We start from the raw sequence: 48,875 nt of genomic DNA, 5'->3' as shown, positions 1-48,875 counted from the left end.
CCGGCGGCCTATGTCGACACCAACCTGGTCGGTTTCGGCAACATCCTGGAGGGCTGCCGCCATAACGGCGTCGAGCACCTGGTCTATGCCAGCTCGAGCTCGGTCTACGGCGCCAACACCACCATGCCGTTCTCGGTGCACGACAACGTCGATCACCCGCTGAGCCTGTACGCCGCGAGCAAGAAGGCCAACGAGCTGATGGCGCATACCTATAGCCATCTCTACGACCTGCCGGTGACCGGGCTGCGCTTCTTCACCGTCTACGGCCCCTGGGGCCGCCCGGACATGGCGCTGTTCATGTTCACCAAGAAGATCCTGGCGGGCGAGCCGATCGACGTCTTCAACTACGGCCACCACCGGCGCGACTTCACCTATATCGACGACATCGTCGAGGGCGTGATCCGCACTCTGGATCACGTGGCCCCGCGCAACCCCGACTGGAACGGGGCCGAGCCCGACTCGGCCACCAGCGCAGCCCCCTACCGCCTGTACAACATCGGCAACCACGAGCCGGTGGAGCTGATGCGCTACATCGAGGTGCTCGAGGACTGCCTGGGCAAGAAGGCCGAGAAGAACCTCCTGCCGTTGCAGCCGGGGGATGTCCCGGACACCTATGCCGATGTCGAGGCCCTGCGCGAGGACGTGGGCTATGCCCCCGCCACGGCGGTGGAAGACGGCATTGCGCGCTTCGTCGAGTGGTATCGCGAGTACTACCGGATCTGACAACTACCACGTGCCAAACCACCGTCCCCAGAAAACACCCGTCATTGCGAGCGGCTCCGCCGCGCAGTGCTGGCAAGGCTTGTCGTGAAGGCTTCGGCATGTATAGCGCCATCGCACTACCGCGCCGCGCGTTGGATCGCGTATGGTGCGGCGCGCTTTGCGCGCAACGTCGCCGTAGTTGCCTCCGGCTCGCTCAGCCTGTAAGTACCCGTAGCAGCAGACAACGGCCGGCCACAGCAGGAATGCAGTCCTAAAATGTTCAGTACCTATCGCAAAGCTCTGGCCCTGCTCAGCCGCAAGGAAAAACGCCGTGGCGGCCTCGTGCTCGGCATGGTCATCATCATGGCCGTGTTGGAAACCGCCGGCGTTGTCTCGGTCATGCCCTTTCTCAGCGTGCTGGGCAACCCGGAAGTGGTGGAAACCAACCCGGTGCTCAACACCGTGTATGAGGGCTTGGGCTTCACCTCGGTGGATGCCTTCATCCTCGCGCTGGGTGCGGCGGCCTTCGGGCTCATCTTGTTCTCCGCCTTCTTCCGCTCGCTCACGCACTACGCGATGAACCGCTTCATCGAGATGCGACGCCACAGCATCGGCAAGCGGCTGCTGGAGACCTACCTGCGCCAGCCCTACGCCTTCTTCCTCGACCGCCACAGCGGCGACATGGCCAAGAACATCCTTTCGGAGGTTGACCAGCTCGTGCAGCAGGTCTTCCGCCCGGGCATGCAGATGGTTGCCTACAGCGTGGTCATCCTCGCCCTAGGCATCCTGCTGATTGTGGTGGACCCCTGGCTGGCGCTGGGTGTGGCCGTGGTGATCGGCGGCATGTACGCGCTCATCTTCGGGGCGGTGCGCGGCATCCTCGGTCGGGTGGGGCGCGACCGCGCCCGCGCCAACCAGGAGCGCTTCACCGCTGCCAGTGAGGCCCTGGGCGGCATCAAGGACATCAAGCTCCTCGGGCGTGAACACGCCTACCTCTCGCGCTTCGACGGCCCCTCGGCCCGCCAGGCCCGCCACCAGGCCACCAACCAGACGCTTGGCGAGATCCCCAAGTTCGTCATCGAGGCGGTCGGTTTCGGCGGCGTGATCGCGCTAACGCTGGTACTGCTGGCCACCCAGGGCGGCACCGACAGTAACGCCCTGGGTGACATCCTACCCATCCTCGGGCTCTACGTCTTTGCAGGCTACCGCATGCTGCCGGCTGCCCAGCGCATCTACGCCGGGATGGCCAAACTGCGCTTCGGCGCGGCTGCGGTGGACAACGCCTACAACGACCTGCACCAGCGCTCCGCCCTGGCCGAACTGTACAAGGGCGCCCCGCAGCCCCTAGAACCGAAACAGACCATCGTCCTGCAGAACATCCACTACACTTACCCCAACGCCGAGCGCGCGGCCCTGCAAGGGATCAACCTGGAAATCCCCGTGGGCACTTCCGTGGGTATCATCGGCACCTCCGGCGCCGGCAAGACCACCTTGGTCGACGTGCTCCTGGGCCTCCTGCGCCCCACCGAGGGGGCGATCGTGGTGGACGGTGAGCCCATCACCGATGACAACCTGCGCGCCTGGCAGCAGGCGCTGGGCTATGTGCCGCAGGACATCTTCCTGACCGACTCTACCGTGGCCGAAAACATCGCCCTGGGCGTGCCGCACGAGCAAATCGACCACGAACAGGTGGAACGCTGCGCCCGCATGGCCCAGGTGCACGACTTCATCGTCAGCGACATGCAGGAAGGTTACAGCACCGTGGTAGGTGAGCGCGGCGTACGTCTGTCAGGAGGTCAGCGTCAGCGTATAGGGATCGCGCGAGCCCTTTATCACGAACCACCAGTTCTTGTTTTTGATGAAGCGACAAGCGCACTTGACCACGAAACGGAAGCAGCGGTGATGGGTGCTGTTACGTCGCTATCACGCCTCAAGACCATCATCATGATCGCTCACCGACTTTCCACCGTTACAAGTAGCGACCAAATAGTGACTTTGGCGGGCGGGGAAGTTCAAACCGTAGATGGTCACTCAGATTGCGACACCCATAAGGCATTCAGTTCCTAGATAGCAACTGCATGCGATGACTTCAGCGCTTCGCTGACATTTCACTTGGAGAAACGCATCAATTTTACAAGCCACTTTACGAGATGTTCTAATACGAAATCCGCCATTGTTTGACCTCGCCAAGAGGCTCGAACAATTGGTGAGGGCCGTACCAAACGACTCCAAGCTTCTACATCAAATTGCTCAATGCGCCGGCTTCAAGGAAATAGTACAGATTGGCGCAAACTGTGGGATAAGAAATGACCCTGTGAGAGCTTTGGTAGTTAAATATAGGACAAAAACGCTTCTGGTAGAGCCGGACCCAATCGCATTTGAACAATTACAAAAGTCATATGCTTATTTGGTAAAGAGAGGCCTCGATATTAGGTTTGTAAACGCTTATGTGTCGCCCAAAGATATTGATCTCCGATATTATTCGTTATCGCCGAGTGGTCGCAGAAAAGCCTCAAAGAGCAGACAGGTTGATCTGGCCCGGAAGTCCGGAACTGACAAAAATAGACTGCTTGAGTATTTGCGCAGTCTTGGTTATAAAGACGCCGAAGAATTAGTATCCGAACAGTCTATTCAAAATGTTTCATGGCAAGACCTTCTGAGCGGGGATTTGCGTGGTTTGTTGGTCATTGATACAGAGGGGCTTGATTGGAAGTTGTTGTTAGATTTTGACTTAAGCGCACATCATCCATGCGCAGTATATTTCGAAACTGGCCCATCGGATACATGGGATCCAGATGTTATTGACAAGTTTGAGAACGCAGGTTATCACTTCATGCCACTCGATAAGAATGCCCTCTTTGTAGAGGAATCCATGAGGGACCGATTAGCTGAGCAGTGAGGCGTTTTAAGGCTTCTATGATCAAAGTGATGGCATTCAGGGGAGAGGCAGGTTGAAGCGTATTATTAAGAAGTTATTCTCGTCTATTGATCTGGAAATACGAAGGCTCGATAGAGCAGAGCATATTGATATGGCGCCAATTTTTGCTGCGCTCAGGGCAGGCGCACCTCACGCTGCATCTGGGCTTGGCGTGATTCAAGTAGGGGCGAATGATGGTGTAAGCAACGACCCGATATTCGAGGCTGTGCATCGGTTTGCAGATAAGGCGCGGTTGTTGGAGCCTCAGCAGGAGGCTCGTATGGCGCTAGAAAAAAACTATGCGCAATTTCGGGGTGATCTCGAAATAGACTCTAGAGCGGTAAGTAATGAAAAAATATTGAATTTGTATCATATAACTAGCGATAGCCTTTCTAACGATGTTGGAGTGAATTTAAGTGGGGTTACGTCAAGCGATAGAGCCCATGTGGAACGTTATGCGAAAAGGTTCTTAGGCCGAAAGTATCGACCGGAGGTCGTTGAGCGGATTGATGTTGAGTGTGTCCGTCTAGATGAATTGATAGTGCGCCATTTTGAAAAAATGGAAGTCTTTCTTCAGGTGGATTGTGAAGGGGGGGATTGGGACGTTCTGCGAACCTTGGGGGTTGAGCGCCCTATTGCGATAAATTTTGAGATGAAACATCTAGGGCCCTTAGCGACCCATGAGGCATTCGAGTGGCTGAAGACCGAGGGCTACGATTGGTTCCCTCACGGAGGAGATTGCCTAGCCATCAAGGCACCTAGGGCGGCTCGGGACGCGTCATGAGCACACAACTTGAACCGCCGACGGTGCGGTGTCAGCGAATAAAACAACTTGTTGTGATCTCCCACAAGCGCCACGACCGTTTACCCGATGGACGTATTGCAGTTCGTGGTGGGTTTGCAAAAATAACGTCAGAATTTTCCAGGCACGTGAAAACCATGACCCTTTGTGTCCCTGTGGGTGGTCAACCAGAAACATCGGAGGTTTCTAATTATCCGGGGAACATTACCCTTAGCCCCTTGCCCATGTATGGAGGTCACCTTAGCTTCGTTCGCCAGCTCCCATCTATTGTACGTAGATTGTGGCGCGAGATCGGAAGAGCCGACGTTGTGTACGCGATGGCGCCCAACAACATGGGAGTTCTTGGCCTGGTGCTGGCTCGCGTGCGCGGAAAGCCTGTTTTCTTGAGTATTGACACTGATCGAGCCGGAAAGGCACGTTCGGCTGGCGGATTCCGGGGACGCGCAAAGGCATGGCTCGTTGAAAAAACGATTTACACGTTGCTTCGCAGATTGGGTGGTAGTCGGCCAGCTTTTGTGACAGGTGACGATTTTTTAGGGTCTCGTCCCCATTGGCGCCAGTGGATAAAAACGACAGTCACCTCTTCGGAAGTCCCGCCCTACCGGACACCTGAGCCTAGCAAGGTACTCCAAGTGGTTTTTGTAGGACGGCTGAGCCCAGAGAAGAATATTGGATCTTTGATTGAGGCTGCAACGCTTCTGGAGAAAGAAGGTTATCGGATTGCCGTGCAGATTGTTGGCCACGGACCGCAGCGAGACACGCTCGTAAAACTCAAGGAAGAACGCGGGGTCGAGTGCGTGACGTTTTGTGGCGCTGTGCCTAACGCCGAACTCAGGGAAACTCGATTTTTGGGAGCAGACGTTCTAGTGCTGCCATCGAGGGAAGAGCGCCAAGGTAAGGTGTTGCTGGAGGCAATGGCCTGTTCGGTGCCAGTGATTGCCGCCCGCGCAGGTGGCATTCCAAGTGTTGTCACTGATGGCTTTAATGGCTTGCTCTTCAATCCTGACGCACCGGATGAGCTGGTACGCTGCCTTCGTCGTATTGCCGGGGATTCTAATCTTCGAAAGACTTTGACGGAAAATGGTTACCGTTTTGCTCTTGATAATGCTTTGGATAAAAGCGTACGCGACATCATGAATGAGGTCTCTGCTTTTTACAGAATATCATCTCAGGAGAACAGGAGTTAATCAAGTCGCGATGAGCAGTAATAGCCGGCCGATCGCGCTTTTTATCCCCGCCTTGAATGGGGGAGGGGCTCAGCGGGTTGTTGTTAATCTCGCTAACGCCTTGGTCGATTTGACGGGGCGCCCCATCCATGTAGTTCTGGTGCGTGCAGAGGGCGAGTTTTTGGCTGATGTTCGCCCAGAGGTGTGTATTCGAGATCTTGGGAAAAAGCGAACCTTGGCAGCGATTCCGGCCCTCGCAAGTTATTTACGATCCGAGCGTCCCGCTGTCCTGATGGCGCGTATGAATTACGTGAATATTGCTGCGAGCGTTGCATGGATGATTGCCGGCCGCCCCTGTCGGCTGGTGCTTTCGGAGGCCAATGTAGTGCAGGCGCCGGAGGGGTCTTGGTCTCGTCGGGTGAGGCAAGAGATGGTCTTAAAAGTGATGCGCGCAATTTATCCCGCTGCGGACTGTGTAGTCGCGAATTCCGAAGCGACAGCGCAATCTATGTCAGTGAATGGTGTAGCCTCGGAGGGTTCACCCATCGTGATCCACAATCCTGTGCTGGGCTCTGAGGTCGGTCGTCGAGAAGATTCATCGTCTCTTTTTGACGGGTTTAGATCGCACCGCGTGCTAATCTGCGCGATCGGGAGGTTGGCGGAGCAGAAGGGGTTCGATTGCCTGTTGAAGGCATTCTCAAAGCTGCATGACCAAGATGCCGAGCTGGTGATCCTTGGGGAAGGGCCCCTCCGTGGCAAATTACAGGAGCAAGCGAGACAGCTTGGTGTAAGCGAGCGAGTTCATTTGCCAGGATTCGTCGGCGACCCCATGCATGTGTTGGAGCGCTCGTCACTTTTTGTTCTGTCTTCGCGATGGGAGGGGTTCGGGAATGTGTTGGTGGAGGCGCTGGCGAGTGGGGTGCCGGTTGTCTCTACGGATTGCCCGGGAGCCCCGCGCGCTCTGCTTCGCGATGGGGCTTTGGGGCATTTGGTGCCAGTGGATGAGCCAGACGCGCTAGCCCAAGCCATTACCGAAGCGCTCCATTCTCCGCGGGGTACGCGCGAAGCTCGGCAGGACCGGGCGCGCGATTTCTCGGCACCGGAAATTGCGCGGCAGTATCTGGAAGAAGCGTTCGGACTCGAAGCGCCCGCGCGACCGCCGTCTCAGGAGTCCTGAGGCGTGGCTACGTGCTTGAATACGAGAAACCACCAAACTCCGGTGCCGGTGGTATCCGGTGGTTTGGTTGCCGCCGACAGGCGTTCAGGGCGGGCGCTCCTGACACTCGGGTTTGCATCGGGCGGCAGATTGTGAATGTAGATCAGTGAGCGGATGAAGGTCCTCCATATCATTACGGGGCTGAGCCAGGGCGGTGCCGAGCGTCAGTTGGCGAACCTGGCGTCCGTGTTTCCGGGCGAGTCCGCCGTTTTTTCACTCAAGGAACCGGGGGTGATGGCGGAAGAAATACGGAAGACAGGTGTTCCGATTTATACCGGCGGCGTCCGGCGAAGCGTTTCTCCCGTTTGGATACCGAAGCTGCGAAAGGTCATACGAGAACTCCGTCCCGACGTGGTGATGGGGTGGATGTATCACGGCAACTTGGCCGCGTCGCTCACGCGGCGGCTGGGTCACCGGGGGCCGATCCTCTGGAACGTGCGCCATTCGGTGCACGAAATACGACGCGAGAAGGCGAGCACGCGCTGGGTGATCCGGGCTGGCGCATGGTGCGCACAGTCCCCGGCACGCATCGTCTACAACAGTGCGACCGCTGCCGAGCAACACGAGCGCCTCGGCTATCCGGCGCACAAGCGGGTTGTATTGCCCAATGGCTTTGACCTGGACCGCTTCAAGCCCGACCCGAGTGCGCGGAGCGCCCGGCGAGCGGAGCTGGGAGTTCCATCCGACCGGTTCCTGCTGGGTGTGGTGGCGCGTGCCCATCCGATGAAGAACCATCTTGGATGGCTGAAAGCATTCCGTATGCTGGTGGACGCTGGGTTGCCCGTGCACTGTGTGATGGTCGGCACCGGGGTTGCGGAGCCCGATGGCCCGCTGGCTACTACCGTTCGTGAGGCCGGACTGGAATCGGCCGTGACGCTTCTTCCGCCGACCGATTCTCCCGAAACGCTCTACCCGGCCCTGGATCTTCTGGTGATGCCGTCGCTTTGGGGTGAAGGGTTTCCGAACGTGGTGGGGGAAGCGATGGGCTGCGGCGTACCGTCACTGGTAACCAATGTCGGCGATTCTGTGCCCCTGGTTGAGAGTACGGGGTTTGTAGTTCCTGAGGGCACGCCAGGGGTTCTCGCAGCCGCTGTGCGTAAAGTGATGGGTATGAGCGCCGGGCAGCTGGGCGATCTCGGAAACCGTGCCCGTAATCGGATGGTTCAGTGTTTTGCGCTGGACTGTGTGGCTCATGAATACCAGGATCTAATCAGGAACGTGTTGGCAGGAACAGTGGATAGAAGAGCCTTATGACCATGCACTTGCCAAAATTGCGCGTTGGCGCCGGAGTTAGCGCCACCCGAGCGACTATCGTCCTTGGGTGGGCAAGTCTTTTCGCTTTTGTGACAGCTCCGCCTACGGACTTTTTCGGGATAGTTCCCGCTCTCGGCTGGGGTGACCTCCTATGGGCCGTGATGCTGCCCTTCTTTCTATATTTATCTGCTGTGAGAGGGATTCGGCGCCCGCATGATGCGCCGCTGGTTATTGCTGGTCTCGCGTATCTTGGCTTGATTATTGTTTTTCCTCTTCTGGGTCTTTTGTTTTTTCCTGCGGCGCCTCTTTCTTGGGTATTTGGCGACTACCGATGGATGCAGTTAATGGTCGTCGTGGCGGCCTTTTGGGTTGCTTATCGAGGTGTTGATCTTCAGAGTTTCGAGCGCCATTTTATTGCCTTCCTTGTTCTTCTTATCCTATTGCAATGGGTTGGTTTGTTTTCTCAGGTCGGGGTCCAAGTGTTTGGCATGCGGCCTACTAAAATCCTGGAGATCTGGTATCCGGGTGGCGGAGATGCGTATGGTCTTTATGGTCACCACATTGGACGTTATGCGTCATTGCTAAATTATGCTGGGACTTTTGCGTTTCTTGGTGGGGTTGCATTCTTTGTCGGGCTTCTTCGGGGTATACACTGCAGTTGGGTTAATCTATTTATTTTTTTATCGGGCGTTGTTTTTATTGTTGCGGCTGGCACGAGGGTAATGATGTTCGGTGCGCCGGTCGTGGCCCTGGTTTTGTTGTTTTTAATGGCTGCTTCAAGAGGCGTGATCGGTCGTCGTGCGTTGTTTTCTGCGTTGTTGATTGTCGGATTGTCGCCGTTTTTGGTCTATGTTTTGTACTATTTTAATATTGGGCGCATTGCTTCGAGTGGACGTATTCAAAGTGTATGGGAGTGGGTGAGTGGGCAAACGACGTTAGACGATATTGCAGGCCGTGGAGGGGAACGTTGGACAAGGCCTATCGAAGAAGCTCAGTCCGAGTGGTCCGCGATCGGGACGTTAGTAAATCCTGCTCATGCGCTAGATCACCTTCCAGCATTTGATAGCTACTGGGTATTCATGGTAGCCCAAGCGGGTCCTTTCCTAGTCCCAGTGTTTTTGGCGCTTATGGCTCTATTGGTGATTAGGGGGTGGGGCCTGCTGCGGTCGGGCTCGTTTGCAGGGGCGTTGTCTGTGTCGGTTTCAATTGCAATTCTATTGTCTTCGTTAACGCAGAACACTATGACCGGGATGCCCGCCAGGGTCTTTTTATTGATTGCGATTCTAGTGTTGCTGTTGACTAGTGCTGTCGGTCGGGGTCAAAGGTTAAAATGGCTCTCAGCTGGATATGGACATGATCGGTAAGAAGATGGCCCTTCAAGAGCCCCAAGAGACCGGAATGGTAGCCAGGCCGCCAGTGCACGGGCGCGTAGCGGCGCTGCGCGCGGGCTGACGCTACGCCGGATTTGGTTGAAGCGGAGTTGGCCGCGCCGGCCAGCGGTGGGTGACGTAGGATGCGGCAGAGGTTTCGCAGGTGCGGGCGGCTATTTTGGGACCGAGAGCTGGGGTGCGGAATACGCGGTTGTAATCAGGAGCATACAGAAGGCGGCGAATTAACCCGGGGTATGGCGAGCACAGGCTGAGCTTTTGGCGTGAAGGTGAGCTCGGGCTCAAACGGGGATGATCCTTGGCGGGCATGGTTGGAGCGCTGGCCTCCGGGCGATGGAGATTGCCGTGGGGATCGGCCAAGGGCTGGCCTCCCACCGGTTTGCGGCCAAGGCCGCTCCTGCGGGGGTAGGTCACCGTGGGAGGTAGGTAGCGCGCTGCGCCACGGCTCACCGGGCGAAGAGTTCCGGCCGGTAGCCGAGGGTTTGGTGGCGTGCTTTGGCGGAGGTGTGTAGGGCCTCGGGCGGTACTGCGCGCGGGCGGTCGCCGAGGTGCAGCCAACGCAGGGCGCGGCCGGTCCAGGTGTTCCAGGGTTCGTGGATGGGGCCGGTGGGGTCGGTGGGGTCGGGTGCGGTGGCCGGTTCGTGGTCCTCGATGATCTGCAGGCCGGCGTGTTCGGCGCGTTGCAGCATCCATTGCAGGGCGATTTCGGCGAGCTGGCGTTTGGGGTAGCCGCCGCCGACGTCGGCATGGGCACTGGGGAACCAGAGTTGTTCGAGGGTCTGGTGGGGTTCGGCGCGGGTTGCGTCCCACAGCAGGGGCTCGAACTTGGGTCGGCGTTCGTCGATAGCCAGGGCGTGGCAGGCGTGGGTGATTTGGGGGCTGAGTTTGGTGTCGAAGAAGCGGCGGTTGCGGTAGAGGTAGCCGAGCGAGCCGACGGTGTCCCAGGCGCCGATGAAGTGCACCGGGCAGGGGCGGGTGTGGCGGCTGCGGAAGGCGGCGGCTTCTTGCGGGTTGTTCTGCCGGGTGTAGAGGCGGGTAGCCTGGGGGACGCGGTCTTCCCGCCCGGGGTGGAGCAGGCCGCATTGTTCCAGGATGCCGGAGAGGGCGCGCACGGCGTAGGCGCCGCGGGAGAAGCCGAACAGGAATACGCGGTCGCCCTCGTGGTAGTACTGCATGAGGAAGCGGTAGCCGTTTTCGATGTTGGCGGTGAGGCCGTGGCCGAACAGCTTGCCCACGGTGGTGCCGATGCGGTTGTCGCGCGGCAGGCCGAACGGGGAGAAGGTGCCGACGCCGGGTTCGTAGGGGATGATCTGGTGGTTGTGGGTGGGGATACGCCGCAGCAGGTGGACGACGTTGGTGTTGACGGTGCCCTTCTGGTTGCCGGTGCCGTCGCAGCAGAAGACGATGTTCCGTTCCATGGAATATCCTCGCAAGTCATGTTGCCTTGTGGGGCATTGTAGCGGGGGTTCGCGTGCCAGCACCCTCCTGCGCGGGCAGGGCAACATGGTGGAGCGTGCTTGCACGCGAACTGAACGACTCAAGGGATGTAGATGAAGAACCACACGGAAGCGCGGATAGCGGTGATCGGGTTGGGGTATGTTGGGTTGCCGCTGGCGGTGGCGTTCGGTTTGAAGCGGCCGGTGGTCGGGTTCGACGTGAACGCCGGGCGGGTGGCGGCGCTGCGGGCGGGGCATGACGATACCCTGGAGGTGCCGGATGATGAACTCGCCGCCGCGGAGCAGCTGCGGGTAACGGACGATGCCGCCGAACTGGCGGATTGCAATGTGTTCATCGTGACGGTGCCCACCCCCATTGATGCCCACCGGCGGCCGGACCTGCGTCCGCTGCTGGCGGCCAGCGAGACGGTGGGTCATGCGATTTCGCCTGGGGATGTGGTGATCTACGAGTCCACGGTGTATCCGGGGGCGACGGAGGAGGACTGCATTCCGGTGGTGGAGCGTGTCTCGGGGCTCACGTACAACCGGGATTTCTTCGCCGGCTACAGCCCGGAGCGGGTGAACCCGGGGGATCGGGAGCATCGCGTGACGACCATCCGCAAGGTGACCTCCGGCTCCACGCCGGAGGTTGCCGAGTTCGTGGACGCGCTGTATGGGGAGGTCATCACGGCGGGCACGCACAAGGCGAGCAGCATCCGCGTGGCCGAGGCGGCCAAGGTGATCGAGAACACCCAGCGGGATGTGAACATCGCACTGATCAACGAGCTGGCGATGTTGTTCAACCGCCTGGGGATCGACACCCAGGAGGTGCTGGAGGCGGCCGGTTCCAAGTGGAACTTCCTGCCGTTCCGGCCCGGGCTGGTGGGTGGCCACTGCATCGGGGTGGATCCGTACTACCTGACGCACAAGGCGCAGGAGATCGGGCATCACCCGGAGATCATCCTGGCCGGGCGGCGGTTGAACGACGGCATGGGCGTCTATGTGGCCAGCCAGCTGGTGAAGGCCATGCTGCGCAAGGGCGCGCGCGTGCAGGGTGCGCGGGTGCTGGTGATGGGCCTGACGTTCAAGGAGAACACCCCGGACCTGCGTAACAGCCGGGCGGTGGATGTGGTGCGCGAGCTGGAGAGCTACGGGCTGGATGTGGATGCGTATGACCCCTGGGTGAACGCGGCTGAGGCCGAGCACGAGATGGGCATCACGCCGGTGGAACAGCCGGAAGCGGGCGCCTACGACGCGGTGGTGATTGCCGTGGCCCACCGCGAGTTCGCCGAACTGGGCGCGCAGAGAATGCGCGCCTTCGGCCGCGATCCGCATGTGCTGTACGACCTGAAATACCTGCTGCCGCGGGGCGAGGCGGATTTGCGGTTGTAGCGGTTGGGGTTGTGGGTGCGCGGGGGTAGTGGATGGAGATCGCCGCGGCCCCTTCGGGGCCTCGCGATGATGGGGAAGTGGCCGCGGCGCGGCCAACTTGCGGATCTGCCGCCGCTGATTGCTCAGGGGGTTGAGATCCTGCAGGTTGATCCAGACCCTTGGTCGTGTCGGGCCGTCATAAATATTTTGCAGTCGCGCAAGGCGGCGGAGAGTTGGCACTGGCATGGCCCGGCTGCTGTTCGTGGTGAATGATCCGGCTTTTTTTGTCTCGCATCGCCTGTCGATTGCGCTAGAGGCGTGCCGTCGTGGCTGGGATGTGCATGTGGCCGGGGCGGGCGACGCACCGCGCGAGGTGCTGGAAGCGGGCATGGCCTTTCATGCCGTGAACCTCTCGCGCAGCGGCATGAACCCCTTTGCCGAGTTGAGGGCGATCTGGGGGCTGGTTCGGCTGTTCCGTAAGGTGCGGCCGGACCTGGTGCATCTGATCACGATCAAGCCCTATCTGTATGGGGGGATCGCAGCGCGGGTGGCTCGTGTGCCCGCGGTCGTTTCGGCGGTAGCGGGCATGGGGGCGGTGTTTATCCGCCAGGACCTGCGGGCGCGGGTGCTGCGCGGGGCCCTTTATCCGCTCTACCGTCTGGCATTCGGGCACCCTCGGCAGCGGGCTATCTTCCAGAATCCCGATGACCGTTCCATCCTGGAACGCTGGGGGGTGATCCAGGGTGAGAAGGCGCGCTCAATTCGCGGATCGGGTGTCGATCTGTCTCGGTATCCAGCGCGATCGGAGGGCTCGGGTGCGCCGATTGTGGCGTTTGCTGCGCGCCTGTTGCGGGACAAGGGGATCGTCGAGCTGATCGGCGCTGCACGGCTTCTTAAGGAGCGAGGCGTCGAGGTGCGGGTCTGGGTGATTGGCAACGCCGATCCGGGAAACCCGGCAACGGTGACCGAGCAGGAGCTGGACGCCTGGCGGGATGAAGGCATTGTGGAACTGCTGGGCTACCGGACAGATATCCCGGACCTCTTCGGACAGGCGCACATTGTGTGCCTGCCTTCCTACCGTGAAGGGTTGCCCAAGACGCTGGTGGAGGCCGCCGCGGCGGGGCGTGCGGTGGTGACCACCGATGTCCCCGGCTGCCGCGATGCGATAGAACCCGGCGAGAGTGGCGTGCTGGTACCGGTGCGCGATGCGGAGGCCCTGGCAGACGCGTTGCAGCGGTTGATCGAGAATCCGGAAGAACGCCGCGCCATGGGACGGGCTGGGCGCGAGCTCGCGGAGCGCGAGTTTGCGATCGAAAAGATTGTGGACGCGCATATGTCGATTTACGACGAGCTGTTGGACGGAGTGGAGCGGTAGCGGATGGCGCTGTTGCGGGAGTTAAGTTTGGAAGGCTATTCAGTTCTGCAAGCCATCGGCCAGGAGGCTGGCCTCCGGCGGGGTCGAGGGGGGTGTTGATGCGGGTTCTGGTGACGGGAGCGACGGGGTTTGTTGGGTCGGCGCTGGTGGAACGACTTGATGCCGACGGTGTGGTCGTTCGTGGTGCGGTGCGGCGTGAGGTGCCGGCTTCGGGTTCGTTCGAGCCGGTGATGGTGGGCGTGATCGACGGCGAGACGGAGTGGGCGGATGCCGTGGCCGGGGTGGACACGGTGGTGCACCTGGCAGCGCGTGTGCACGTGATGGATGAGCCGGAGGCCGATCCGCTGGAGGCGTTCCGGGGGGTGAATGTGGAAGGCACGCTGCGGCTGGCGCGCCAGGCGGCGGAGGCCGGGGTGCGCCGGTTTGTGTTTGTCAGCTCGGTGAAGGTGAACGGGGAGGAGACGCTGGCGGGACAACCGTTCCGCGAAGCGGATGCGCCGGCGCCGGAGGACCCTTATGGCGTGTCCAAGCGTGAGGCAGAGGATGGGCTGCGGGCGCTGAGTGGGGAGACGGGGTTGGAGATGGTGATCATTCGGCCGCCGCTGGTGTACGGGCCGGGTGTGGGTGCGAATTTCGGCAGTCTGCTGGGCTGGGTGCACAAGGGTGTGCCGTTGCCGCTGGGTGCGGTGACGCAGAACCGGCGCTCGTTGGTGGCGCTGGATAACCTGGTGGATCTGATTGTGACGTGTCTGGACCATCCGGCGGCGGTTGGGGAGACCTTCCTGGTGGCGGATGGGGAGGATGTGTCCACGGCCGGGTTGTTGCGCAAGGTGGGGGATGCGCTGGAGCGGCCGGCGCGGTTGGTGCCGGTGTCGGTTTGGATGTTGCGGGCCGGGGCAGCGGCGCTGGGCAAGGGGGAGATGGCGCGGCGGTTGTTGGGGTCGTTGCAGGTGGATGCTTCGAAGGCGCGGGAGGTGCTGGGGTGGGTGCCGCCGGTTTCGCTGGATGAGGGGTTGCGGCGGGCTGTTGGGCCGTTGCGGCGGTAGCGTTGGTGGTTTTCTGGTTTTGGCGGGGGCTTCGCCGCCGAGGCGGCTCCTACGGGGGGCTGCTCGTGCCAATCGATGGTTGCACCTGGTTGAAGGGTGACGCGTTAGAGGCGTTCGTTGACTGTGCGTGCAAAGGTCCGGAAGTCGTCGAGGTGGCGTGAGCACACGGCGTGGACGATCTCCCCGTTGATGCGCTCGTAGTTATGGACTGCGATGTTGCGAAAGCCGACGGCCTTCTTGAGCCGGTCGGCCAGGCTCGCTTCAATGATGCCGCCTTCAGCGAGACGGTCGAATGTCTCGCCCATGGTGTCCGGAGGGGGTAGCTCGAGCGCGGTCACGAGATGGGCTCCAATGTCGACCCATTGTTGCACCGCACGGGACAGGTTCAGGGCAATGATGTCCTGTGTGTCCGGGTCTTGCTGGAGTTGGTTGGGGTCGTCCGGGCAACGTTGCGCGACCCGCTGGACGCAATAGCGCAGCGTTTCGAGCTTTTGTTCGATTACCCGGCGATCCACGCTTGTCTCCGTTCGGCCAGAATGCGGTCGCGGTAGGGGGAGAAATCGGCCTGGTCGAGCAAGTGGCGCGTGAGGAAGCGGGCGTGGGCCTCGTCTTGTCCGGTCAGGCGGATGCCGCGTGTGACGATCTCGCCCAGTAAGGGTTCGCCGGCCTGGGTGAGGTCTACAAGGTCCACGGGACGACCGGTGGTGGAGGCGATTTCTTCGATGAGCGCGATGCGCGTGGTGGCTGGAAGCGGCGCTCCCGCGCTGACGGCCAGGTCGACATCGCTATGTGGATGCATTTTTCCGCTCGCGAGGGATCCGAACAGGATGGCTAGCTCCAGCTCGTGATGGTGTCGCAACACGGCACGAATGCGATCGATTTCGGTGCGATGCCTCATGCATCCCAGTGTAGGGAGATGTCTCTGAATGTGCGCGTTCGCATTTATGGGTGATTGGCGTCTCCTTAGTAGAGGCAACGCTGGGGCGGAGAGGATTTTGTTGTTGGCCGTTATCCCGGAAACTGTGGAGTGGTTGTCCGGGGGCTCTGACGTGGGTGGCAGCACCGGCGTTTGGTGTTTCTCTGACGTCGGAGATCCCGGCTCTTCGCTTCGCTACGGCCGGGATGACGATTTGGGGTGGCGCTGCGGCCGGGATGACGATTTGGGGTGGCGCTGCGGCCGGGATGACGATTTGGGGTGGTGCTGCGGCCGGGATGACGGGGTAGGGTGGTGCTGCGGCCGGGATGACGGGGTAGGGTGGTGCTGCGGCCCGGATGACGGCAAGGGGTTACCGCGGAGACTGCCTGCTCCGTCGCCCCGCAGGATCCACCTCTCGGGTCATCCCGGAAACGGCGAAGCCGTTATCCGGGATCTGTACCGGCCAGCGTTAGCACAGTCGCTGTGGAATCCCATCCGTGCGCGATGCCGGCTCTTCGCTTCGCTGCGGCCGCCGATGATGGATCGGCTGCGGGGGTGGCCTTTGGAGGTCGCTTCGTCGCTTTGCTCCTCGCGATGACGGGTTGTAGTGGGGTGTGGTCGCGATGGCCGGAGGGGCTTGCGGGTCAGGTGAACCAGTCGGTGAGTGGGAGACTGGGGACCCGTTGGAACTCGGCCACGTTGTGGGTGACGAGGGTCGCGTTGTAGGCCAGGGCAGTGGCGGCGATCAGTGTGTCCATGGGGCCGATGGGTGTGCCCTGTTGCTCGAGCTGGGCGCGTATGCGGGCGGCATGGCTGGCGGTGGGTCGGTCAAACGGGAGGACGGTGACGACATCGAGTAGCTCGGCCAGCTGCTTTTGGCGTTTTTCGGGCTCGCTGGACTTGGCGATGCCTGTTTCGAGCTCGTACACCACAATGGCGGGAACGAGGACGTCGGAGGGTGCTGTGGCCAGCAGGTTTTCGGCGACCTTGCCGTGACCCTTGAAGAAATAGATCAGGGTGTTGGTGTCCAGGGCGTATTTCACAGCGCTTCGCGGGGGCTGTCCGGGGGCGTGTCGCGCAGTTCCTCGGCCGTGGGTAAGTCATTCCATTGACCGGCCAGGGTGCGGACGGAGTCGGGCCACTCGGTTCGGGTGTTTTCTTCTACCAGCCGTGCGACGTAGCGGCTGACGGGGATGCCGGCCGATTGAGCGGCGCGCTTGAGGCGCTGTTCGTGGTCATTGTCGAGGTAGATGGTGACTTGGCCCATACGTTCCTCCTGCTAAGCATATAAGTTGGATTATATGTTCGAGTGTGTCGCCTGCCCAATCGTTCCGTGAATACGGGGTGTACCGGGAAGGCCCTTGCTGGGGCTTCGAATACCCTACGCTGCTGGCTTAGGGTCCTGCTGTCATCCCGGCCGCAGCGCAGCGGAGAGCCGGGATCTCGTACGTAAGTGGCGGTACTGGCGTTGGTGTTTTCCTGACGTGGGAGATCCCGGCTCTTCGCTGCGCTACGGCCGGGATGACGGGGTGGGGTGGTGCTGCGGCCGGGATGATGGCACGGGAACTCCACGGAGACTGCCTGTTTCGTAGTCCCGCAGGATCCACCTCTCGGGTCATCCCGGAAACGGCGAAGCCGTTATCCGGGATCTGCACCGGCCAGCGATAGCACAGTGGCTGTGGGACCCCATCCGTGGGAGATCCCGGCTCTTCGCTGCGCTACGGCCGGGATGACGGGGTGGGGTGGTGCTACGGCCGGGATGACGGGGTGGGGTGGTGCTACGGCCGGGATGGCGGGGTGGGGCGGCGCTGCGGCCGGGATGACGGGGTGGTTGGCGGTTTTCTGGCGTTGGCGGGGGCTGCGCTGCAGAGGCGGCTCCTACGGGAGTGGCGTTTGGCATAGGTGCCCAGCCTCTGGCCGATGGGGTATGGGTTAGCGTGGTGATCGCCCAGGGGGCTGGGCGCCTACATGTAGGAATAGAGGTGAGAGTGTTTTGATACGAGTTCTGGATGTTGTGTTGTCGGTGTTGGGGCTGGTGGTGGCGGCGCCGGTGTTGCTGGTGTTGTGGTTGCTGGGCTGGATGGAGTCGCGGTCGCCGCTGTTTCGGCAGGAGCGCGTGGGGCGGCATCAGCGGCCGTTTGTGCTTGTGAAGTTCCGCACGATGCGGCCGGATACGGCGTCGGTGGCGACGCATCTGGCCGAGGCCTCGGCGGTGACGCCCCTGGGGCGCTTTCTGCGCAAGACGAAGCTGGATGAACTGCCGCAGTTGTGGAATGTGCTGAAGGGCGAGATGAGCCTGGTGGGGCCGCGGCCGGGGCTGTTCAACCAGGAAGAGCTGCTGCAGGAGCGGGCGGCGCGCGGAGTGCTGGATGCGCGACCGGGGATTACCGGGCTGGCGCAGATTCGCGGGATCGATATGTCCACGCCGCGCGAACTGGCCGAGGTGGACCGGCAGATGCTGGATGCCCTGACGGCCCGGGCGTACTTCCGGTATCTGGTGCTGACGGTGCTGGGGCGCGGGTCAGGGGATCGGGTCCGGCCGTCGTCCTGAGTGCAGTTTGCCTCCGATGGTGGATGGGTGTTCCTTCCGCTCAACATGCGCTGAGGGCCGTAAGCTCAGGCTGAAAACCCCGTCGCCGTTATCCGGGATCTCTCGCGCTTGGGGCGGGCCTGGCACATGCCATCGTCCCGCCGTGGGAGGTTCCCGGCCCTCGCTTCGCTACCGCCGGGATGGCGGGGTAGAGCTGCGGCCGCGAACATGGATCGGCCGCGCGGGGGGGGGGCGGTGGCCATCGCCGCGTCCAGCTTTTAATGGCCTTGTACGTCTGCACGGATGCGGTCGATTTCAGCGCGGTTGTTCAAGGCTCACTGTGTAGGGAGATGCCGATGAATGTGCACGTTTACATTCATGAGTGTCGCGTGGTTTTGCCCAACGGTGGGTGATGCCTGTCGTTGTTCTGACCCGAGCGGCTAGCGGTTGGGATGGGTCAGCCGTCGGACGGGCCGGGATGGAAGCGCTGGTTTCTGTGGCCGAGGGGCTAAGGCGGGCGGATGGCGCTGTTGCGTTGCTGAGACCGTTAGCTCCGTGTCTGTGGCTGCCGTCTTGTAAGGATATCGGGTCTTTCCAGATGTCGTTCCCGGTGCCGGACAGCGCTTTGTGAGCACCGGTCCCTACACCTGTTCGCCTCGAGTAGGGGAGCGTGCCGGCCAGGTCAGGGCAGTCGAGGCCAGCGGCTTAGCCGCCTTGAGCGGTAGAGGTCGCCAAACCAGGCCCGCCAGGTGCGCCCGTCCGGCAGCTTGTGGCGGGTGGTTCGCGATGGGGTGTCAATCTCGGACAGGGCATGGACGAGATTGTCCTCGAATCGCTTGAAGGTCTCGAGGCGAATCTTGAACGGATGCGACTTTAACCCGTAGAAGAACGGATTGGTGTTGATTTCGTAGACCTGGTTTTTTCCCTTGAACAGCCCGAAATCGGCTCGCCCGTATTCGATTTCGGCGTGCTGAAATGCGGGACGCATGGCGTCTGCGTGAGTATGGTCAGTGACCATTTTGTATTCTTCTTCGTACAGTTCTTCGGGCGCGATACCCCGTTGGCCGTACTTGGCGACCCACGTTTCCTGGTGCGCGCAGGGTGCGCCGATGACGCGGTCGCCAATCCGGTATGCGGCCAGCTTGCGGTATAGGCCCTCGCGCACGGGTTCGGCCGCGTACTGCACCACGATGATTTCCCGCCGTGGAACCCCTCGGGAAATCTGCTCCTCCAGGGCGTCTCGAAGAGCGACCGGGGTATGGAGCAAGTCCGTGAGCGTGCCTCGATGGGCGGAATCGGTTCGCAGGAAGACTGGATACACGTCGGTAGGCGGCTCGTCATCGGCGTGCCATACGTTGAACTCATTGATGCTCCGCAGCTTCAAATGCCGGAGCAGCTGGTATCGGGAACGGTGCCGGGCCGGATTGTTGACCACCCGGGCGCCAGCGTCTCGCAGTTGGCGATAGATGGTGGCGACGCACTCCAGATCCCAGAAGTGCAGGCGATCGAGGTCCGAGAAGATGTAGGTCGCTTGGGGCAAGCGGCGTGCCCGCAGTAGCCGTTCATAGGGCATGACTCGGAAATCGATATCCGGATGGCGTTCCAGCGATCGATGCGTTGACCGGTGTGCCTGGGTGGCAAAGAGAATGATCATGGACGAGCCTCGGCCATATAGGCACGGGCGTTGTCCATCAGTTGGCTTCCCAACTCGGTCAGGAGTCCGTGTTCGTCGACCACCTGATGCCCCGCTTCGAAATTTTCCCGGTCGCGCTCGCGCGCTGCGTGTGCGAGTTCGCGTTCATCGTTGGAAAGAAGTTCCGACTCCAGGAGCTGGCTCATGGCCCAGTGCATGCGTGCTGACACGTAGGTCGCATGATAAATGCCGTCCATGGGGCGAGGGTCGGCGCGCAGCGGCGAATCGAAGAGTTGGGAGTCTTCGTTCAGGGTCAGTGGCTCGTGCGTGCAGAAGCCGAAAAGCAGGCTGTGGGCGCTCTCGTGTGCGAGGACCTCGGCCATCTCGATCCGGTTGGTATGAAGGCCGGCATTCAGGAACAGGGCCCCCCAGAGCTGGTAATGCGAACCGCCATGAAACTCGCTCTGATCGTTTGGCCCGCCGGTCACACCCACAACCTCGTGGACGATCGAGCGGATCTCTCCCGCCAGTTCGGGGGCAGCGTGCTCAAGCAGGTTCATTGCACCCTTGTAGCGATCGATGAACGAGCGGGCGGTTTCAGGAGCGGGGATATGCAGGCTGAGCCCGGACCGCATGGAAGCGCCCATCCGTTCGCGGTAGCACTGCCCCCGGGGGCCATCGTCGAGCGGGCCGACCGTCTGTGCGGGCGGCCGTGGCTTTTCCTGCGCCAGTTGCTCGAGAAATCCGGTTGCTCGTTCTTCGTCCTGCTGCAGTAGTGCGGTGACCGCGTCGTAGTAATGCGCAAAAGCCGTGGGGGCGTGGGTCGTCCCCATTTCGAGCGCGGCGGACTGTTGTTCCAGGGCCTGGTAATCCAGCGGCAGACGCTGGGCGCACGCTTCGGTTACCAGACGCAGGCTGCGTCCGAGCTCGGAATGCATGCATTGATTGATCTGCTCGGCCCGTTTGGCGTCGGGTACGAAGTCGGGTCGAATGGACACAGGCGAAACCTTGGGGCGCGATGGGTAGCGCATTGGCAATGGTATGGCTTGTGGGGCAGGCGTACTCCGAAAAGACGCAATGCATGGACCCGACGCGGTTCAGTCGGGGCGTCTTTGAAGCGTGCCTGGAGAGGTTCCAGACCCGCAAGGCCTGACGACTGAGCCTGGCCTTGCGGTTGGATCCTGTGGTCTACCGGGAGACAGTGCTGCTGGGCTTTTCCCCAATTTTTGCCCCAAGTGCGGAGTTTACAGCCGGGCGGTCATCTTTTCGCCCGATCTTGGCTTCCAGGGCCGAAGACGGCGCGTTCGCGTGCAGCAGACGAAAGCCCAGGAGTTGGCGGGTATCCAGCTTGATGTTTTCCTTCATCTCGTTATCCCATGCAGATTCGTGAGTTCTGGGCGGAAAGCCCGGTCTATTAGTAGCCCACCGTTTACATATGATGCAAGGCCGAGTCCGGTGAACCGGCTTTCCGTTGTTCCGATGGCCATGTCCTTACGGTCGCGGTGCATGCCCGTTTATCCGACCGGATTAGCACCTAGGTGTGATCTCTCAATAGGTTGTCCACGGGACGACCTGTGAACTTTCTTTCGGGGTGGCTCCCTGAACCCGGGTGGGTTGGTGTGGCGGTCCGAGTACGTGCGAAGCCGGATTCGCGGGCCTGCGTCTTGCTCGAGGAAGGGGGAAGGCGTCCGCCCGGCGTTACGGCGGTTGCGCCGCACGACTGTGCGGGGTCGCCACGAATCTGGTCTCGCAGAAACTGTCTTAGGGCAAAGGCGTGGTCGGGAAAAGCGTTGTTGGTGCGTCGGACAGGTGCAATCGAGAGGCCTGGCACATGCCCCGCGAGACACATCACTCCATTCCGGTCGAGACCGACTCAGTGTGCCGCGGGGTATTGCTCGTGGCCGGGTTCCTTAAGCCGATTTGCCGCCAATCCCGTTCGAGCTCGAGCGCCTCACTCGGAACCGGGCTTAACGAGCCCAATCTTTGCTCCGAGTGTCGAAATCAGGATCGGGTCGCCTTTGCCCATTCCAATCTTGGCTTCCAGGGAAGACGACGGCGCGTTCGCGTGCAGCAGTCGAAAACCGAGGAGTTGGCGGGTATCCAGCTTGATCTTTTGGTCCATCGGGTTCTCCTTCATGGTTTTATTCATCTGAGCGTACTCGTTTGAGCTTTGCGCTCGTTGGTGAATTTACCCAATCTTTCGATGGGTCGCAAAGGCGAGCGTGTACCAAAACGTTTGTCGTTTTCGCGCCCGCCCCGGTCGCTTCTGCGCGAGCAAAGGCCCCTAGAAACCATGGATGGGGCGCACTGTCGTTCACGCATGACGAAAAGTGTCGGGTGTCGAAGAGATTGGGTTTACTGGGTCCTTCGGTAGAGCGCACCGGCAAGGTGAGAGCCGATCAGGTAGGCCGACAGGCGGCGCCCCAGCCCTTCCTGCTGTCGATAGATATCCCACAGGGACGTGATGCGACCCGTAACGTTTCGTGACAGGCCCTTGCCGTGGGCTCGATACAGTGCCGTTACCTCTCCGGAAGACTGTGCATGCCCTCCCGCACGAAGCAGTGAAAGCCAGAGGGCGTAGTCCTGCGAGCGCCTGCGGTAAGGCATCTCGATCGTACCCACCCGTTCGCGGTCGATCATGGCGGTCAGACAGGCGATCCAGCAGCCGCGCAGCAGCCCGGAGTAATCAAGATCATCCGGAACCTGCACAATGCGTCCGGTCCGGTTGCCCAGCGCGGTGATTTTCTCGTAGGGGGAGAAGACCATTACTGCGTCGCTATTCTGGAGCTGGTTGATCTGTAGCGACAGCTTGTGGGGCAGCCAGACGTCATCGGCGTCCAGAAAAGCGACGTACCGACCTCGCATCAACCGGAACGCGGCGTTCCTTGCGACACTGGCACCGCCGTTCGAGGTGCGGCGAACGAGCGTAAGCCGAGGATCCTGGGCCGCCCGTTTGCTCACCAGGGCCGCGCCATTGTCGGTGGAGCCATCATCCACGATGATCTGCTCCCAGTTTTCGTAGGTCTGTCCGGCCACCGAGTCCATGCAGGCTTCGATGTATGGCTCTGCATTGAACAGGGGTGTGATGACCGATACGAGTGGTTGTGAAGGCATTTTCAGGCATGCTTGCGGACAGTGGAACCGAGCGTAACTGCATCACGAGTGTGGTGCGAGTGCGTGGGGCAGAGGGGAGCGGGTGACTTCAGGGGGCGAGATCCTGTGCTCGGTGATTATTCCGGTTTATCGGCACTGGGATGACCTGAATCGGGCGTTGAGTGCACTTGAACGGCAAACCCTGGAAAGGGATGCGTTCGAGGTGATTGTGGTCGACAACGACCCCGGCCAAGGCCCTGCGATCTCGGGCACTTCGCTGAACGTCCGGGTGGTTTCCTGCGATGCGCCTGGGTCGTATGCAGCGCGCAACGCGGGAATCGAGCATGCCCGGGGTGCGATCGTGGCGTTTACGGATGCTGATTGTCAGCCGGATGCCGACTGGCTGCGTCAGGGACTGTCCGCCATGGAGAACAGGGCGTTCGGCCTGGTCGCCGGGCCAGTGCTTCTGGAACCTGCACTGCCGGGTCGTCCCGGAGTCGCGGAGCACTACGACATGTTGATGGGGATACGGCAGGAACGTTATGTGCGACGGGGTTACGCGGCGACGGCGAACCTTTTCGTCCGCCGCGCCTTGTTCGATGTGGTTGGTGTGTTTGATTCGCATCGATACTCAGGGGGGGATGCGGAGTTCTGTCGTCGCGCCGGTGCGGCGGGATTTCGGATTGGCTACGCGCAGGCGGCCCTTGTTCGGCACCCTGCCCGGGCCACGGCGGGAGCCCTCGTTTCCAAGGCGAGACGCCTGAAGGGTGGGCAGGTGACGCGAGGCCCGCTCAGGCACCGGGTGTTCTGGGTGGTCCGAACGTTTCTGCCGCCTGTCCTGCGTTGTGCGCGTCTGATGCTGTCCCGAACGGCCCCGGCCGGTCTGGGGCGCCGATTCGATCTGTGCCGTCTGCAGTTGTATCTTTGGTGGTGCGAGGTGGGCGAGGTTCGGCGCCTGCTGGGAGGTGGGGAGCCGCTGCGAGGTTAGGATCGCAGCGGCCGGTTTCTGCGCCGTTTCGAACCCTGTGTAGTCATCGGTTCCCTCCGGAATTTCCTCCACAGAGACGCTCGGCCGCGGGTTTTCTGGCGAGCAGCCGGCCGAAGCGAGGTCGGCGAGATATGTGGGTTGCAACCCCGAAACGAAAGGCAATACTTCCTTCATGATTCCGGTCTCCCGCCCGTATCTCCCCGATCGCAAGAAGCTCGATGCCTATCTGGACGGTATCTATGAGCGGAATCGATTGAGTAACAATGGCCCGTTGGTGCAGGAGCTGACGCACCGTCTGGAGGAATTCCTCGGTGTGGAGCATCTTCTGTTGGTGGGGAGTGGGACGCTCGCCCTTCAGGTGGCGTATCGAGCGCTCGGCGTTTCCGGGAATGCAGGGCCTCCTCAGGCGAATGCGATCACGACACCATTGACCTTCGTGGCGACGGCCAGCTCGCTGAAGTGGGAAGGCGTGGAGCCGGTCTTCGGCGATGTGCACGGGGAGACGTGGTGTCTGGATCCGGCGAGTATTGCGCCCCGGGTAACGCGGGACACACGGGCAGTGGTGCCGGTCCACCTGTTTGGTAATGCGTGTGACGTGGAAGCGATCGAGCAGGTGGCCCGGGAGCATGGACTCCGGGTCATTTACGACGGCGCACATGCGTTCGGGGTGCGGTATCGGGGGGCGAGTCTCCTGTCGTGGGGCGATGCCGCCGCGATCAGTTTTCATGCGACGAAGGCCTTTCATACCGTGGAAGGTGGTGCGATTGTTTTCCGTCACAAGGCTGATCTCGAGCGCGCACGTGAGTTGATCAACTTTGGGCAGAGCGGGCCGGATCGAATCTCGGCGGTCGGTGTGAATGCGAAGATGAGCGAGTTTCATGCGGCGATGGGCTTGTGCGTGCTGGACGAGCTGGAGGATTGCCTCAAGCCGCGTCGGGAGGCCTGGCATGCCTACGAGACTGCGCTTCGGGACCGCGCCTCTATGCAACGGCGCCAGGCGGGTGTCGAGAACAACAGTTACGTGTATTTTCCGGTCGCCTTCGAAGACGAATCTCAGATGCATTTCATCCAGGGAGCCCTGGAGAAGGCGAACATACAGGCCCGTCGGTATTTCTTTCCCGCGCTCGATCGTGTCCCCGAACTGAACACTTCTCGACCCTTCAGCGAACGTGCAGGTGATCTGGCTTCGCGGATGCTGTGTTTGCCGATGGGGTCGGGTGCTGCCGACACCCAGAGGGTGCTGGAAACCTTGCGTGAGGTCCTTGTGGGCTCCGGCGGGAGGCGCGGTTCCCGCCAGGGTACCGGCGAGTTGCCGGGTACTACCGATCCTGCAAGTCAGGCAGACGGGGTTCCCTGAGCGGGGGAGTAAACCGCAGTTGGGAACGTGTATTGGTCCCGATCCCATCGGCCATGTTCGGGCAGGCCGATGCCGGACTTCTTCCAGCCGAAAAAGGGCGCATCGGGATGGATTTCTCCTGCCTTCGGATTCAAGTGGATGATTCCCGTTTCGACCGCCTGCGGGAACTGCGCCAGCTCGCAAGGATCATCGGAGAACAGGATTGCGCGCAGGCCCTGGCGGACGCTGTTAACGCGATCCACGGCCTCGGCGAAGGTGGAAACACGTTGCAACACGACGACCGGGCCGAAGGCTTCCTCCTGAACGAGAGGTGAGTCCGAGGGCAGCCCGGTGACCACTGTGGGTTCGAACCATGCCCCATGCTCGAAGCCGCGCGGCTGGGCACCGCCTGTGAGGATTTGGCCCCCGGCCTCGGTCGCGGCGTTCACCTGCTGGTGCATCGACCGGACGCGGTCCTCGCACCGGAGTGGCCCGATCTGAGTGTCCGGGTGGTGTGGGTCGCCGATACGCAGCTCCTGGCAGGCATCTCGCAATGCCTCGCAGAAGGCGGGATAGTGGGGGTCGACCACAATCAGGCGCCGCGGGGCGGTGCAACGTTGTCCCGAGAAGCTGAAAGCCGCCTGCGCCACCAGGCGCGCGGTACGCTCGATATCGTGCACGTTGCCCACAACAGCGGCGTTGTTGCCTCCCAGTTCCGCCTGGAGCGGACGTCCGTGGGCTGCGCAGCTCATGGCGAGTTGGCGTCCCGCCGCTTCGGAGCCCGTGAAGGTGACCAGTTGTGGTTGGGATTGCTCCAGGATCGCGTTCACCGTGTCCGAGTCGCCATGCAGCATGGCGATGCTCCCGGAGGGGAAACCGGCCTGGGCCAGCGTGGCCAGTAGCGTTTCCACCAGGTGAGGGGCGTGCGGGGCGGGTTTCCACAGCACACTGTTGCCGAAGGCGAGGGCGGGCGCGAGTTTGCCAATGGGGATTGCCAGTGGGTTGTTCCACGGCGTAATGACCAGAGCCATTCCTCTTGGGCGGTAATGGACTTCGACGCCATCAGCGATCGTTTCGGATGAGCCGTGGTTCGCCTCTTTGATCGTGGTTTCAATCAGGCGTATCCCGTATTCGAATTCCTGTTCCGCTGTGGTTCTGGGCTTGCCGATCTCTTGAATCAGTGAGGCGACCAGCGATTCGCGGTTCTTCTCGAGAACGGTCTTCCAGCGCTCCAGCAGCGTAATCCGTTTGCTCATGGGTGTTGCGCGCCAGTGGGGAGTGAAAGCAACCAGATCTTTCAAAGCTCGGCTCACCATGCGAGGCCCGGCTATGGTCACGGCAGCCCGGGTACGGTGGTTCCTGCACGGGTCTTGTAGATCGATCCTTTGGGCTTCGGGTTCGGTGTGCCATTGCCCGCCAAAATATGCGCAGGGCATGGGAGGGTGCACAGTGGATGTGTACTCCGGGTTCTTGGGTTCCGATTCTTCGGGAAGCAGGGCGGCTGTGCTGCGGACCTGGCACGCGCGTCGCGCAAGTTGGCGCAGCGTCACGGCAGCTGCCGCAGGGTCGTAGGAGGCGACGCAGTCCGAGACAATCTCTACCGAATAGCCGAGCCGGTAGGCATCGAGTACGGTCGCGTGGATGCAGGCATGGGTGTGTACGCCGGCGATCGCCACGGTGTCACAGCCGCGAGCCCGAATGTCCGAATCAAGCTTCGGACTATCGAAGGCCGAATAATGTGTCTTGTGGTAGGTGCCTTCGTCCTGGCGGGCGGTTATCAGCGGGGGAGAGGATGCCCCCTGACTCCCCTTCCGGCATCGCCGATCGCCGTTTCGGATCCAGTGCGGCATCCCGCCTTCTCCCATGGGGCCCACGACCGTGTGCACGTGAAAGATCGGGAGACCGTGGCGTCGAGCCCGGCTCAGTAGCTCGCTTGTGTGGTGTATCAGGGCCTGGCGATTGGGTTCGAGCCCAGCGGTTTCGAGAAAATCTTCCTGCAAATCGACCAGAAGGAGCGCGCGGTTGGTCATGCGGGGACGGTCTGCCGTGTCAGTGCGTTCAATACCTGTGTAGTCATCACGCGAGTGCTGACTGCCACGGTGTCTCCCGAGGCGATGTCCGCGGTTCTGGCCCCCTGCTCAAGAACCGTGGCAATCGCTTGTTCGACCGAACGGGCTGCGTGCGGCTGGCCAAAGCTCTCCCGCAGCATCATGGCGACCGCCATGATCTGCCCCAGTGGATTCGCCGTGCCGCTGCCGGCGATGTCGTACGCGGCGCCGTGTCCGGTTTGGTATACGGCGCGGTTGCCATCCCCAAAGTTGCCGGAAAACGACATACCCCTGGAGCCCAGTAGAAGCGAGCCGGCATCTGCGAGTACGTCCCCGAACATGTTGGGCGATACGATTACGTCGAAACGCTTCGGGTCCGCGACCAACTGGTAAACGGCATTGTCGATCTCGAGCACTTCAAGCGTGACGCCGGATTGGGTGCATATCCCTTCCGCTTCGGAGCGCCATAGCTCACTGACGAGCGGGATGCCGTCCGGTTTGGTGGTCAGGGCCATCCTGTGGCGACGGCGCTGTGCGGTCAGGCAGCCGGCTTTCAGTATGCGCCGCACCATGGCCGTGCTGTATCCAAACGCTGCACGGATGCCGGCTTCCGCGGGATTCGTCGCGATATGGGCTTCCTCGCAGTAGTACAGACCACCCGTGTTCTCGCGGATTGCAAGGATGTCGACATCATCCGTGTGCCCCCCGCAAAACAAGCCTCCCGATGCAAGCCCGGGAAAGGGCACTAGTGGTGTCAACTTGCAGTACAGGTCGAAGTACGCCCGCAGGTCGTAGACGAAACGGGCACCCCCGGGGCCGGAGAAGATTGCACCGCCGCCATCGAAAATCTCCGAACAGAATGCCTTGACCCCCGGGGAAAGCGCTTTGCCGCCAGCGGCGATGGACTGGCGGCCGATGGGACCGCCGTGGCGCAGTTCGAGTTTTAGCCCGTTCAGGTCACAGACTCGCTCCAGTACGGATACCGCAGCAGGAACGACTTCCTGTCCAATGCCTTCACCTTCGAGGACGCCCACCAGGATTGGATCCCGGGACGGCCGATCCGAATACCGATCGGGATCCACGTGGTGGGGCAGGGTGATGGACCTTCCATTCATGGTCGGAGGCTTTCTGTTTTGGCATTTAGTGAGGGTCAAGCCGCACCGTCTATCTTGTCGACCGCGATGCGCGACACACGCGATCCCTTCTTGTTGGACACCGGAGGGAGCAGAATACCGGCGTACCGGGCGAGTGCCATGGCGACCTCGTCGAAGCCCATGAGCCGTCGGGCAGCCGTGGCCCCGGAGAATCGTGCATTGAACTCATAGATCCAGAGTTTTCCATCGGGGGCTTTCTGGCACTGTATGTTTATGGGGCCGCGCGCGCCAGCGGACGCCAGTTCTGCCGCGCAGTCGCGTCCCAGCTGGAGGGCTTCTTCGTCGTCATGGCGTTCGAGCGAAAGGCTTGTGCCATTGCGGTTCACATTGACGGAGCAGAACACATCGTTGCAGTTGCCGTCCGGGTCGATCATGACCTGAATCGAATGCTTGAGGCCTTCGAAGGAGTGGAATAACGGGATGCCCTGGGTGTGAAACCGATTCCATGCTTCAAGCACTTCGGAGGGTTCTCCGAGGAAGCGTTGCAGCAGCAGGTCTTCAATGTCCAGAGATTGAAAAAGTTGTTCCCGTGTGAGCAGGATCCGCACGCCCCTCGATGCGAATCCGGCGGCGGGTTTGACCAGAAGCGGCAGCCCGTGGCGCTCGACGAATGTGCTGGCCAGTTCGCGCGAGACAGGTGTGCGAAGAGTCGGGACAAACGGAAGGCCGCGCGCGGCGCAGAAGCGGTAGCTTTCGAACTTGTCGTGGAGGGCTGAGCTGATCGTGGCACCACCGCAAAGAAATCGCGGGCCCCATGGGTGCCCGCGTTCCTTGAGTTCCGCAAGAGCAATGACGTCGTCATCGCGGCAGGGTATTACGAGGTCGGGCTGTTGGACCTCCAGTATCTGGTCGAGCCTGTCTTCGAAATCCCGACGCGCGGTCGCGGTTTCAGGGACCTTGTAGATCTGGTCAAATCGGTCGAGTCCAGGACCATCGGGCACGCTGTTGGTGGCAGCCACCGAAAGGCCGCTTCGGCGGCCGGAAAGGCTGTCGAGAATGTTGTTTGCAACCAGGCTGCCGCCGGACAGTAACAAGAGTGAACGCGCCCTCCCGGAAGGGGGGCGGGCTGGGACGTGAGACGCCTTGCTCATGCCGAGGAACTCTGGATCATAGAGGCTCAGTGTAATGAGCGATGCGAAACGGTGCAGTATTCTGAATGGGCCGCAGCATTGGGTTGTCCTCCGATGCTCATGGTGGGTACTCCGCCGCGAGCAGGCGACGCAACGCTCGCAAGGTTAGACCTGGATCAGGCGCCGCTCAAAAGCGGGTATGGTTCAGGGCAGGGTTCGGGCCGGGGCATCTGGCGGGGAAACCTCCCGTGCCTTGCAGGGAAACATGCACGGCCTCGCTCAAAGCCGAAGGGTTGGAAGGGAATATGAATGTCCTGATCATTGGGGCCGGTGGCCACGGGCAATGTGTGGCTGATGCGCTTCTGCGAAGTCGGCGGGCGGGGAGTGAGGTAGAGGCGCTGGGTTTTCTTGACGATGTGGAGCCGTTGGCGACCGACCACTTCGCCGGGCTTCCCCTCCTTGGGCGTGTTCCGGACCTGGGGGGCTTTCCGGAAGCGGCCGTGGTCGTAGCAGTGGGAGATAATGCCGCGCGGAGGCGGCTATTCGAGGAGATGGGATCCTTGGGGCGCGTCCGGGCCACGGTGATTGATCCTACGGCTGTGATCGGCTCGGATGTGATCATTGGAGCGGGTTCCTATGTCGGGCCACTGGCGATCTTGGGTCCCGGTTGTCGCCTCGGTTCGAATGTCATCGTGAATGGTGGCGGATGCATCGGCCATCACAGCAGCTTGGGGGACCATGTGCATATCGGCCCCGGTGTGGTGACTACCAGGGGCGCGGACATCGGAGACGGAGCGATGGTGGGCGCAGGTACGGTGATCAAGCCCGAGGTTTCGATTGGGCGCGGCTCCGTGGTGGGCGCGGGTTCGGTTGTTTCTCGCGACTTGGGTGATTACGTGACGGCGGTAGGATCACCTGCCCGAGCTGTTCGAAGGCAGGAGCCGTAATGACCAGCGAGAAGCGTTCCTTATGGCTCCGCCAACTCATTCTGGAAAGAGTTCGTAAACGCCGTTCGGCCGCGCCACTACCTCACGAAGTTTCAACATCGAGGGTCGAAGTAATCGAACATCATGGGGAGCGTTTGCACCTCGTTGCAGACCCTGCGCTTACGCGCGAACTACTTTCGAATGCCCCTTTGTGCCCTTTTTCTCAGGCGGCTGGGCTAGAGGGGATGTGTGATCATTTTGGCCTGAATGGTTCGCTCGTGGGGGAGTTTTTCAGGCGAAGCCCAATTTTTCTCGAAGGTGATTTCCATCGGGAGGCGAGGAAACATTTTTCTAGGCTCGCCCGCGTCGCGAAGGAGGTCTTGCGACCAGAGCTCGACGAGCTGGTCGAGGCGCATTTTCGCACCATATGCCGTGCCGATAAGGGCATGGGGCTTGCGACCGTAGGGGCGGTGCAGTTTGTGGATAGGGTGTTGTTCCGACTTTTCGAGCTTTTGTTACCAGGCTCGGAGAAGCATTACCCGGAATTGGCGGCGCATCCGCAGTCGCTGTTCGAGTTGGTGCACCACCCGCGTCGCCTGGGAGATACTCTAGATGCCATGGCGGTGCTATTGCAGGCGTATCACGAGGATTCCGAGGCACGAGAAAGGGCATGGATGCTGATGAGCTTCGTCCTCATGGGGCGTGATCCGCTTGTCGGCGGTATGGCGGATTTTCTGCATTTGTGGCGTGCCCAGCCCGAGACCGAACGAGCGGAGTGGTTGGCCGGAATGCAGGCTCGGGATGTCTTCCGGTATACGCGCCCGGTCAATCTGATCTCACGGGTGGCGACCGGGCGATTGAATGAGGCCGAACTGGACGTGCACCCGGGTGAACTGGTGGTCTTTATGCTAATGGCTCGGGACCGGGCAGGTTCGACCTGTCCCGTTCCAAGGGATGATCTGGCTTTCGGGCATGGGCCACATTTCTGTGTCGGAATGCCACTTTCTCTGGAGATTACGCAAGCCTGGATGGGAGGGCTGGAACGATGGGACAAAGAGATTCCATGGGACAACTTTCGGACGGAGCAGCCGGTGCCGAGCGTTTTTCGCCGCTACAGGGAGATGAAACGGGCGAACCCCTGAACGCGTTCCTGGACCGGGTGGTTGACCGGCTGAAGGAAGCCGGTCATGGAGAACTGTCGGCAAGGGTGATGACGGATGGAGTCACTGTCCGAATGGAGGATCTCGGCTTGGACTCTCTGGAGTTGCTGGATCTGGTGATGGGTCTGGAAGAAGACTTCAAGGTGGGGCTTGCGATCGAGAACCTGACGAACCGCATGCAACTTGACGAGGTTTTTGCCGAGATTCAGCGCCTCCGCCGGGAACAGGGTGGTCGCGGTGCAGGGATTGCATGACGAACTGAAGTTCGTCGCCCACCGGCTACGTGTCGGGCCGAAGGTTCTTTACAACCGTTGGCGCGCCCGGAACCGCCGCAAGATCTTTGTGATTGGGCGAAACAAGACGGGTACCACGTCGCTACGCAGGACGTTCGAGGAGCTGGGTTTCCCGGTCGGTGATCAGCGCGAGGCGGAACGGTTGTATGACCGGGCATATTTCGAAGGGTGCTTCGAGGCGATCGTGGATTACTGCCATTCTGCCCAAGTGTTTCAGGATGTACCCTTCGGTTGTCCCGGGACGTTCCGACATCTGGACGCAGCCTTTCCTGGCAGCCTTTTCATCTTGACGGTTCGGGACAGTCCGGAGCAATGGTACGAGTCCCTCGTACGCTTTCATTCCCGCATGTTTGGTCGCGGCGGGCAGGTCCCGACGGCAGATGATCTGCGCCGGGCGCCGTATTGCCGAAAGGGGTTTCTGTACAACACCGTCCGAATGCACGGGACGCCTGATGATGACCCGTATAACGCGGAATCCTGATTCGCAATTATCGACGGCATAATCGAGAGGTAATGGACTATTTTCGGACGCGCCCCGGGGATCTGCTGGTGCTCAATCTCGCCGAGCCCGGGGCCTACCAGCGCTTTCTCGCGTTCCTCGGGCTGCCCAACGACCCTGAGGGTGCCTTCCCCTGGGAGAATCGAAGCTCATGAAGAGCGCCAAATCCAATGGAAACCGAGCGCCGGGCCGGCTGGAGGAACCACGCTCCGAGCAGGAGCTCCTGGCGGAGTGGGGTGGACGCACCGAGCCCCTGCTGAGCATTCGATGCCTCACTTACAACCACGCCCCATTTGTTGAGAGTGCGCTAAAAGGGTTCCTGATGCAGCGCACCGATTTTCCGTTCGAGATCATTGTCCACGACGACGCGTCCACGGATGGCACGCAGGACATCATTCGTCGCTATGCGGCGCGCTACCCGAAGTTGATCCGTCCGATCCTGCAGGCCGAGAACCAGTATTCCCAAGGGCGGAAGGCCTGGCATGCGATGGAGCCTTTGACCCGTGGACGATACATCGCGGTGTGTGAAGGTGACGATTACTGGACCGATCCCGACAAGCTCCAGACTCAGGTGGACTATCTGGAGCAGCATCCGGAGTGTGTTGTGTCTGGTCACGATGCGGAGATGCGTGATGCGCAGGGGGCGCTTGTTGCAGCGTCAAAGTTGCCAAAGTATTGCCAGCGCGATTTCTCCGCGGTCGAGCTGGAGCAGGGGGATGGGTTTCTTCTCACGCTCAGCCTGGTCTTTCGCAATGTGCCCCTTGGTCATTGTCCCGAACGCAGCCTGGTCCGCAACGGAGACCGGTTTCTGCTGGTGCTACTGGGTGCGCATGGAGGGAGCCATCATCACAGCGACATTCGACCGGGTGTTTACCAGATACACGAAGGTGGTGTGTGGTCCAGTCTGGAACGCCGGGACCGGCATGCAGAAGCGGCGCATACGTACTGCATGATTCAGCGATATTTCCGTCGCATTGGCCGCGAGGACCTGGCGCGCCATTTCCTGGATCGCTGCCGAGAAAACTACGCACTGACGATACCTGCCCCGAAACTGTTGCGAGTGCTCGCATTTCGTCTGGTAGACCGGCCCTGGCTGCGGCGCTGGTGGCATCGATTGGTTCCATACCACCCGCCGAGGCCCTGACTGACAGGAATTCGTGTGCTGCTGGCAGGCCGACCGCGAGTAAATATGTCAGGGGGCGTTCGGCGAGCGAGTGGACCTCCTGGAAAGACGGAATCTGTGCTTTCGCAGATAGCGCAGCAGACTTCGGACATGCATCAGGAAGTGGATCGGGTCTGCGTGGCTTCTTTTCTGTGCGTCGTGGATGATGGTTGCGTTCGGGTCCAGCACGACGGTGTGTCCGGCAGCCCATAGCCTGGCGCACAGGTCGACGTCCTCGTAGTAGAGGAAATAGGCCCTGTCGAAGCCGTTCACGTCGCGATATGCATCCCTGCTCGCCAGCATGAACAAACCGGCAACCCAGTCGGGATAAGTGAGTGCAGATCTCGCGGGTGACGGGTACGCGCCCGTCTCGCCCTTCAGTAGCTTGCGGGCTAGTGAGGCCACCGTCGGGAAGCGGCGGGCACTGGGCTGGAGCGTATGAGCTGCGTCGTAGACTTGAGGAGCCACAAGGCCGGCCCCTGTTTCGCTCAAGGTCCCGAGCAGGCTGGGAAAAGGGTTCTCGGTGAGAATGACGTCCGGATTCATCACACAGAAATAAGGTTCAGTAGCGCGCTGGAATGCCCGGTTGTGGTTGTAGCCGAACCCGAAACGGCGTTGGTTCTGGATGACCTCCAGCTTGGAGTGTTGGGGGAAATCCAGTTCTTCCCAACGGTTCAGCGTGACCAGAATTTGCGTCACTTCGGGGAGTGCGAGGAGGCGACGTGCAAGCCAGCTGACCATTTCGCCGTGTCCGTGGCTGACGATCGAGACGGTAATCATCGTGGCCATCCCTTGTGGAGGAATGGCCACAAGGCGCGCGGGCCGACTCGGCGTTGTGCCTGTATCGCACGTCTTTTCTTCCAGACCTCACGGAGTTGGCTTGCCGCGTTCCACTTGGCGCGCAGGACGATGCGGCCCTGGCCGCGACTCATTGCGCGCAGGATGAGGAGCCCGTTCACCAGGATGTGAGCTGGAAGCAGGGCCCACATTAATGTACTGGGCATGTTCTTGAGGAAAACCCACGGTAGGTTGCGCTGACCGTAGTAGGTCGCGAAATCGCTTTGCGTGCCGCCACTGGAGCCGCCCCCGACGTGGTAGGCGATAGCCTTGGGTACATAGAGCACGGTGTGGCCTGACAAGCGTAGCCTGAATCCCAGGTCAACATCTTCTCCGTAGCAAAAGAAGTCTTCGTCGAACCCCCCTGCTTTACGAACGGCTTGCCGGCGATACAGTGCGGCTCCGGCGCAAGCGGAAAACACCGGGCGCGGATGCAGCGTGGCGGGCGAGGGTTTGCGCCCGTGCCCGATGCGCCAGAAAAGGCCGGTAACGTGGTAGGCGTCGCCCGCTCCATCCAAAAGTTCGGGTTCATCATGCTGGATCATTCTGGATGCGAATGCGGCCGCCTCCGGACTCCGCTCTGCGGTGTGCAGGAGCTCTTCCAGCCACCCGGGTGCGGGGAATGCATCCGGATTGAGGAGGGCGATGAATTCGGTTGAGCACGCTTCGATGGCCCAGTTGTTACCGGCGGCAAAGCCCAGGTTGATGTCCGCCCGTTTCACAGTGACGTTTTCGGACTCGCGCAGGTTGTCGATGGAGCCATCGGTGCTGGCGTTGTCGACCACCAGGATGCTCGAAGGGGTCACGCTCTGCTTCGACAGGGCCTCCAAGCATTGCTGCAGGAGTCGACCGGAGTTCCAATTCACGATGATGACCGTGACCGGGGCGCACGTCGAACGGGAGGGATGTTCGCGAAACGCTTCCATCAGTGGGCCTTTTGGGTATGCATACCGGGCAGCGGGCCACGACATCGCGTTGTGCCGATGCCCTGCACAGTCAAGTCATCCGTGAGCGCCGAGACCTCAATGTAGCCCGAGAAACCGGTGTGTCTAGCGTCAGGGCCGATCGTTTCCGCCACGTCCGGGCGGTAGCGCCCGGTGATGCCGATGCCAACCGCTTTGCCACGCGAGTCCAGGATCTGAAGGGTTTGCGGCGTTCGCCGCAGGTCGGGGGCGTGCACCCAACCGGTGATATACGCGAAGCTGGGTTCGAAAGGCAGGGCCTGGTAGCTATCGAGGAAGGCCAGGCAATTGGAAACCGGTCCGAGTTCTTCGGCTTTTTCGAGGAGCTGCGGGGCGTCGCGAAGCGGCGGTTCCGCGAACACGGTTACACCGGCGTCCCGTGCACGTCTTGCCAGGTCAAGCGCCGTTTTCGAATCGGGATACACGCGCTGAGTCCTTTCTGGATCATGGATCTGCAGGGCAAGGGGAAGTGCTGCGGCGTCACGCTCGAAAGCCTGGTGGCCTTCGGGGTCCAGGGCCTGTAGTTGGTGTATGACGATGGCGACCGCCAGTACGGCAGCAGCTGCCAGCAGCGTGGCACGAGCTGCAGCGGGAAGCATGACCAGCGTACGGGCATGGGCCACCAGCAATGCGGCCCAGCCTATTAGGGCCGGGGTGGTATAGCGAGACGAAAGAGCCTGTTCGAGGCCGAAAGTCACACGACCGCCAGCGGTTGCCACAGCGGTGCCCACAATGAAGACCACAAAGGTCAGCATGGCGGCCTCGATCGTCAGTCGACGCGGCCCCAGCAGGAAGCGTATTCCAGTGAACGCGGTTGCGGCCACCATGAAGGCGCCTGCCGCAGTCGCAAGGTAAGACCCCTGTGTCCCGCCACCCGCCAGATAGAAGAAAGGCGAGCCCAGGTACAAGAAGACATAGCGCACGAGGCGGATCGGGTTGTCCCCAAGGGCGCTGGATAGCGATCCGTGACTCTCTACAGCGTTGAAGCCATAGAAATACGCGATTGGTCCGATGATGGCGAGTGCGACCAGGATGGCGGTTCGGAAAACCCCCTGTCGCGTCACGATGGCTAGCAGTGCCATGAGTGGGAGTGCGACGACGCCATTGGCCATCGTGCCGAGCGCGGCGACCCCGGCTCCGCACGCTGCGATGAAAGTAATGTTGATAGGGGAAGAGTAGCTGGAGCGGTAAAGCAGAAAGAGGGCGAGGGCTGGCAGGAGTTGCGCCAGGAAAAATTGAATCTGGAATCCCCAAAGGAGGTTTTCGTGCTGCGTCCATAGCAGGAGCCAGGCAAACAACAGTGGAGCCAAAGCGGGGCCCAGCAGGCGGTCTCGAGATTCCGAAAGCGCACTGCGGAGTGCGCCGATGAAGAGTATGGCGGCAGACACCGCGAGCAGATGATTCACCAGGATCAGCAGCCATCCACTGCCGTTCAGCCAGTGGAGGTCCGTGAAGAAGAATAGCCGGGTGAGCAGGATGCGGTGCTCGTTGTGCTGGTCCCACCAGGCTGCCAGGCCGGCCTCGCGAAGATTCAGGTAGAACGCTAGCTGCCCGTCCCACATGTCCCAGTAGGGCACCGGCGAGAAGCCTTGCACGGACCCAAAGGCCGTCAACCCGAGCGCCGCCAGGGCCACGCACCAGAAGAAAAGCATCGTCAGGCGCGGTGCCTGGTAGCCGTGCTCAGGCATCAACCATCCTTGCCAACTGGCGACCGAGGCGCACGCTCTCGGCAATACCGCGATCTTCCGGGTAGTAATAGGCGGTGTCGGCCATGTACAGCCCTTCGATCGAGCTATTGGCAGGAGGAAGATCGTCAAGGTGTCCGGGGCGGCAAACCGGCTGCGCATGTCGGTATCGGCTCACTTCGGCCGCGATCACATCATCGGTCTGTAACGCCGGGTTTATCCGGCGCAGGTGCTCCCAGGTGCGTTCGATCAGGGTGTTGTCATCCTTCTGGAACGTCGGGTGCCCGGCAGGCAGGTAGTAGGGCGCATAGACGATATGCGCATCAAGTGGGCGCAGGTTGGTGTACTCCACGATGCCGGGCAGGTCTACGGACGGATCGTTGATGTTGATCCAGAACTTGTCGCTAACCGGGCGCTTCAGTTTGAAAACCACACACGCCACCGCGAGGCTCTGCAACGCGTGAATGCGGCTGCGGTCGCTTTGGGGTAGAGTGGGCACCATGTCCGGGACTCGGCGGAGCGGAACTGTACTGATGACGGCGTCGTGTGCGTAAGACCCAGCGTTCAGCTCCACGCCTCTGACCGTGCCGTCTTGCACTTGCACGCGGTCTACAGGGTGCCCGGGAAGTACGTGACCGCCTGCGGCGCGGATGTGCTCATGCAGCGCTTGCAGCAATGTGGCCGAGCCGCCTTCAAGGTAGCCGAGCCGTTCCTGCATGAGGTTTTTGCGCGAGCGGCCGAGACGGTGGATGCGGTTCCAGATCCAGGCGGCGGAGAGCTCCTCTGTGTGGTGGTGAAACTTCAATTCCAGGAGGGGCTTCCACAGACGATCATAGGCTCGCTTTCCTACCCAGCGGCGAAGCCAGGGGACGGCTTCTTGCTGGTCCAGGTTGCGCCAGTGTCGCCAGCGAGTGCAGAGGTAGGCATGGATGCCATATCGCAGTTTGGGTACAGGGCCAAGACCCGGCAGCCGGAGCAAAGCGAGGGGGTTCCCCCATTCATGGAGCTTGCCGTCCAGGAAGAAGCCCATGCGCGTGGTTTCCCAGTGCAACTGGTCTTCGAGATCCAGCTCCTTCAGCAGGTCGAACATCGGCTGGTCGTGGGCACAGATAAAGTGGTAGAAGCGTTCTATTGGCGTTCCCGCTAGTTCGAAAGTCGTGGACATCCCGCCGATGACAGGCGCTGCCTCGTACACGTGCACCTGGTGGCCGTCCTGAAGCAACTGGTAAGCGGCGGCCAGCCCCATGGGGCCGGCGCCGATGACCGCTACGTCGCGTTCCGGGCGTGGGGTGCCAGCGGATGCCCTGCGTTCGGGTGTATGCCGTTCAGCCACTGGAGTGCCGGGTTTTACCGAAGGTTTGTTCGAGCGCTTGGTGCAGCGGGGTAGGTTCGATTTCGAATCGCGCCGGCCAGTCGATCACTTCGAAATGGTCGCCGGCGATCAGCGCCTGCAGCTGGTTCCTGGTGAACGGGGGGCGCCGTGTCAGGAAACCGTAGGTTTCCAACAGCGCTCCGAAAAGGGAAATAGGTATCGGGAGAAGCAGGGAGCGGGCTTGCGTAATGCGCCGTAGGTAACGGACTAGATCGATATACGCTATGGGTTCCAGGCCGGTCAGGTTGATGCAGCCGAGCTCGGAGCGACGTTCCAGGCAGTGTTCGATCACTGAACAGAAGTCTTGCACGAAAAGTGGCTGGCGAAGATAGAGCCCGTCGCCGGGGATGGGAAACACGGGCGAGTACCGCATGAACCGAGCCAGCCATCCGAGGTGGTGGCTGTCATGGCGCCCAAACAAGAGCGTGGGGCGGAGTACAACGCCTGGTAGGCCGCTGCCCAAGAACATTGCTTCCTGCTCTCGCTTGGTCTGCGCATAAGGGTCTTCGGCCACGGAACAGACGACCGATGAACTCACATGCACCGTATAAGGAACCCGATGTTTCTGTAGCGCGGCCAGTACTCGGCGGGTGCTCGTCAGGTTGTTGCGCTCGAAGTCGGCTCGGTAGCGGCTGCTGATCTGGGCCTGGAGCATGACTGCGGCTGTTGCACCGTCAAAGTAGTCAGTCCAGTCACCGGGCTTTGACAGGTCGGCCGTAATGGTGGTCACACCGGGATGGCGTTGTCGCAATTCGCGCAATCGGGCGACGTCCTTGTCGATGACGATGATTTCGGCCGGCCCACTGGCAAGCATGCGGTCTACAAGGGTCTGCCCCACCAGCCCTGCGCCGCCGGCGAGAACGGTTCTGGGCGGGTCCTTGGTGTAAGTGCCCTGCTTCATACCGGTCTCAAGAAAGAGGGAACGTCGGCGGGGCGCTGGCGAAGTGCAGGCTTGATGGCTAAGGATGACAGCCAGCAATCCTGAGCGGTCGGGCGGGGATGCGTCTGGGTCGATTTATGCTGTCTCACGAGCAGTCCCTGGCGCGCTGAGCTTCCGACGGAGGTTGGCCCAGAACAACAGGGGAAGTCCAGTTTGCGGTGGCTTTGCGAAGCCCTCAACGAGGCCATGCTGCGTTAATACGGTGAGCTTGTGATGCCCCCCTTATCCAATCAAAGGGGTGTGGTTTTTCGCTGCCGAGATCGATATGGTGGGACGTAACGGAGAATGTATGTCAGGGCCGCGCCTGCACGGGGCTCCTCGATACTGAGGGTGCGGGCGCATGTGATCTCCACCAGACTTCGTTGGGGAAGGTTGTGAGTATTCTGGTGACAGGGGGAGCCGGGTTCATCGGCTCGAATTTCGTGCTCGAGTGGCTGGCTACTCATAACGAGCCGCTGGTGAACATCGACAAGCTTACCTACGCGGGCAACCGTGAGAATCTGATTTCGGTGCAGGGGGATCCCCGGTATCGGTTCGTCCGGGGCGATGTCGCGGACAGAGACTTGGTGGCACGATTGCTGCTGGAACACCAGCCAAGGGCTGTTGTGCATTTCGCAGCCGAGTCGCATGTGGACCGTTCCATTGTCGGGCCGGATGCCTTCATGCAGACCAACGTGATCGGAACGTTCGGTCTTCTGGAGTCGGTACGCGTGTACTGGGAAGGGTTGAACCATGATCGGCGCAATGGCTTCCGCTTCCTGCATGTGTCGACCGACGAAGTATTCGGGTCGCTAAACGAAGGTGATCCGGCGTTCGATGAGGAATCTCCCTACCGGCCCAACAGCCCCTATGCCGCCAGCAAGGCCGCTTCCGACCACCTGGTACGGGCCTACAATCACACGTATGGGCTCCCGACGCTGACCAGCAATTGCTCCAACAACTATGGTCCGTACCAGTTTCCCGAGAAGCTGATTCCACTGGTGCTCCACCGAGCGGTCCATGGGCAGCATATTCCGGTGTATGGCGATGGGCGTCAGGTTCGTGACTGGCTTCATGTCTCGGATCATTGTGCCGCGCTTCGCCGCATGCTGGAGGCAGGTGAACCGGGAGCGGTGTATGCGGTGGGAGGCTCGGCGGAGCGCACCAATCTTGAGGTCGTCGAGGCGCTCTGCGAGCTTCTGGGCGAGGCGCGGCCGGGCCCGAATTATCACTCACTGGTGCACATGGTGAAGGATCGCCCCGGGCATGATCGGCGCTATGCGATTGATGCCAGGCGAGCCATGAATTCGCTGGGCTGGGCCCCTCAGGAGACTTTTTCCAGCGGGCTGCGCAAGACGATGCAGTGGTACCTCGACAACGAAGAGTGGGTCTCCCGGGTGACCACGGGCGCCTACCGCGATTGGATCGACCGGCAGTATCACGCGAGCGCGGGATGAGTATCCTTCTGTTCGGCGCGGGCGGCCAGGTGGGGCGCGAGTTGCGCGACACCCTGGCCTCTCTGGGCTCCGTTCATGCCCTGACGCGATCTGACGTCGACCTGACGGATGTGGATGCCCTCCGGCAGGTGATTCGGGCGCGGCAACCGGACGTGATCGTGAACGCGGCGGCTTATACCGCTGTTGATCGGGCGGAGGAAGAGCCTGCAGAAGCCGAGGCCGTAAACGCCATCGCACCAAGTGTCATGGCCGAGGAGGCTGAGCGCCTGCAGGCGCTGATGGTGCATTTCTCTACCGACTATGTGTTCGACGGGTGTGCGTCGAGGCCTTATCGAGAGACGGATCTGCCGCGGCCTTTGTCAGTGTATGGCCACACCAAACAGGCTGGCGAGGAGGCAGTGACCAGCCAGAATCCCCGGCATCTCGTGCTTAGGACAGGGTGGGTCGTGGGGGCTCACGGCCGGAATTTTGTCAAGACGATATTGCGTCTCGCCGCCGAGCGTGACGAGCTGCGCGTTGTGAATGACCAGCGAGGCGCCCCCACCTCCGCGACCCTGCTGGCGGCGGTGACCTCGCAGTTGGTCAACGCATGGCGCTCGAACGCTCAGGGCGAGTTTCCCTATGGTTTGTACCACGTCGCGGCGCGTGGCGAGACGACATGGTTCGACCTGGCAAGGTGGATGGTTGGCTATGCCCAGGATCATGGGGCGTCGCTTTGTGTGGCAAGAGAGCGGGTCGTTCCCGTCAGCAGCGAGGAGTATCCGGTCCTTGCGACCCGGCCATCTTACTCGGTGCTGGACACCTCAAGGATCCAGCAAACATTTGGCATTACACCTCCCGCATGGGATGCGGAGGTGGAGAAGATCATGGATCGATTGTTATGAGTGAACGCAAGGGCATCATCCTGGCGGGTGGTTACGGGACGCGGCTGTATCCTGTTACGCGGGTCGTCAGCAAGCAGCTTCTACCGGTGTACGACAAGCCGATGATCTTTTACCCGCTCACGACACTGATGCGGGCCGGTATCCGGGAAATCCTCATTATTTCGACGCCGCGGGACCTGGGCGCTTTTTCCGAACTGCTCGGTGACGGCGAGCAGTGGGGGCTTACGCTGCACTACGCAGCGCAGCCGAAACCGAATGGTTTGGCCGAGGCATTTCTGATTGGCGAAAACTTCCTTGCCGGTGACCCGGCGGCTCTGATTCTGGGTGACAACATTTTTCTTGGCCGAGGGTTGGAAGAAACCCTGCAACGGGCTGCGGATCGGGAGGGCGATGGGACCATATTCGCGTATCGGGTTCCGGATCCCGAGCGCTACGGGGTCGTCGAGTTTGATCAGGCTGGATGTGTCCGGACACTGGAGGAAAAGCCGGTCTGTCCGCGCTCTGAGTATGCCGTGGCCGGTCTCTATTTCTATGACGCAGACGTGATTGACCTGGCTCGGACGCTGGAGCCCTCGGCTCGTGGTGAACTGGAAATCACGGACCTGAACCGGCTGTATCTGGAAAAGGGACGTCTGCGCGCGGAAGTCATGGGGGCCGAGCAGCAATGGATGGACGCAGGTACCCATGCTTCGCTCCTGGAGGCAAGCCAACGTGTGAAGACTCTGGAAGACGAGCTTGGAGTGAAGCTGGCTTGCCCGGAAGAGGTCGCGTATCGGAAGGGGTGGATCGATGCGACGAAGCTTATGCAGGTTGCCCAGCCCTCCTCCGGGAACCCAGATGGGGAATACCTTTCGCAACTGGTGCGAGAGGTATCACCATGAAGGGGTTCCCACTGGAACTGCCCGAAGTCATCGAGCTGCAGCCCCGCGTATTCGCGGACGAGCGTGGCTGGTTCTATGAGAGCTTCAACCAGCCGGCTTTCGAGCGGATCGTCGGTGAGGGACACCACTTTGTGCAGGACAACCATAGCTGTAGTGACACAGGTGTTTTGCGTGGGCTTCACTACCAGCTACCCCCGAAGGCGCAGGGCAAGCTGGTGCGCGTTGTCGCTGGAGCGATTTTCGACGTGGCTGTGGACATCCGACGCGATTCACCCACATTCGGTTCGTGGGTCAGTGCCGAGTTGACTGCGAAAAACCGACGACAACTATGGGTGCCGCCTGGGTTTGCCCATGGGTTCCTGTCGCTGAGCGAAGGGACCGAGGTGCTGTACAAAACCACCGACGTGTACGCGCCGGAGCTGGAGCGGGCGATTGCTTGGGATGACCCGGATATTGCCATCCAGTGGCCAGTGGTTCCTGTGGGGCCAAGGCTGTCGCCCAAGGATGCCGAAGCACCCCCGCTTGTGCGCGCGGAGGTGTTCCAGTGAACCCGCATGCCATTGCTTCAACCGGGCCACGGGCCATGGGGCAGAGTCTTTGGTCGAACAGACGGTTGCTGGCGCGGCTGACCAGGCGCGAAGTGGCCGGACGATATCGAGGTTCGGTTCTGGGTTTGTTCTGGTCGTTTCTTCACCCCCTTTTGATGCTTCTGGTTTTTACATTCGTTTTTACCGTGGTGTTCGAGGCGCGCTGGGCCGTGGAACAACCTACGACGGTTCATTTTGCACTGGTGCTGTTCTCGGGGCTGATCGTTCATGCGCTGTTTGCAGAAGTGCTGACGCGGGCTCCAGGCGTCGTAGTTGGCCAGGCGAATTACGTCAAGAAGGTCGTTTTTCCGCTGGAGTTACTCCCAGTGGTTACGGCATGCAGTGCAGCGTTTCACGCTCTGGTAAGCGGCCTTATCCTCTTGTTGGCATTCGCGATCGTGAACGGGCATTTGCATCCTACGGTTCTGCTGGCGCCGGTCATCTTATTCCCGTTGGTGGTGTTGAGCATGGGTGTTGGCTGGATTCTGTGCTCCCTCGGCGTCTTTCTGAGGGATATTGGGCAGGTGACCGGGGTGCTGGCGACAGCACTGCTCTTTCTTTCGCCCGTGTTCTATCCGGTCAGCGCATTACCTGAATTCATGCAGCCCTGGATGGTGTTGAATCCGCTCACGTTGATGATCGAGTCTCTACGCGACGTAGTGATCTGGGGGCGCGAACCCGATTGGTTGGCCTGGTCGCTCTACCTCATGGTCTCGACTCTAGTGGCGTGGATCGGCTTCGTGTGGTTTCAAAAGACAAGAAGGGGCTTTGCGGATGTCCTCTGACGACGTGGTCGCCAGAGTGACCGGCGTAAGCAAGCGATACGCCCTATACGCCTCGCCGCGCGACCGCCTCAAACAATATCTCCTACCCAGGCTTCGGGGAGCTTTGGGTCTTGAAGGCCGCGCTTACTACCGGGAAGTGAATGCGCTGTCGGAGGTGGGTTTCACCGTGCACCGTGGTGAGTCACTGGGAATCGTTGGTTCGAATGGGTCCGGCAAATCGACCCTGCTGCAAATCTTGTGTGGAACCGTCGCGCCCTCTTCTGGGACTGTGGAGATTCATGGACGGGTCGCTGCGTTGCTCGAGTTGGGGGCGGGCTTCAATCCCGAGTTCACCGGGCGGGAGAATGTGTACCTCGCGGCTTCCCTGTACGGACTGACGCAGAGCCAGACGCAGCAGCGCTTCCAAAGCATCGCCGAGTTCGCCGATATCGGCGAGTACATGGAACAGCCGGTCAAGACGTATTCCAGCGGCATGTACGTGCGGCTCGCATTCGCCGTGATCGCTCATGTGGATGCTGACTTGCTGGTCATCGATGAGGCATTGGCTGTTGGTGATGCGACATTCATGCAGCGCTGCATGCGGTTTATTAGACGATTTCGCCAACGGGGCTCATTGATCTTCGTCAGCCATGACATGAACTCCGTGATGAGTCTGTGCGACCGAGCGCTATGGCTGGACCAGGGCCAGGTTCGAGCATTGGGAACGCCAAGAACCGTTGCTGAAGATTACCTCGAATACAGTATCCGTCAGGTCCATGGCGAGGAGGTGGAAGTCGAGAGCATTCGCTCTCCATCCCGAGACGACGGCGGGGTTCCACAATCCGACGAAGGGGCGCGAGCGCCGATCCCTGCATACGATGGCGAGTTGACGGTCAAGGTCAACCTGGATCTGGCCTCTGGCTGGAAGAGCGGCGCGGGGGAATTGCTCGACCTGTACTTCACAGATGAGCACGGTGAACGTCAAGGGGTGATGCGTGGTGGCGAGCTGGTCGAACTGCTGATTAAGGCTAGAGTGCATCAACGCATGAATCGCCCCATCGTCGGATTTATGGTGCGCAACCGCTTGGGTCAGGATCTGTTCGGGGACAATACCCTCCCTTTTACAGACGTGAGTCCGACCCCGGCCACAGCGGGACAGACACTCGTGGCGCGCTATCGATTCCGTTTGCCAATGTTGCCCAATGGCGATTATGTGCTGACGGCCTCTCTGGCGGACGGAGAACTGCATGACCACGTCCAGCACCATTGGCTGCACGACGCACTGTTGTTCTCGGTCGCCTCGAGCAAGGTGCGTTGGGGGATGGTGGGCGTAGCATTTGACCGTATTTCACTTGAGGCGAGCTGATGAAGAAGTTGAGATCGCTGTACCAGGAGCACCAGGGGAAAGTGTCGGACAAGTGGCGCGGCAATTTGGACGTTTACGAGGATCTGTTCGCCCTTCGCCGTTGCGACCCCATCCGTCTGTTCGAGATTGGCGTTCAGAATGGAGGATCGCTTGAGCTGTGGTCCAAGTATTTCAGTTCGGCCGAGCTCATACTGGGCTGCGATATCGACCCCGCTTGTGCTGAGCTGGCATTTCACGACCCCCGCATAAAAGTGATCTCTGGAGATGCATGCGAGCAGGCAACAGTGCGAGCGGTCGACGCGTGTGGTGGTGCGTTCGAGATCGTCATTGACGACGGATCGCACCACGTAACGGACGTAGTGCGTGCGTTTGGCGAATACTTTCCTCGGGTCCGTCCTGGAGGGATATATGTAGTCGAAGACCTGCACTCAAGCTATTGGCAGGAATATGGGGGAGGCCTTGATGCCCCGTATTCCTCCGTCAACTTTTTCAAGCTCATGGTGGATGTGCTGCACCGGGATCACTGGGGTGTTCAGAGGACTGCATGCGAGTGGCTGGCGGGGTATGCGCGCCGCGTCGGTATTCGTCTGGATGACGCCATTCTTGGCCAGATCGAATCGATCCGTTTCTATGATTCCCTCTGCGTCATCGAGAAACGGGGCTCGCAGAGTGTTGGCCTGGGTACCCGGTTGGTTGCGGGCAAAGACGAAGGCGTCGCAGCAGGCCACCTTCGTTTTTCGGATGCGCCGTCCGAACCTCCTTCGCAGGCGGACAATCCTCGGTCGAGGTTGGACCGACCCTTAGTAGAGTATGTCGATCCCCTCATCCGCATGCTGGCACGTCAGCAGCACCGCGTCAGCCAGAAGCGGCGGGAGCTCCAGGATTTACACAACGAGTTGATGGTCCGCATGCAGCGTATCGAGCAACTGCAGGCGGAAGTCGCGGAGGTTCGCGCTTCACGTAGCTGGAAACTCACTGCCCCCTATCGCCGCTTCGGTGGGTGGATCCACACGGCACGACACATCGTACGCAGTAAAGGAGGCTTGGCACGGACCCTCGGCGCAACAGGAAGAATTCTGCTGCAGGAGGGCCCGACAGGGGTTCGCAGACGCTGGCATGACGCCCATACGTCCGGAGTCGGTGACGCCGTACGGGTCGAGGGACGGATCGTAGATCCATCGGACTACCGAATGTGGGTTAAGCTGTATGACACCCTTGATGACGCCGACCGCGCCGCGATCCGCCAGCGCCTCGAAAACATCGAGGCGCAGCCTACGATCTCTGTCTTGATGCCCGTCTATAACCCGAATCCGGAATGGCTCCATGAGGCCATCGAATCGGTACGGAAGCAGCTCTACCCCGATTGGGAGTTGTGTATCGCAGATGACGCATCCACGGATCCGAATGTGCGCGATCTCCTGCAGCGTTACGTAGATGAAGACTCACGCATAAAGCTCGCCCTTCGCGAAAGCAACGGCCATATTTCTGCCGCCAGCAATACCGCACTTGAACTCGCCCAGGGCGAGTGGGTTGTTCTGCTGGACCAAGACGATCTCCTTGCCGAAGACGCGCTGTACCATCTGGTCGCATGTATCGAAGAGTTCCCCGAAGCTCGGATGATCTATTCCGACGAAGACAAGATCGATGAGCATGGCCAACGTTTTGGACCTTATTTCAAGACGGACTGGAACCCGTACCTGTTTCTCTCGCAGAACATGTTTAGCCACCTTGGTGCGTATCAGAGAGATCTGGTTGTGACGCAGGGCGGATTTCGTGAGGGATACGAGGGGGCACAGGACTACGATCTCGCTCTTAGGTGCAGTGCTGCAGTTCATTCTGACCAGATCGTACACATCCCGCATGTCCTGTATCACTGGCGGGCACACGACAAAAGCACCGCATCTGGGGCACAGGCCAAGCCCTACGCAATGGAAGCTGGCGCGAAAGCATTAGCTGAGCATGTTTGTAGCAGGGCGCCTGGCTCAGAGGTGAAAATGATGCCCCATGGGTACCATGTGCGCTTCGCGCTGCCTAAAGAGCCGCCGGCCGCCACGTTAGTGATTCCGACTCGGAACAGGGTCGATCTGCTGCGTCGTTGCGTAGAAAGCATCCTCGCAAGGACTGATTACCCAAACTACCAGATCCTGATCGTCGATAACGGTTCGGACGATCCTGCAACCCTGGATTATCTGAGCGAGGTAGAGAGTAGTCGCGTCCGGGTTGTCCGGGATGATGGGCCGTTTAACTTTTCGGCAATTAATAATCGTGCGATCCAGAAAATCGATTCACCAATAATCGGGTTGATCAACAACGACACAGAAGTACGTCACCCTAACTGGCTGACCGACATGGTTGGGTATGCGTTACAGTCTGACGTAGGTGCTGTCGGTGCCCGGCTCCTCTACCCAGGCGGTACGATCCAGCACGCGGGAATTACGATAGGCGTTGGCGGCGTAGCCGCTAACGCCCACCGGGGCCTTTCGGAAAGCAGCTTTGGGTATATGGGGCGGGCGGGCCTCTCAGGCCAGTATTCTGCTGTTACAGCTGCGTGTCTTGTAATACGGCGGGACGTCTATCAAGAGATCGGGGGTATGAATGAGGAATGTCTGGCGGTGGCATTCAATGACGTTGATCTGTGTCTAAGGCTTGCAGAGCGTGGTTACAGGAACGTTCTGGTGCCCACCGCGGTACTCTATCATCATGAATCCGCTACCAGGCCGAGGGAGGATCAAGGTGAACCGAGTAAGCGATTCGCACAGGAGGTAGGCTACATGGAGAGTCGTTGGAAGGAGTGGCTTCAGGCGGATCCAATGTATAATCCGAATTTGTCATTGGATAGTGCTTCCTTTCCCCTTTCATGGCCCCCACGGAAGCCCAGGAACACGGGTATGGTGAACTAGTGCGTGCTTGTCCTTGAGTTTATTGGGTTGAGGTTGATCGAGTGAGCGTTGACCGGTCAGAGAAGATACTTTCGTGTATAAACGGTTATGGGCGAGGGCTGGAGATCGGTCCGAACCACCGGCCGTTAGCTCCAAAATCCGCGGGGTATGATGTTGAAACGCTCGACTGGCTTGACAAAAGCGATTTGATCCAGGAGTGCATGAGGTGTGGGCTGGATCCGTCGCAAGTGGAAGAAATAGATTATGTGTGGAGGGGGGAGCGGTACGCGGATTTGGTAGACCTTTCACGTGGCCGGTTCGACTGGATTATTGCCTCACATGTCGTGGAGCATGTCCCGGACCTGGTCGCATTCCTTCGCGATTGCGAACAGATATTGAACGACCGGGGGGTTGTTGTTCTCGCGGTGCCGGACAAGAGGTATTGCTTTGATCGGTATAGATCGATATCCGGACTGGGTGAGGTGTTGGATCGGTTTTTCGCAGAGCGAAGTTGTGGTGGTCAAGTGATTTCGGACACCGCGTTAGGTGGATTGGCTGCCGTTGGTTGCTCGTAGACGCTGGGAGGCAGGTAGCCCAGCGTCGAGTGGATGCGAACGGTGTTGTAGAACCGAGCGATGTAGTCCGCGATATCCCGCCGCGCCTCGCCGTGGTTCGCGTAGCGACGCTGCCAGACGCGTTCCGTCTTGAGGCTCAGGAAGAAGCGCTCGACGACGGCATTGTCCCAGCAGTTACCCCGGCGACTCATGCTCGCCTGGATCTGGTGCCGGGCCAGCAGCCGCC

At 60.6% G+C, this 48,875-nt stretch carries 47 protein-coding genes; 28 read left to right on the top strand and 19 right to left on the bottom strand.

Annotated elements, in window-relative coordinates; translation table 11 throughout:
• The 8 genes from F618_RS0112100 to F618_RS16000 all read left to right on the top strand — a co-directional run.
• The coding region (locus tag F618_RS0112100; protein ID WP_019568710.1) for an NAD-dependent epimerase/dehydratase family protein at positions 1–723 on the top strand (723 nt) is incomplete at its 5' end.
• Between the two features lie 255 nt (positions 724–978).
• A complete protein-coding gene (locus F618_RS0112095; RefSeq protein WP_019568709.1) occupies positions 979–2,769 on the top strand; it encodes an ABC transporter ATP-binding protein in 1,791 nt (596 codons plus the stop codon).
• A gap of 106 nt (positions 2,770–2,875) precedes the next feature.
• Positions 2,876–3,601: an FkbM family methyltransferase gene (locus tag F618_RS16005; RefSeq protein ID WP_155998018.1), complete on the top strand. Its 726-nt coding sequence runs from the start codon at positions 2,876–2,878 to the stop codon at positions 3,599–3,601.
• 52 nt (positions 3,602–3,653) lie between these two features.
• Positions 3,654–4,403, top strand: a complete 750-nt coding sequence (locus tag F618_RS15660; protein WP_155998016.1) for an FkbM family methyltransferase — start codon at positions 3,654–3,656, stop codon at positions 4,401–4,403.
• Positions 4,400–5,608, top strand: coding sequence for a glycosyltransferase (locus F618_RS15655; RefSeq protein WP_081620898.1), 1,209 nt, complete (start codon positions 4,400–4,402; stop codon positions 5,606–5,608). Before F618_RS15660 ends, F618_RS15655 begins: the two co-directional genes overlap by 4 nt.
• A gap of 10 nt (positions 5,609–5,618) precedes the next feature.
• Positions 5,619–6,764: a glycosyltransferase gene (locus F618_RS0112090; RefSeq protein ID WP_038071586.1), complete on the top strand. Its 1,146-nt coding sequence runs from the start codon at positions 5,619–5,621 to the stop codon at positions 6,762–6,764.
• Positions 6,765–6,917: 153 nt separating this feature from the next.
• The gene (locus F618_RS0112085) at positions 6,918–8,057 is read left to right on the top strand and encodes a glycosyltransferase (protein ID WP_019568707.1); all 1,140 of its coding nucleotides are present in this window, start codon (positions 6,918–6,920) and stop codon (positions 8,055–8,057) included.
• The gene (locus F618_RS16000) at positions 8,054–9,421 is read left to right on the top strand and encodes a hypothetical protein (protein WP_155998014.1); all 1,368 of its coding nucleotides are present in this window, start codon (positions 8,054–8,056) and stop codon (positions 9,419–9,421) included. The genes F618_RS0112085 and F618_RS16000 overlap by 4 nt, the downstream gene beginning before the upstream one ends.
• Positions 9,422–9,891: 470 nt before the next feature.
• Here the strand turns inward: F618_RS16000 and F618_RS0112080 are convergent, their stop codons facing one another.
• Complete coding sequence (locus F618_RS0112080) at positions 9,892–10,863, bottom strand: DUF2235 domain-containing protein (protein ID WP_019568706.1); 972 nt, start codon at positions 10,861–10,863, stop codon at positions 9,892–9,894.
• A 132-nt stretch (positions 10,864–10,995) separates the two neighbouring features.
• Between F618_RS0112080 and tviB the strand changes: the two genes are divergently transcribed.
• From tviB to F618_RS0112065, 3 genes are all read left to right on the top strand, one after another.
• Positions 10,996–12,273, top strand: coding sequence for a Vi polysaccharide biosynthesis UDP-N-acetylglucosamine C-6 dehydrogenase TviB (gene tviB / locus F618_RS0112075; RefSeq protein ID WP_019568705.1), 1,278 nt, complete (start codon positions 10,996–10,998; stop codon positions 12,271–12,273).
• A 223-nt stretch (positions 12,274–12,496) separates the two neighbouring features.
• Entirely contained in the window at positions 12,497–13,627 is a 1,131-nt protein-coding gene (locus F618_RS0112070) for a glycosyltransferase family 4 protein (RefSeq protein ID WP_019568704.1), read from the top strand.
• Between the two features lie 98 nt (positions 13,628–13,725).
• Positions 13,726–14,673 carry an SDR family oxidoreductase gene (locus tag F618_RS0112065; RefSeq protein ID WP_019568703.1) on the top strand — a complete coding sequence of 316 codons (948 nt, stop codon included), beginning with the start codon at positions 13,726–13,728 and terminating at the stop codon, positions 14,671–14,673.
• A gap of 104 nt (positions 14,674–14,777) precedes the next feature.
• Here F618_RS0112065 and F618_RS0112060 read toward each other — a convergent pair whose 3' ends face one another.
• From F618_RS0112060 to F618_RS0112045, 4 genes are all read right to left on the bottom strand, one after another.
• The gene (locus F618_RS0112060) at positions 14,778–15,188 is read right to left on the bottom strand and encodes a DUF86 domain-containing protein (RefSeq protein WP_019568702.1); all 411 of its coding nucleotides are present in this window, start codon (positions 15,186–15,188) and stop codon (positions 14,778–14,780) included.
• Positions 15,173–15,571, bottom strand: coding sequence for a nucleotidyltransferase domain-containing protein (locus tag F618_RS0112055; protein WP_019568701.1), 399 nt, complete (start codon positions 15,569–15,571; stop codon positions 15,173–15,175). The genes F618_RS0112060 and F618_RS0112055 overlap by 16 nt, the downstream gene beginning before the upstream one ends.
• A 662-nt stretch (positions 15,572–16,233) precedes the next feature.
• Positions 16,234–16,632, bottom strand: a complete 399-nt coding sequence (locus tag F618_RS0112050; protein WP_019568700.1) for a type II toxin-antitoxin system VapC family toxin — start codon at positions 16,630–16,632, stop codon at positions 16,234–16,236.
• Positions 16,629–16,856 (bottom strand): hypothetical protein, encoded by a 228-nt coding sequence (locus F618_RS0112045; RefSeq protein ID WP_019568699.1) that lies wholly within the window; start codon positions 16,854–16,856, stop codon positions 16,629–16,631. Before F618_RS0112045 ends, F618_RS0112050 begins: the two co-directional genes overlap by 4 nt.
• Before the next feature lie 726 nt (positions 16,857–17,582).
• On the opposite strand from F618_RS0112045, the gene F618_RS0112040 reads away from it, so the two are divergent.
• Positions 17,583–18,140: a sugar transferase gene (locus F618_RS0112040; protein WP_081620896.1), complete on the top strand. Its 558-nt coding sequence runs from the start codon at positions 17,583–17,585 to the stop codon at positions 18,138–18,140.
• Between the two features lie 661 nt (positions 18,141–18,801).
• Here the strand turns inward: F618_RS0112040 and F618_RS0112035 are convergent.
• The 5 genes from F618_RS0112035 to F618_RS0112015 form a co-directional block, all read right to left on the bottom strand.
• Positions 18,802–19,773: a hypothetical protein gene (locus tag F618_RS0112035; protein WP_019568697.1), complete on the bottom strand. Its 972-nt coding sequence runs from the start codon at positions 19,771–19,773 to the stop codon at positions 18,802–18,804.
• Entirely contained in the window at positions 19,770–20,783 is a 1,014-nt protein-coding gene (locus tag F618_RS0112030; protein ID WP_019568696.1) for an HEXXH motif-containing putative peptide modification protein, read from the bottom strand. The genes F618_RS0112035 and F618_RS0112030 overlap by 4 nt, the downstream gene beginning before the upstream one ends.
• 157 nt (positions 20,784–20,940) lie before the next feature.
• The gene (locus F618_RS16235; protein WP_196800404.1) at positions 20,941–21,117 is read right to left on the bottom strand and encodes a hypothetical protein; all 177 of its coding nucleotides are present in this window, start codon (positions 21,115–21,117) and stop codon (positions 20,941–20,943) included.
• 586 nt (positions 21,118–21,703) lie between these two features.
• Positions 21,704–21,901: a hypothetical protein gene (locus F618_RS0112020; RefSeq protein WP_019568694.1), complete on the bottom strand. Its 198-nt coding sequence runs from the start codon at positions 21,899–21,901 to the stop codon at positions 21,704–21,706.
• Positions 21,902–22,107: 206 nt separating this feature from the next.
• Positions 22,108–22,866: a glycosyltransferase family 2 protein gene (locus F618_RS0112015; RefSeq protein WP_255349469.1), complete on the bottom strand. Its 759-nt coding sequence runs from the start codon at positions 22,864–22,866 to the stop codon at positions 22,108–22,110.
• 82 nt (positions 22,867–22,948) lie between these two features.
• On the opposite strand from F618_RS0112015, the gene F618_RS0112010 reads away from it, so the two are divergent.
• Both F618_RS0112010 and F618_RS0112005 read left to right on the top strand, forming a co-directional pair.
• The gene (locus tag F618_RS0112010) at positions 22,949–23,833 is read left to right on the top strand and encodes a glycosyltransferase family 2 protein (RefSeq protein WP_019568692.1); all 885 of its coding nucleotides are present in this window, start codon (positions 22,949–22,951) and stop codon (positions 23,831–23,833) included.
• Between the two features lie 172 nt (positions 23,834–24,005).
• Complete coding sequence (locus F618_RS0112005) at positions 24,006–25,190, top strand: DegT/DnrJ/EryC1/StrS aminotransferase family protein (protein WP_019568691.1); 1,185 nt, start codon at positions 24,006–24,008, stop codon at positions 25,188–25,190.
• On the opposite strand, the gene F618_RS15645 is transcribed toward F618_RS0112005, so the two are convergent.
• The 3 genes from F618_RS15645 to F618_RS0111990 form a co-directional block, all read right to left on the bottom strand.
• Positions 25,169–27,199: an aldehyde dehydrogenase family protein gene (locus F618_RS15645; RefSeq protein ID WP_081620895.1), complete on the bottom strand. Its 2,031-nt coding sequence runs from the start codon at positions 27,197–27,199 to the stop codon at positions 25,169–25,171. The two genes, F618_RS0112005 and F618_RS15645, sit on opposite strands and share 22 nt — an antisense overlap.
• The gene (locus F618_RS0111995; protein WP_019568689.1) at positions 27,196–28,251 is read right to left on the bottom strand and encodes an isocitrate/isopropylmalate family dehydrogenase; all 1,056 of its coding nucleotides are present in this window, start codon (positions 28,249–28,251) and stop codon (positions 27,196–27,198) included. The genes F618_RS15645 and F618_RS0111995 overlap by 4 nt, the downstream gene beginning before the upstream one ends.
• Positions 28,252–28,367: 116 nt before the next feature.
• On the bottom strand, positions 28,368–29,405 hold the full coding sequence (locus F618_RS0111990) for a hypothetical protein (protein ID WP_019568688.1): 1,038 nt from the start codon (positions 29,403–29,405) through the stop codon (positions 28,368–28,370).
• A gap of 341 nt (positions 29,406–29,746) precedes the next feature.
• On the opposite strand from F618_RS0111990, the gene F618_RS0111985 reads away from it, so the two are divergent.
• Genes F618_RS0111985 through F618_RS0111965 form a run of 6 tightly spaced genes read left to right on the top strand, consistent with a single transcriptional unit; the run spans position 29,747 to position 33,463 of the window.
• Complete coding sequence (locus tag F618_RS0111985) at positions 29,747–30,388, top strand: acetyltransferase (protein ID WP_019568687.1); 642 nt, start codon at positions 29,747–29,749, stop codon at positions 30,386–30,388.
• Positions 30,388–31,509 carry a hypothetical protein gene (locus F618_RS16405; RefSeq protein ID WP_231362681.1) on the top strand — a complete coding sequence of 374 codons (1,122 nt, stop codon included), beginning with the start codon at positions 30,388–30,390 and terminating at the stop codon, positions 31,507–31,509. The genes F618_RS0111985 and F618_RS16405 overlap by 1 nt, the downstream gene beginning before the upstream one ends.
• On the top strand, positions 31,431–31,781 hold the full coding sequence (locus tag F618_RS16400; RefSeq protein ID WP_231362680.1) for an acyl carrier protein: 351 nt from the start codon (positions 31,431–31,433) through the stop codon (positions 31,779–31,781). The genes F618_RS16405 and F618_RS16400 overlap by 79 nt, the downstream gene beginning before the upstream one ends.
• Entirely contained in the window at positions 31,774–32,301 is a 528-nt protein-coding gene (locus F618_RS14895) for a sulfotransferase (protein ID WP_231362679.1), read from the top strand. Before F618_RS16400 ends, F618_RS14895 begins: the two co-directional genes overlap by 8 nt.
• Positions 32,302–32,333: 32 nt before the next feature.
• Entirely contained in the window at positions 32,334–32,474 is a 141-nt protein-coding gene (locus F618_RS16395) for a hypothetical protein (RefSeq protein ID WP_019568683.1), read from the top strand.
• A complete protein-coding gene (locus F618_RS0111965; protein ID WP_019568682.1) occupies positions 32,471–33,463 on the top strand; it encodes a glycosyltransferase in 993 nt (330 codons plus the stop codon). The genes F618_RS16395 and F618_RS0111965 overlap by 4 nt, the downstream gene beginning before the upstream one ends.
• A 48-nt stretch (positions 33,464–33,511) precedes the next feature.
• On the opposite strand, the gene F618_RS0111960 is transcribed toward F618_RS0111965, so the two are convergent.
• From F618_RS0111960 to F618_RS0111940, 5 genes are all read right to left on the bottom strand, one after another.
• On the bottom strand, positions 33,512–34,261 hold the full coding sequence (locus F618_RS0111960; protein WP_019568681.1) for a glycosyltransferase family 2 protein: 750 nt from the start codon (positions 34,259–34,261) through the stop codon (positions 33,512–33,514).
• Positions 34,258–35,244 (bottom strand): glycosyltransferase family 2 protein, encoded by a 987-nt coding sequence (locus tag F618_RS0111955; protein WP_019568680.1) that lies wholly within the window; start codon positions 35,242–35,244, stop codon positions 34,258–34,260. Before F618_RS0111955 ends, F618_RS0111960 begins: the two co-directional genes overlap by 4 nt.
• The gene (locus tag F618_RS0111950) at positions 35,244–36,968 is read right to left on the bottom strand and encodes a hypothetical protein (RefSeq protein ID WP_019568679.1); all 1,725 of its coding nucleotides are present in this window, start codon (positions 36,966–36,968) and stop codon (positions 35,244–35,246) included. The genes F618_RS0111955 and F618_RS0111950 overlap by 1 nt, the downstream gene beginning before the upstream one ends.
• Complete coding sequence (locus F618_RS0111945; RefSeq protein WP_255349470.1) at positions 36,961–38,226, bottom strand: NAD(P)/FAD-dependent oxidoreductase; 1,266 nt, start codon at positions 38,224–38,226, stop codon at positions 36,961–36,963. The genes F618_RS0111950 and F618_RS0111945 overlap by 8 nt, the downstream gene beginning before the upstream one ends.
• 64 nt (positions 38,227–38,290) lie before the next feature.
• Entirely contained in the window at positions 38,291–39,238 is a 948-nt protein-coding gene (locus F618_RS0111940; RefSeq protein ID WP_019568677.1) for an NAD(P)-dependent oxidoreductase, read from the bottom strand.
• 413 nt (positions 39,239–39,651) lie between these two features.
• Between F618_RS0111940 and rfbB the strand changes: the two genes are divergently transcribed.
• Genes rfbB through F618_RS16640 form a run of 8 tightly spaced genes read left to right on the top strand, consistent with a single transcriptional unit; the run spans position 39,652 to position 48,649 of the window.
• On the top strand, positions 39,652–40,713 hold the full coding sequence (rfbB, locus tag F618_RS0111935; RefSeq protein ID WP_026331219.1) for a dTDP-glucose 4,6-dehydratase: 1,062 nt from the start codon (positions 39,652–39,654) through the stop codon (positions 40,711–40,713).
• Positions 40,710–41,597 (top strand): dTDP-4-dehydrorhamnose reductase, encoded by an 888-nt coding sequence (gene rfbD, locus F618_RS0111930; protein ID WP_019568675.1) that lies wholly within the window; start codon positions 40,710–40,712, stop codon positions 41,595–41,597. Before rfbB ends, rfbD begins: the two co-directional genes overlap by 4 nt.
• The gene (gene rfbA / locus F618_RS0111925; protein WP_019568674.1) at positions 41,594–42,478 is read left to right on the top strand and encodes a glucose-1-phosphate thymidylyltransferase RfbA; all 885 of its coding nucleotides are present in this window, start codon (positions 41,594–41,596) and stop codon (positions 42,476–42,478) included. Before rfbD ends, rfbA begins: the two co-directional genes overlap by 4 nt.
• Positions 42,475–43,026, top strand: a complete 552-nt coding sequence (gene rfbC / locus F618_RS0111920) for a dTDP-4-dehydrorhamnose 3,5-epimerase (protein ID WP_019568673.1) — start codon at positions 42,475–42,477, stop codon at positions 43,024–43,026. Before rfbA ends, rfbC begins: the two co-directional genes overlap by 4 nt.
• Positions 43,027–43,061: 35 nt before the next feature.
• A complete protein-coding gene (locus F618_RS0111915) occupies positions 43,062–43,850 on the top strand; it encodes an ABC transporter permease (protein ID WP_369772996.1) in 789 nt (262 codons plus the stop codon).
• A complete protein-coding gene (locus F618_RS0111910; protein WP_019568671.1) occupies positions 43,840–45,195 on the top strand; it encodes an ABC transporter ATP-binding protein in 1,356 nt (451 codons plus the stop codon). The genes F618_RS0111915 and F618_RS0111910 overlap by 11 nt, the downstream gene beginning before the upstream one ends.
• Positions 45,195–48,095, top strand: coding sequence for a glycosyltransferase (locus F618_RS0111905; protein WP_019568670.1), 2,901 nt, complete (start codon positions 45,195–45,197; stop codon positions 48,093–48,095). Before F618_RS0111910 ends, F618_RS0111905 begins: the two co-directional genes overlap by 1 nt.
• A 41-nt stretch (positions 48,096–48,136) precedes the next feature.
• On the top strand, positions 48,137–48,649 hold the full coding sequence (locus tag F618_RS16640; protein ID WP_081620893.1) for a methyltransferase domain-containing protein: 513 nt from the start codon (positions 48,137–48,139) through the stop codon (positions 48,647–48,649).
• Here F618_RS16640 and F618_RS0111900 read toward each other — a convergent pair.
• The coding region (locus F618_RS0111900) for an integrase core domain-containing protein (RefSeq protein WP_019568669.1) at positions 48,595–48,875 on the bottom strand (281 nt) is incomplete at its 5' end. The two genes, F618_RS16640 and F618_RS0111900, sit on opposite strands and share 55 nt — an antisense overlap.

It is taken from the genome of Thioalkalivibrio sp. ALMg13-2, from assembly GCF_000381185.1.
GTDB classification, from domain to species: Bacteria; Pseudomonadota; Gammaproteobacteria; order Ectothiorhodospirales; family Ectothiorhodospiraceae; genus Thioalkalivibrio; species Thioalkalivibrio versutus.
Note: the sequence above shows the minus strand (reverse complement) of the source record. Positions and strands in the feature narration are given on the sequence as shown.

Coding starts and splice junctions, on each gene's coding strand:
- tviB (WP_019568705.1), top strand. CDS start 10,996: ATGAAGAACCACACGGAAGCGCGGATAGCGGTGATCGGGTTGGGGTAT.
- F618_RS0112080 (WP_019568706.1), bottom strand. CDS start 10,863: ATGGAACGGAACATCGTCTTCTGCTGCGACGGCACCGGCAACCAGAAG.
- rfbD (WP_019568675.1), top strand. CDS start 40,710: ATGAGTATCCTTCTGTTCGGCGCGGGCGGCCAGGTGGGGCGCGAGTTG.
- F618_RS0112090 (WP_038071586.1), top strand. CDS start 5,619: ATGAGCAGTAATAGCCGGCCGATCGCGCTTTTTATCCCCGCCTTGAAT.
- rfbA (WP_019568674.1), top strand. CDS start 41,594: ATGAGTGAACGCAAGGGCATCATCCTGGCGGGTGGTTACGGGACGCGG.
- F618_RS0111905 (WP_019568670.1), top strand. CDS start 45,195: ATGAAGAAGTTGAGATCGCTGTACCAGGAGCACCAGGGGAAAGTGTCG.
- F618_RS0112035 (WP_019568697.1), bottom strand. CDS start 19,773: ATGATCATTCTCTTTGCCACCCAGGCACACCGGTCAACGCATCGATCG.
- F618_RS0112045 (WP_019568699.1), bottom strand. CDS start 16,856: ATGGGCCAAGTCACCATCTACCTCGACAATGACCACGAACAGCGCCTC.
- F618_RS0111965 (WP_019568682.1), top strand. CDS start 32,471: ATGAAGAGCGCCAAATCCAATGGAAACCGAGCGCCGGGCCGGCTGGAG.
- F618_RS0111985 (WP_019568687.1), top strand. CDS start 29,747: ATGAATGTCCTGATCATTGGGGCCGGTGGCCACGGGCAATGTGTGGCT.
- rfbC (WP_019568673.1), top strand. CDS start 42,475: ATGAAGGGGTTCCCACTGGAACTGCCCGAAGTCATCGAGCTGCAGCCC.
- F618_RS0112015 (WP_255349469.1), bottom strand. CDS start 22,866: ATGCCTTCACAACCACTCGTATCGGTCATCACACCCCTGTTCAATGCA.
- F618_RS0111940 (WP_019568677.1), bottom strand. CDS start 39,238: ATGAAGCAGGGCACTTACACCAAGGACCCGCCCAGAACCGTTCTCGCC.
- F618_RS16405 (WP_231362681.1), top strand. CDS start 30,388: ATGACCAGCGAGAAGCGTTCCTTATGGCTCCGCCAACTCATTCTGGAA.
- F618_RS15655 (WP_081620898.1), top strand. CDS start 4,400: ATGAGCACACAACTTGAACCGCCGACGGTGCGGTGTCAGCGAATAAAA.
- F618_RS0112085 (WP_019568707.1), top strand. CDS start 6,918: ATGAAGGTCCTCCATATCATTACGGGGCTGAGCCAGGGCGGTGCCGAG.
- F618_RS16395 (WP_019568683.1), top strand. CDS start 32,334: ATGGACTATTTTCGGACGCGCCCCGGGGATCTGCTGGTGCTCAATCTC.
- F618_RS0112065 (WP_019568703.1), top strand. CDS start 13,726: ATGCGGGTTCTGGTGACGGGAGCGACGGGGTTTGTTGGGTCGGCGCTG.
- F618_RS0112030 (WP_019568696.1), bottom strand. CDS start 20,783: ATGCGCTACCCATCGCGCCCCAAGGTTTCGCCTGTGTCCATTCGACCC.
- F618_RS16400 (WP_231362680.1), top strand. CDS start 31,431: ATGGGACAACTTTCGGACGGAGCAGCCGGTGCCGAGCGTTTTTCGCCG.
- F618_RS0111955 (WP_019568680.1), bottom strand. CDS start 35,244: ATGGAAGCGTTTCGCGAACATCCCTCCCGTTCGACGTGCGCCCCGGTC.
- F618_RS16000 (WP_155998014.1), top strand. CDS start 8,054: ATGACCATGCACTTGCCAAAATTGCGCGTTGGCGCCGGAGTTAGCGCC.
- F618_RS0111915 (WP_369772996.1), top strand. CDS start 43,062: ATGGGGCAGAGTCTTTGGTCGAACAGACGGTTGCTGGCGCGGCTGACC.
- F618_RS15645 (WP_081620895.1), bottom strand. CDS start 27,199: ATGACCAACCGCGCGCTCCTTCTGGTCGATTTGCAGGAAGATTTTCTC.
- F618_RS0111960 (WP_019568681.1), bottom strand. CDS start 34,261: ATGATTACCGTCTCGATCGTCAGCCACGGACACGGCGAAATGGTCAGC.
- F618_RS0111910 (WP_019568671.1), top strand. CDS start 43,840: ATGTCCTCTGACGACGTGGTCGCCAGAGTGACCGGCGTAAGCAAGCGA.
- F618_RS0111950 (WP_019568679.1), bottom strand. CDS start 36,968: ATGCCTGAGCACGGCTACCAGGCACCGCGCCTGACGATGCTTTTCTTC.
- F618_RS0112020 (WP_019568694.1), bottom strand. CDS start 21,901: ATGAATAAAACCATGAAGGAGAACCCGATGGACCAAAAGATCAAGCTG.
- F618_RS16235 (WP_196800404.1), bottom strand. CDS start 21,117: ATGAAGGAAAACATCAAGCTGGATACCCGCCAACTCCTGGGCTTTCGT.
- F618_RS0112095 (WP_019568709.1), top strand. CDS start 979: ATGTTCAGTACCTATCGCAAAGCTCTGGCCCTGCTCAGCCGCAAGGAA.
- F618_RS0112005 (WP_019568691.1), top strand. CDS start 24,006: ATGATTCCGGTCTCCCGCCCGTATCTCCCCGATCGCAAGAAGCTCGAT.
- F618_RS0112070 (WP_019568704.1), top strand. CDS start 12,497: ATGGCCCGGCTGCTGTTCGTGGTGAATGATCCGGCTTTTTTTGTCTCG.
- F618_RS0112055 (WP_019568701.1), bottom strand. CDS start 15,571: ATGAGGCATCGCACCGAAATCGATCGCATTCGTGCCGTGTTGCGACAC.